General features: G+C 31.1%; 46 protein-coding genes and 1 other RNA gene (1 of these 47 running past the window's edge). 20 read left to right on the top strand and 27 right to left on the bottom strand.

The annotated features are described in order from the left end of the window. Positions 1-182: 182 nt before the first annotated feature. Positions 183-359: a hypothetical protein gene (locus ACUN3A_RS17395; protein WP_445552551.1), complete on the top strand. Its 177-nt coding sequence runs from the start codon at positions 183-185 to the stop codon at positions 357-359. 82 nt (positions 360-441) lie between these two features. Here ACUN3A_RS17395 and ACUN3A_RS17390 read toward each other — a convergent pair whose 3' ends face one another. From ACUN3A_RS17390 to ACUN3A_RS17370, 5 genes are all read right to left on the bottom strand, one after another. Beyond that, positions 442-2058 (bottom strand): ABC-F family ATP-binding cassette domain-containing protein, encoded by a 1617-nt coding sequence (locus ACUN3A_RS17390; protein ID WP_445552550.1) that lies wholly within the window; start codon positions 2056-2058, stop codon positions 442-444. Positions 2059-2301: 243 nt separating this feature from the next. Then, on the bottom strand, positions 2302-4374 hold the full coding sequence (locus ACUN3A_RS17385) for a beta-N-acetylhexosaminidase (RefSeq protein WP_445552549.1): 2073 nt from the start codon (positions 4372-4374) through the stop codon (positions 2302-2304). Positions 4375-4490: 116 nt separating this feature from the next. After that, positions 4491-6428 carry a glucosamine-6-phosphate deaminase gene (nagB, locus tag ACUN3A_RS17380; RefSeq protein WP_445552548.1) on the bottom strand — a complete coding sequence of 646 codons (1938 nt, stop codon included), beginning with the start codon at positions 6426-6428 and terminating at the stop codon, positions 4491-4493. Between the two features lie 351 nt (positions 6429-6779). Beyond that, positions 6780-8366, bottom strand: coding sequence for a RagB/SusD family nutrient uptake outer membrane protein (locus tag ACUN3A_RS17375; RefSeq protein WP_445552547.1), 1587 nt, complete (start codon positions 8364-8366; stop codon positions 6780-6782). Positions 8367-8377: 11 nt separating this feature from the next. Continuing rightward, positions 8378-11461 (bottom strand): SusC/RagA family TonB-linked outer membrane protein, encoded by a 3084-nt coding sequence (locus ACUN3A_RS17370; protein WP_445552546.1) that lies wholly within the window; start codon positions 11459-11461, stop codon positions 8378-8380. A gap of 468 nt (positions 11462-11929) precedes the next feature. Here ACUN3A_RS17370 and ACUN3A_RS17365 point away from each other — a divergent pair, with 468 nt between their 5' ends. From ACUN3A_RS17365 to ACUN3A_RS17350, 4 genes are all read left to right on the top strand, one after another. Continuing rightward, the gene (locus ACUN3A_RS17365; RefSeq protein ID WP_445552545.1) at positions 11930-12784 is read left to right on the top strand and encodes a sensor histidine kinase; all 855 of its coding nucleotides are present in this window, start codon (positions 11930-11932) and stop codon (positions 12782-12784) included. Continuing rightward, entirely contained in the window at positions 12774-13475 is a 702-nt protein-coding gene (locus ACUN3A_RS17360; RefSeq protein ID WP_445552544.1) for a LytR/AlgR family response regulator transcription factor, read from the top strand. The genes ACUN3A_RS17365 and ACUN3A_RS17360 overlap by 11 nt, the downstream gene beginning before the upstream one ends. Positions 13476-13974: 499 nt before the next feature. Further along, the gene (locus tag ACUN3A_RS17355; protein ID WP_445552543.1) at positions 13975-15450 is read left to right on the top strand and encodes an MFS transporter; all 1476 of its coding nucleotides are present in this window, start codon (positions 13975-13977) and stop codon (positions 15448-15450) included. Positions 15451-15585: 135 nt separating this feature from the next. Further along, a protein-coding gene (locus ACUN3A_RS17350) for an IS3 family transposase (protein ID WP_445550800.1) occupies positions 15586-16853 on the top strand; the annotation gives its coding sequence in 2 pieces (ribosomal slippage) (positions 15586-15925 and positions 15925-16853; 1269 coding nt in all). A 218-nt stretch (positions 16854-17071) separates the two neighbouring features. Here ACUN3A_RS17350 and fsa read toward each other — a convergent pair. The 3 genes from fsa to ffs form a co-directional block, all read right to left on the bottom strand. Beyond that, positions 17072-17728, bottom strand: a complete 657-nt coding sequence (gene fsa / locus ACUN3A_RS17345; protein ID WP_445552542.1) for a fructose-6-phosphate aldolase — start codon at positions 17726-17728, stop codon at positions 17072-17074. Positions 17729-17887: 159 nt separating this feature from the next. Continuing rightward, positions 17888-18691 (bottom strand): SDR family oxidoreductase, encoded by an 804-nt coding sequence (locus tag ACUN3A_RS17340; protein ID WP_445552541.1) that lies wholly within the window; start codon positions 18689-18691, stop codon positions 17888-17890. A gap of 98 nt (positions 18692-18789) precedes the next feature. Further along, positions 18790-18887: signal recognition particle sRNA small type (gene ffs, locus ACUN3A_RS17335), an RNA gene on the bottom strand. A gap of 87 nt (positions 18888-18974) precedes the next feature. Here ffs and ACUN3A_RS17330 point away from each other — a divergent pair. Continuing rightward, positions 18975-20024 (top strand): glutaminyl-peptide cyclotransferase, encoded by a 1050-nt coding sequence (locus ACUN3A_RS17330; RefSeq protein WP_445552540.1) that lies wholly within the window; start codon positions 18975-18977, stop codon positions 20022-20024. Between the two features lie 181 nt (positions 20025-20205). Continuing rightward, positions 20206-21441 (top strand): imidazolonepropionase, encoded by a 1236-nt coding sequence (gene hutI / locus ACUN3A_RS17325; RefSeq protein ID WP_445552539.1) that lies wholly within the window; start codon positions 20206-20208, stop codon positions 21439-21441. Positions 21442-21519: 78 nt separating this feature from the next. Here the strand turns inward: hutI and ACUN3A_RS17320 are convergent, their stop codons facing one another. Continuing rightward, positions 21520-22395 (bottom strand): hypothetical protein, encoded by an 876-nt coding sequence (locus tag ACUN3A_RS17320; RefSeq protein ID WP_445552538.1) that lies wholly within the window; start codon positions 22393-22395, stop codon positions 21520-21522. An 87-nt stretch (positions 22396-22482) separates the two neighbouring features. Here ACUN3A_RS17320 and ACUN3A_RS17315 point away from each other — a divergent pair, with 87 nt between their 5' ends. Together ACUN3A_RS17315 and ACUN3A_RS17310 are read left to right on the top strand one after the other, a co-directional pair. Next, positions 22483-23520, top strand: a complete 1038-nt coding sequence (locus tag ACUN3A_RS17315) for a formimidoylglutamase (RefSeq protein ID WP_445552537.1) — start codon at positions 22483-22485, stop codon at positions 23518-23520. 111 nt (positions 23521-23631) lie between these two features. Then, complete coding sequence (locus ACUN3A_RS17310; RefSeq protein ID WP_445552536.1) at positions 23632-24882, top strand: DEAD/DEAH box helicase; 1251 nt, start codon at positions 23632-23634, stop codon at positions 24880-24882. 91 nt (positions 24883-24973) lie between these two features. Here the strand turns inward: ACUN3A_RS17310 and ACUN3A_RS17305 are convergent, their stop codons facing one another. Continuing rightward, on the bottom strand, positions 24974-26818 hold the full coding sequence (locus ACUN3A_RS17305; protein ID WP_445552535.1) for a response regulator: 1845 nt from the start codon (positions 26816-26818) through the stop codon (positions 24974-24976). 166 nt (positions 26819-26984) lie between these two features. Between ACUN3A_RS17305 and ACUN3A_RS17300 the strand changes: the two genes are divergently transcribed. Beyond that, a complete protein-coding gene (locus ACUN3A_RS17300) occupies positions 26985-27212 on the top strand; it encodes a hypothetical protein (protein WP_445552534.1) in 228 nt (75 codons plus the stop codon). A gap of 160 nt (positions 27213-27372) precedes the next feature. Here the strand turns inward: ACUN3A_RS17300 and ACUN3A_RS17295 are convergent, their stop codons facing one another. The 9 genes from ACUN3A_RS17295 to ACUN3A_RS17255 form a co-directional block, all read right to left on the bottom strand. Next, positions 27373-28638 carry a dicarboxylate/amino acid:cation symporter gene (locus tag ACUN3A_RS17295; RefSeq protein ID WP_445552533.1) on the bottom strand — a complete coding sequence of 422 codons (1266 nt, stop codon included), beginning with the start codon at positions 28636-28638 and terminating at the stop codon, positions 27373-27375. Between the two features lie 128 nt (positions 28639-28766). After that, positions 28767-29828 (bottom strand): chorismate synthase, encoded by a 1062-nt coding sequence (gene aroC / locus ACUN3A_RS17290; protein ID WP_445552532.1) that lies wholly within the window; start codon positions 29826-29828, stop codon positions 28767-28769. Between the two features lie 248 nt (positions 29829-30076). After that, positions 30077-31210, bottom strand: coding sequence for an N-acetyl-alpha-D-glucosaminyl L-malate synthase BshA (gene bshA / locus ACUN3A_RS17285; RefSeq protein ID WP_445552531.1), 1134 nt, complete (start codon positions 31208-31210; stop codon positions 30077-30079). A gap of 357 nt (positions 31211-31567) precedes the next feature. Further along, positions 31568-32182, bottom strand: a complete 615-nt coding sequence (locus ACUN3A_RS17280; RefSeq protein WP_445552530.1) for a phosphatase PAP2 family protein — start codon at positions 32180-32182, stop codon at positions 31568-31570. A gap of 21 nt (positions 32183-32203) precedes the next feature. Then, on the bottom strand, positions 32204-32686 hold the full coding sequence (locus tag ACUN3A_RS17275) for an ABC transporter ATPase (RefSeq protein ID WP_445552529.1): 483 nt from the start codon (positions 32684-32686) through the stop codon (positions 32204-32206). Positions 32687-32753: 67 nt separating this feature from the next. Continuing rightward, a complete protein-coding gene (locus ACUN3A_RS17270) occupies positions 32754-33545 on the bottom strand; it encodes a (Fe-S)-binding protein (protein WP_445552528.1) in 792 nt (263 codons plus the stop codon). Positions 33546-33631: 86 nt separating this feature from the next. Beyond that, positions 33632-34966 (bottom strand): 4Fe-4S dicluster domain-containing protein, encoded by a 1335-nt coding sequence (locus ACUN3A_RS17265; protein WP_445552527.1) that lies wholly within the window; start codon positions 34964-34966, stop codon positions 33632-33634. 4 nt (positions 34967-34970) lie between these two features. Beyond that, positions 34971-35930 (bottom strand): MlaD family protein, encoded by a 960-nt coding sequence (locus ACUN3A_RS17260; protein WP_445552526.1) that lies wholly within the window; start codon positions 35928-35930, stop codon positions 34971-34973. A gap of 51 nt (positions 35931-35981) precedes the next feature. Beyond that, positions 35982-37139: an N-acetylmuramoyl-L-alanine amidase family protein gene (locus ACUN3A_RS17255; protein ID WP_445552525.1), complete on the bottom strand. Its 1158-nt coding sequence runs from the start codon at positions 37137-37139 to the stop codon at positions 35982-35984. A 128-nt stretch (positions 37140-37267) separates the two neighbouring features. Between ACUN3A_RS17255 and ACUN3A_RS17250 the strand changes: the two genes are divergently transcribed. Together ACUN3A_RS17250 and ACUN3A_RS17245 are read left to right on the top strand one after the other, a co-directional pair. After that, complete coding sequence (locus tag ACUN3A_RS17250) at positions 37268-39940, top strand: putative LPS assembly protein LptD (protein ID WP_445552524.1); 2673 nt, start codon at positions 37268-37270, stop codon at positions 39938-39940. Between the two features lie 98 nt (positions 39941-40038). Further along, positions 40039-40419, top strand: coding sequence for a RidA family protein (locus ACUN3A_RS17245; RefSeq protein ID WP_445552523.1), 381 nt, complete (start codon positions 40039-40041; stop codon positions 40417-40419). Here ACUN3A_RS17245 and ACUN3A_RS17240 read toward each other — a convergent pair. The 5 genes from ACUN3A_RS17240 to ACUN3A_RS17220 all read right to left on the bottom strand — a co-directional run bounded on the left by ACUN3A_RS17240 (position 40400) and on the right by ACUN3A_RS17220 (position 48481). After that, a complete protein-coding gene (locus ACUN3A_RS17240) occupies positions 40400-40774 on the bottom strand; it encodes a methylglyoxal synthase (protein WP_445552522.1) in 375 nt (124 codons plus the stop codon). The genes ACUN3A_RS17245 and ACUN3A_RS17240 overlap by 20 nt on opposite strands. Before the next feature lie 9 nt (positions 40775-40783). Further along, the gene (locus tag ACUN3A_RS17235; RefSeq protein WP_445552521.1) at positions 40784-41638 is read right to left on the bottom strand and encodes an N-acetylglucosamine kinase; all 855 of its coding nucleotides are present in this window, start codon (positions 41636-41638) and stop codon (positions 40784-40786) included. Positions 41639-41758: 120 nt separating this feature from the next. Next, positions 41759-42763, bottom strand: a complete 1005-nt coding sequence (gap, locus tag ACUN3A_RS17230) for a type I glyceraldehyde-3-phosphate dehydrogenase (RefSeq protein ID WP_445552520.1) — start codon at positions 42761-42763, stop codon at positions 41759-41761. Between the two features lie 56 nt (positions 42764-42819). Then, entirely contained in the window at positions 42820-43806 is a 987-nt protein-coding gene (gene pfkA, locus ACUN3A_RS17225) for a 6-phosphofructokinase (RefSeq protein WP_445552519.1), read from the bottom strand. Between the two features lie 298 nt (positions 43807-44104). Then, positions 44105-48481: a translocation/assembly module TamB domain-containing protein gene (locus ACUN3A_RS17220; RefSeq protein WP_445552518.1), complete on the bottom strand. Its 4377-nt coding sequence runs from the start codon at positions 48479-48481 to the stop codon at positions 44105-44107. A gap of 267 nt (positions 48482-48748) precedes the next feature. On the opposite strand from ACUN3A_RS17220, the gene tsaD reads away from it, so the two are divergent. From tsaD to ACUN3A_RS17190, 6 genes are all read left to right on the top strand, one after another. Then, positions 48749-49771 (top strand): tRNA (adenosine(37)-N6)-threonylcarbamoyltransferase complex transferase subunit TsaD, encoded by a 1023-nt coding sequence (gene tsaD / locus ACUN3A_RS17215; protein WP_445552517.1) that lies wholly within the window; start codon positions 48749-48751, stop codon positions 49769-49771. A 2-nt stretch (positions 49772-49773) separates the two neighbouring features. Continuing rightward, the gene (locus tag ACUN3A_RS17210) at positions 49774-50481 is read left to right on the top strand and encodes a 16S rRNA (uracil(1498)-N(3))-methyltransferase (RefSeq protein WP_445552516.1); all 708 of its coding nucleotides are present in this window, start codon (positions 49774-49776) and stop codon (positions 50479-50481) included. Positions 50482-50487: 6 nt separating this feature from the next. Beyond that, a complete protein-coding gene (locus ACUN3A_RS17205) occupies positions 50488-51126 on the top strand; it encodes a DUF4159 domain-containing protein (RefSeq protein WP_445552515.1) in 639 nt (212 codons plus the stop codon). A 130-nt stretch (positions 51127-51256) separates the two neighbouring features. After that, complete coding sequence (locus tag ACUN3A_RS17200; protein WP_445552514.1) at positions 51257-52348, top strand: AI-2E family transporter; 1092 nt, start codon at positions 51257-51259, stop codon at positions 52346-52348. A gap of 1 nt (position 52349) precedes the next feature. Next, a complete protein-coding gene (locus tag ACUN3A_RS17195) occupies positions 52350-53531 on the top strand; it encodes a THUMP-like domain-containing protein (RefSeq protein WP_445552513.1) in 1182 nt (393 codons plus the stop codon). A gap of 2 nt (positions 53532-53533) precedes the next feature. Then, positions 53534-54100 carry a hypothetical protein gene (locus tag ACUN3A_RS17190; protein WP_445552512.1) on the top strand — a complete coding sequence of 189 codons (567 nt, stop codon included), beginning with the start codon at positions 53534-53536 and terminating at the stop codon, positions 54098-54100. A gap of 71 nt (positions 54101-54171) precedes the next feature. Here ACUN3A_RS17190 and ACUN3A_RS17185 read toward each other — a convergent pair whose 3' ends face one another. The 3 genes from ACUN3A_RS17185 to ACUN3A_RS17175 form a co-directional block, all read right to left on the bottom strand. Further along, positions 54172-54339, bottom strand: coding sequence for a hypothetical protein (locus tag ACUN3A_RS17185; RefSeq protein ID WP_445552511.1), 168 nt, complete (start codon positions 54337-54339; stop codon positions 54172-54174). A gap of 225 nt (positions 54340-54564) precedes the next feature. Beyond that, the gene (locus ACUN3A_RS17180; RefSeq protein ID WP_445552510.1) at positions 54565-55218 is read right to left on the bottom strand and encodes a M15 family metallopeptidase; all 654 of its coding nucleotides are present in this window, start codon (positions 55216-55218) and stop codon (positions 54565-54567) included. Between the two features lie 147 nt (positions 55219-55365). Beyond that, on the bottom strand, positions 55366-56376 hold the full coding sequence (locus tag ACUN3A_RS17175) for a substrate-binding domain-containing protein (protein ID WP_445552848.1): 1011 nt from the start codon (positions 56374-56376) through the stop codon (positions 55366-55368). Between the two features lie 405 nt (positions 56377-56781). Between ACUN3A_RS17175 and ACUN3A_RS17170 the strand changes: the two genes are divergently transcribed. Together ACUN3A_RS17170 and uxuA are read left to right on the top strand one after the other, a co-directional pair. Further along, on the top strand, positions 56782-57594 hold the full coding sequence (locus tag ACUN3A_RS17170) for an SDR family oxidoreductase (protein WP_445552509.1): 813 nt from the start codon (positions 56782-56784) through the stop codon (positions 57592-57594). 32 nt (positions 57595-57626) lie between these two features. Beyond that, on the top strand, positions 57627-57671 hold the beginning of the coding sequence (gene uxuA / locus ACUN3A_RS17165) for a mannonate dehydratase (RefSeq protein ID WP_445552508.1). It continues 1131 nt past the right edge of the window; the window shows 45 of its 1176 coding nt (coding positions 1-45); its start codon is at positions 57627-57629; its stop codon lies beyond the right edge, outside the window.

The following is a 57671-nucleotide window of genomic DNA, read 5'->3' as shown; positions in this document are numbered from 1 at the left end:
ATTTTTAAAAAATTATCTTATTGCGAATTATTCGAAGAAAATAAAAAATTAGAACAAAATTCGGTTCTTTTATTTTTACTTTTTTAAAATCTATAAAATTGAAATGATACAACAACTGACTTTAATTGTATAAATTCAAAGCTAGTTAAATCAATTAATTTTGGTAAACTAAATCAAACACTATGAAAAATATAATAAACAGAATTTTAGTACTTAGCATAGTACTTTTTTCATTTACGAGTTGTGAAGTTATCGGCGGAATTTTCAAAGCTGGAATGGGTGTCGGAATCTTTATTGTCGTTGCTATTATTGCTCTAATTATTTTTGTTATCAGCAAATTCTTTGGAGGTAGTAAATAAAGTTTTATCATTTTACATCATAAAAAAAACTCCTATAATTTTTAAAATCATAGGAGTTTTTTAGTTTTATAAAGTCTAAAAATTAAGAATACATTTTGGTTCTCAATTCCTGTACACCTTCATTATCCAAATATTCGTCGAAAGTCATATATCTGTCAATAGCACCTTTTGGTGTTAACTCCACTACTCTATTACCAACAGTCTGTGCAAATTCGTGGTCATGCGTTGTAAAAATAATTGAACCTTTAAAGTTTTTTAATGAATTATTGAAAGCGGTAATCGATTCCAAATCTAAGTGATTCGTTGGTTCATCTAGCATTAAGACATTTGCTCTTTCCATCATCATTCGAGATAGCATACAACGTACTTTTTCTCCTCCTGACAATACATTACAAGTTTTTAAAGCTTCCTCTCCAGAGAAAATCATTTTACCTAGAAAACTTCTAATATTTACTTCATCCCTTTCCTCTTCCGTTTTTACCCATTGACGCAACCAATCTACAAGAGAATAATCATTTTCAAAAAACGAATGATTATCACCTGGCAAATATGCTTGATTAGTTGTAACTCCCCAATCATACGTTCCAGAATCTGCAACTTGATTTCCGTTTAGAATTTCATAAAAAGCAGTAGTAGCTCTAGAATCTTTAGAGAAAAGAACAATTTTATCTCCTTTTGCCATATTCAAATCTACTCCTTTAAAAAGCAAATCACCATCAACAGAAGCACTCAAATTTTGAATATTTAAAATTTGATCTCCAGCTTCACGTTCCTGATCAAAGATGATCGCGGGATAACGACGACTAGATGGTTTAATATCTGAAATATTTAATTTAGAAATCATTTTTTTACGAGAAGTAGCTTGCTTTGATTTGGCCACATTCGCAGAAAAACGACGAATAAATTCTTCCAATTCTTGTTTCTTTTCTTCAGCTTTTTTGTTTTGTTGTGCACGTTGTTTAGCAGCTAATTGGCTTGATTCATACCAAAAAGTATAATTCCCAGAATAATGGTTTATTTTACCAAAATCAATATCTGAAATATGTGTACAAACCGAATCCAAAAAGTGTCTGTCGTGAGAAACTACAATTACTGTATTTTCATAGTTTGCCAAGAAATTTTCTAACCAAGCAATAGTTTCAAAATCCAGGTCATTGGTAGGCTCATCCATGATTAGTAAATCTGGATTTCCAAATAAGGCTTGCGCCAAAAGCACACGGACTTTAATTTTTCCTTCCAAATCTCCCATTAAAGTATAATGGTTATCCTCTGTAATTCCAAGATTTGAAAGCATTGAAGCAGCATCTGAGTCGGCATTCCAACCATTCATTTCTTCAAATTGCACTTGTAATTCCCCTATTCTATCTGCATTTTTATCATTATAATCAAGGTAAAGCGCATCCATCTCTGTTTTCACAGCATACAAAACTTTATTACCCATCATCACGGTTTCTAATACCGTATGTTCGTCAAACATGTTGTGGTTCTGATTCAAAACCGACATACGTTTTCCTGGCTCCAAATGAATATGTCCCGAAGTAGGATCCATGTCACCTGATATTATTTTAAGAAAAGTAGATTTTCCAGCACCATTGGCTCCAATTACTCCATAAATATTTCCGTGCGTGAAAGTTGTATTTACTTCGTCGAACAAAATTCGTTTGCCAAACTGAACTGATAAATTATTGACTGTTAACATGAATGTCTTTTTATTAAAATTTTGTGCAAAAGTAGTAAAAAAGGTTCAGAGGTGCAAAGAAACTAAGATCCTAAAGTTTTTTCATTTTTTAAAATTTAAAATAAAAAACCTGGCAACGAATTACCAGGTTAAATAGTTGTTCTCAAAGAAAAACAACGCTAATTCAAAACAAAGAAATAAAAGAAAAAAACAAATAACTAAAATCAATCTTAACGAATACAACTTTACATTTTGAATTTAAATTTATGCTTGAACTAATTTTTTCAAGCTATTATATACTGTTAGTTCAACATCAGCATGTTCTTTCGAATTACATTTTTCAAGTAAATTATTTAATGTAGTGGTATCTACATTTTCTTTTTTACTAATCTTAAGCAGAAGCTGTTGAGAAATATCATTTAAACTTTTAGACAATGGTAATAAAGGTTGAACAAGCGGTGCATTCTTACTCAAAGCAATTAAATCAGAATCCATTTTAATCCATTTGTTTAAATAATTCTCAACTCTAGTTTGATTTTCAATAGATTTATTATTTAAAAAATCAGTAACAGCTTGGTTAAATTCTAAAGAATCAAAAGCGTCTGGTGTACAAATATCAGCAAACAAAGTCAATGGAGAATACATCTGATATTCGGTGCCTCCCTTGTTTCTTGTATATCCTTTTAGTGGTTCACAAACATTAGATAAATCAAGTAAAGCATCACTTTTTTGATTATTGCTAACATTTCGCAACAAGCCTTCTTTACTTTTTAAATGGGTTAAGCCCAACTCTTCCAATCTAAAAGAAACTGTTTTCAGTCTTTTACGTAAGCTATTAATATCAGTAACATTTTCATTGGACCAAAAACGTTCAGCAATAGCGGCTGCTCTAGGCCAAATTCTGGAATCAATTGTTGCTGGTGAAGCTAATTCGCTCCACATTGTTGCTTCACCACCCAAAATTCTAGCTTTTTCTTCATCTGTCAATACGGCATTTTTAGGCATTGGATCTACTGCATAATGATTTTCAACTCCATACATTAAATCAATATAAAATCCATTAGACAAAACTGTTTTATATCCGCCTTTTACTGCATCAACTAGTGATTTACCCGCAGGGACTCCTTCATTTGCCCCTTTCCAAGAATGGATAATGGCATCTTTGGACATGTTTTTGGTCATGATTTCTTCCCACCCCATCAAGACTTTATTATGTTTTTTTAGCATTGGAACCAATTGCATTGTAAAATAGGTTTGCAATTCATGATTGTTAGCCAAATTATGTTTCTTCTTGAATTCTTGAATTTTAGGATTAGAATCCCAATCTTTACCTTCGTTTTCATCACCCCCAATGTGAAAAAACTTACCAGGAAAAAGTGGGCAAACCTCATCAAAAATAGAACTTAATAACTCGTATGTTTTTGGGTTTGAAGGATCAAGTGTTGGACTAAAAACTCCCGCATTTCTCTCTATACCATACGTTTGAACTTGTTTAAATTGTTGCCCTTTTTCACCAGAACCAACATTCAGATTCACCACTTTGCTACCTATTTCTGGGTAAGCCGTCAAAATAGCTGATGCATGTCCTGGAACATCAATTTCTGGAACTACCTGGATTCCTCTGTCAGCGGCATATTTTATAACATTCTTAATTTCTTCTTGCGTATAATAATTCCCATCCGATGCCATTTCAATTAACTTCGGGTGTTTTTTCATTTCAATTCTCCAACCTTGATCATCTACCAAATGCCAGTGAAAAACATTCATTTTTACAGCAGCCATTCCATCCAAATTTCTTTTAATTACATCAACTGGCATAAAATGTCTTGCGCCATCAATCATTAAACCTCTCCAAGTAAATCGCGGAAAATCTGAAATCTTTGAAACTGGAAAATAAAAAGAATTACTATTGTTTTGTAACAACTGTAACAACGTTTCTAGGCCGTGCAATGCTCCAACATCGGTAGTAGCATTTAATGTAATTTTGTTTGGAGTAACATCTAACAAATAACTTTCATCCTCATAAAGTTCAATTTTTGCATTTCGAACGCAATTAATTTGCAATTGAGCATCTGGAACTTCATTTAAACCAGTTATAAATCCTTGGTTAAAAAACATTCCTGTTCTTCCATCCAATCTTCTCAAAAAATTAGTTGCTCCTACAAATATTCTAGAATTTGGTGCACCAGTAATGTTTACTTTAAAATTCTTTGTTACTACAAAAGCCCCTTCGCTAAGTACAATATTTTGAGGCCATGGCATCATATTTAATTGTTCTTTAGAAACTTGTGCTGAAGAAATAATGGAGGAAAATAAAAAAATTAGAATGTATTTCATTTTTATAGGAGAAATATATTAGAAAAAAGGTGAATTAATGCTGAACTCCAAACTAGTTAGTTCAAGAGTAGAATCCAGTATTTAATAAAAAACAGAATTGTGGTATTTTGGTATTTTTAGTACTCAAAACGTTTAAAAGCTTCAATTGCTTCATATTCAGCCAAACCTAAAGCATCGTATATTTTGGCTGTATTTTTATTTCGATCCTCAGCTCTCACCCAAAATTCTCGAGAGTCATTACCTTGGAACATTACTCTATCTTTTTGAGACTGATGATATAAAATGGCTTGTCTTTTCAGCATAACTTCGTCTGGACTTAATGGAACAGCCATGTCAATTTCATGAATATCCCATTCGTGCCAAGCTCCTCTGTACAACCACAACCAACAGTCATTCATAAATGGTTTTGATTTTAACTCTTTCATGGCTGCAAAAATGGCATTCAAACACACTTCATGCGTACCGTGCGGATCAGCTAAATCTCCTGCAGCAAAGACCTGATGTGGCTTAATTTTTTCTATAATATCTTTTACAATGGCAATATCTTCTTGACCTAGAGGTTTCTTTTGCACCATTCCAGTTTCATAAAATGGCATGTCCAAAAAGTGTGTGTTTTCATCTTTTAATCCAATATATCTCGTAGCAGCATAGGATTCACGTCTTCTTATCAATCCTTTTAATTTACGAACCTCAAGAGAATCACTTTGCCCTTGTGTTTTAGAATTAATAAAATCAATTACCGATTTAAAATTAATTCCTGATTTATCGCCCTCAACAAAATCATTACATACTTCGGCAAATTTTAATGCTTCATCATCCGTAACAGCAATATTTCCAGAAGTTTGATATACTACATGAACATCATGTCCTTGTTTAATTAATTTAGCAAAAGTTCCTCCCATAGAAATTACATCATCATCTGGATGTGGACTAAAAAGAATAACTCTTTTTTTAGCTGGATTTGCTCTCTCTGGACGGTGAGAATCATCCGTATTTGGTTTACCTCCTGGCCATCCCGTTATTGTATGTTGCAATACGTTGAACATATTAATATTCAAATCATAAGAAGAACTTCCTGAAGCTAATAAATCAGACATTCCATTGTTATTGTAATCTCTATCAGTCAATTTTAAAATCGATTGATTGGTATGTTGGCAAAGCCAAACAATTGCTTTACTTTTTAATTCAGGTGTCCAAATACACTCTCCTACTAGCCAAGGCGTTTCTAAACGAGTTAATTCTAAAGCAGCACCTTGATCTAAAACAAAAGTGGTGTTATTATGATTTTGCAAAAAAGTAGCAGGAACTTCAGGACTAATTTCACCTTGAATAGTTCTTTTAATAATGGAAGCTTTGTTTTGCCCCCAAGCCATCAGCACAATTCTTTTAGATCTAAGAATTGTTGAAACTCCCATTGTAATTGCTTTTTTAGGCACATTACTAATTCCATTAAAATCTCCCGAAGCATCTACTTTCGTAATATGATCCAACGTAATAATTCGTGTTCCTGAATTGATATGCGATCCAGGCTCATTAAAACCTACGTGACCGGTACGCCCAATTCCTAATAATTGAAAATCAAGCCCACCCGCTTTTTTAATATTCATTTCATAATCAACACAAAACTGATTTAAGTCTTCTAAATCAACGGTTCCGTCAGGAATATTTATATTTTCAGGTCTGATATCAACATGATTAAAAAGATGTTGGTGCATGAAATAATGATAACTTTGATTACTCTCCTTTGGCATAGGATAGTATTCATCTAAATTGAAAGTAATAACATTGTCAAAACTCAATCCTTCCTCTTTGTGCATACGAACCAATTCTTGATACACTTTTATTGGAGATGAACCAGTAGCCAAACCTAATACACATTTTTTATTCTTTTCTTGTTTGGTACGAATCAGGTCCGCAATTTCTTGAGCAACGATTATTGAAGCATCTGCAGCATTTTTAAAAATTACGTTGTGGATTTTTTCAAAACGGGTGTCTTCAAACTGACCTGCTTTTTTGAAGCTTATGTCATTACCTAAGTTTGATGTAGTTCTCATGTTTTTTTATTATAAATTTTATTAGAAATCATTATGTAATTATCCTTATTTGACTCTAATAAAGGTACATATATCTTCTATTTAAATTAATTCTTGATTTTGTTTTTGAAATAAAACTGCCTGAGTTTTATTGATATATAAATTTTATTTTCTAAAAAATAAAAAGAAATTTCGATAATAATAAGCTCTTAAAACAAAGTAGCAATACTTTACAAATCGGAGCGATTGGATATAAATCCTTTAAATTCAATTAAAAAAAATATTGCAGCATCGTTTTTAATTTTTTATTTTTTTATATCCAGACAGGTGTATAACCTGTCTGGAATAAAAAGCAACTATATTATGATTTTATTAGAAATTTGGTCCAGTAGTATCCCACCAAAGTCTGGTTGCACCATTATCAGGCCCACCTAATTTTGCTACTCCTGAATCATATCCGGCTTTATTACCGTCGATTTCAGATTGAGCAAAAAGATTTCTACGTGGTCCAAGTTGAGTAGAAATAACACCTTTACTATCATTTTTAAGTACTGGCAATAATTTAGGATATCCAGTTCTTCTGTATTCTGACCAAGACTCTTGACCATCAGGGAAGTTAGCAATCCATTTTTGAGTAATAATTTTTTGTAATTTAACTTCATTAGTAGCCGCTGGATCCCAAGCAATTGTAACTTTATTCACAGCTACACCATTGTTTGCACTATCAAAAGCATCTACAAAATCTTTTGCCATTTTTGTATTATCAGCAATGTAAGTAGCTGCACCTGAAACTCCGAATTGAGCAAATGAAGCAGTAATTCCTTGCTCGTATAAAGATTGAGCAGTACCACCCATATTCCAACCTCTCAAAGCACCTTCTGATCTTAGGAAGAAAACTTCTGCGGATGTCATCCAAACAATTTGTTTCGCTTCTGTTACTTTACCATAAGCAGACATTCCAACGTGATCTGATTTTGCTTTGATATCTATACCAGTACGAACACCTCTGTATTGTCCTATTACCAATGGATCTGTTGCTTTATTAAAGAATTTTGCAAGTCTTGGATCATTATAACCTGTTAATATTGATTCCATATCAGCAGACATTCTTGCATCTCCCCATGAATTTGAAACCACAAATAATGGATGTGGATTAGTAATATTTACAAGTGCAATATCTGCAATAGCTTCTAAAACACCGTAAGGATTAGCAATTGCTTTTTCAGCTTCAACTTTAGCTTTTGCTGGATCAACTTTTACAATTCTCATTGCCAAACGTAAACGCAATGAGTTAGCAAATTTAATCCACTGTGAATAATCTCCTTTATAATTCGTCTGATCAGCATCTCCAAATGTAGATTTTTCACCATTTTGAATCTTTTTATCAAATTCTGCAACAGCCAAATCTAACTCTTGGAACATTTGAGTATATACTTCTTGTTGGCTATCATAAAGAGTTGTAGTACCTGTTGATTTTCCGAATTGAGAATATTGAATAGGTCCAAATGAATCCGTAATTCTGTGCATAGCCTCTACTTTCATAACCAAAGCCCAGGCATAATACTGACTAGCAGGAGTTCCTTTTGTTTCGTTAATTACTTTTGTGACATTTGCTAATACATCGGTATAAGCATCGTTCCATTGGAAACTAGCCCAACCACGATTTAGATCATAAGTAGAATTGTTTACACCTCCTCCAAATGGAGTTGGAATACCATTATAACCTCCCCAAATATCTCCTGATAAACTTTGAGCTAATTGATATTCCCAGTGCAGCGATTGTACTACATTATTATTTACAGGAGTAAACAGTAATTTAATATTATTATTATCTTGTTTCAAATCAGCATTAGTGATACCATACTTATTTGTATTTACATCATTATAATCCCCTGTACAACTTGCCGCCAAAACTAATGACGTGCATAAAACTGTTGTTTTTATTTTATTTAGTATCATTATTTTTTTTATTAGAAAGTTACATTTATGTTAAGTCCAATACTTTTTGTAGATGGCATTCCAAAAATATCAACACCTTGTAATCCGTTACCAGTACTCAATGAAATGTTTGGATCAAATGGCGCATCTTTATAGAGGAAAAATAAATTTCTAGCTACTAATGCTACATTAGCCGATTTTAAAGCTGTGTTTTCGCCTAGGTGAAAAGTATATCCAAAAGCCAATTCTCTTAAAGTCACATTAGTTGCGCTATACATATATTCGCTAGACAAACCATTTCTACCTCCTATCGATGAATAATATTGATTTGCATCCATTTTTGTAACTGCTGTTCCATCAGGCATCACAGCATCAATCGTAACACCACCAGCATTTCTAGCATCTCCAGAAGCTTTTGAAACCCCATTAATATCCATAATTGCTTGTGTCATACTCAAAACTTCTCCTCCAAAACGACCATCAATAGTAAAATTCAAATTAAAATTGCCGTATTTGAAACTATTTGAAAAACCTAACATATAATCTGGATTTGAATTACCAATATTCACCCAAGGATTATCATTTTTATCCACATATTTCTGAATAGCACCTTTTGCATCCAAAACCAATTGCCCTTTATCATTTCTAATTGGTTGCCATCCTTGAATTGTTCCAAAAGGTTGTCCTTCTGTCAAAGCATATCTGTAATTATTGTTTCCATCAGGGGTAATAACCACTACTCCACCTTGATCTGTTGGTAAATTTGTAACCTTGTTATTATTATGAGAATAATTGATTGTTGCATCCCATTTGAATTTATCATTATCAATAATTTTACCAAAAACAACCGCTTCAATACCATTATTAGATATTACACCACCATTGTAAGCATAATTCTGAAAACCATCAGCATTTGTTGGAGCAGGAATAGTTAGATATTGATTTTTTGTCTCATTTGAATAGTAAGTCAATTCAAAACCAACTCTATTATTAAGAAATCTCCATTCTGTACCCAATTCATAAGAATCTTGTCTTTCTGGTTGTAAAGTCGTACCCGGTCTTACGCCTGTTACTGGACTTATTGCAGAAGTGTTAGTCGATGTATACAAGTTTACCGGAGTAGTTATAAATGCCGCAACATCATTACCTACCTGAGCATAAGAAGCACGAACTTTACCGAAACTAATTGATTCTGGCATTTTTATCATTTCTGATAGGATAGCCGTAGCACCAACCGAAGGATAGAAGAAAGACATACTTTCTGTATTAACTAAAGTAGAAGACCAATCGTTACGACCAGTAACATCTAAATACAACATCGATTTATATCCAAAAGTTGCTGCAGCAAAAATAGATTGCACTTCTCTGCTTGCACCCATATTTTGATAAATTCCTTCAGTGTCTTTAAAATTGTGAATTGTAAACCAGTTAGCAGCTTTCAAACCACTATTTCCTGAATCAAGAACTGTTTGATCATTTAATTTTGAATTAGTAATACTAGTACCAATATTAGCGAAGAAACTGAAATCATCATTAAATTTAGTATTGATAGTAGCGATCAAATCAGCATATTTCTGAACACTTAAATTATTAATGTTTATATACTTACCTGTCTCAGGAGCCCAAACACTATTTGTAGAAGCATTAATTTTATTTTCTAAAGTATTATTTACTCTGTCATAATTAAATCTAGAACCAATGGTTAACCATTTATTAACTTCATAACTTAATCCTGTAGCAATATTCAAATAGTCATTTGTGTCTATTGATGTATTTCTTTTAATACTATAATAAGGATTTTGTTCTATGTCAATATTACCAGCTAAAGGATTAGCATAATTTTGTATTGTTGGCCAATTTTGAACCATCATATTTCTTAGCGGATCAAAAACTTCGAAGTTATTTTTATAATAATTAAAATCTTTTCCTCCTTCAGTAACTCTTGGAAACAGATAAACACCTGTAAGCGGATTATAATACAAACCATTTGTAGGTCTGTTATTAATTTTTTGAAAAACATAATTAGCAGCAGCAGTAACAGTTAATTTATCATTAAAGAATTTAGCTGTTTGTCTCAAACTAAAGTTGTGTTTTTTCAATTCATTGTCTTCAATAATTCCACTTGCAATCGTATTCGCATAAGAAACAGAAGTTGTAGAATGATCTGCACCTGAAGAAAAACCAAATGAAGTAATCTGAGTTGTACCTGTTTGAAAGAAATCTTTAACATGATCTTTTGAAGCTCCTTTAGCACCCCAAGAAAATTCATTTCCTGAAGTTACATACTCATTTTGAAATTTAGGTAAATACGCTGCAGTTTCAAAAGTAGAGTTAGAAGAAGCTCTAAAAGTTTCTTTACCTGGTTTAACTTTTTTTGAAGTCAATAAAATAACTCCTCTAGCACCTTGACTACCATATAAAGCAGATGCAGATGCTCCTTTTAATACAGTCATTCCTTCGTAATCATCAGGGTTTAATAGTGAAGCAACGTCTCCACCATCACGGTTTCCACCCTGAAGTGATCCAAAAGTATCGTTTGGTTGTCCTGAACCTACATTCAACATTGGCACACCATCAATTACATACAGAGGGTTATTATTTGTAACAGATGAATTACCACGAATAGTAACTTTAGAAGAACCTCCTGTTCCACCAGAACTTTTTATTACAGCAACGCCTGCTATTTTACCAGCAATTGTGTTAATAATGTTGACGTCCTTGGCACGAACTAACTCTTCTCCTTTTAATTCCTGAGCTGAGTAAGTCAAAGATTTTTTAGATTTTTTAATACCTAATGAAGTTACAACAACTTCATTCAATGCTGTAGAACCCGAAGAAATCATTCTTACAACAATTGAAGATGACTCACCTACTTCTACATTTCGTGTTTCATAACCTAAAAAAGAAACCACTAGAGTAGCACCAGTTTTTGCATCAATTGTAAATTTACCATCAAAATCTGTAGATGTTCCAGTACCTTCACCTTTTATGTTAACATTTGCGCCAGGTATTGGAGTACCCGCTGCATCTGAAACAAAACCTTTGATCGTTTTTACCTGCGCAAGGGTAATTTGCGTAGTAAAAAGAACCATTGCGATTAAAAAAATTTTTCTCATTTTTAAATTATTTTGTTAGTTATGATGTAAAATTATATGGATGGTATCTTCTAAAAAAATAAATTAAACCAACGGCACTGTTTTTTAAACAAACGACATATTTCAATCAACAATGCGTTTTACGAAAACGTTTTCTTGATATGCATTTTCTACCGTAATTACATTTTCACAGTTTTTTTTTCATTAAAATAGCTTTTTTAATAACAAAATGATTATTGTTGCAAAATGAAATATACACTCAAATCCTTTATTAAACCCAATTTTACTATTTCTTGATACTAAATGAAAAAAATTGACTCTCATATAAAACTCCAAAATCATATCTGGTTTTGGGCTATCTATTTTCTACTTAATTTTTTAAGATGGGGAGCTTATTTTAATAATTATGGGTATTCATTTAAATCTAATCTAATCGAATTCTCACTTCATATTCCATTAGTATATTTCAATTTATTAATACTCATTCCTATGTTTGTATTAAAATCGAAATACATTAAATATGCATTTTCACTAATTGCGAGTTTAGGAGTTGTTTATTTATTAAAAACCGGGCTGACCTATTTTATAATTTCAAAAAACATCTGGCCTGAAGCCAATAGAGATTACAGTCCTTTTGAAATTAATCATATTGTGGCTGTTTGTATTGGTGAACTTTATGTGCTAGCGGTAGCATCTTCAATCTACTTGATGCTAACATGGCTCAAAGAAAGGGATCGCAACAAAGCAATCATGGAGAATCAAAATAAAATTAAATTAAAATATTTAAAAAATCAGATTCAGCCACACTTCTTTTTTAATACACTAAATAATCTTTATGCACTTTCATTAGAATCATCAAACAAAGTTCCAGATGTAATTATTAAACTTTCGCAATTAATGGAATATGTGTTATATGATATTGATGATGTCAAATACGTACCTTTAGTAAAAGAAATCGATTATATTCAAAATTATATAGAAATTGAAAAATTGCGGTTTCAAAATGTGGAAGTTCGGTTTAATCTTGAATCTGATATTGATAATGTAAATATCCCTCCATTATTATTCATTTCGCTAATAGAAAATGCTTTTAAACATGGTGGAATAAACAACGAAAAACTCAAAATTAAAATAAACTTCAGAGTTATAAATTCTAAGCTGGAATTTGAAATAATAAATAATTTTGTAATTTCACCGCCAATAAAAAACAAAAAAGGCATAGGCTTATCCAATACTAAAAAAAGATTAAAACTTATTTATAAAAACAATTTCAGCATAAACCAAACAATAAAATTTAACTTTTATAGTATTAAAATCCAAATACCTTTATATAATGAAGATTAAATGTGTAATAATTGATGACGAACCTTTAGCAATAAAAGTCTTGCTCAATTATTTTGAAAATTTTTCAGAATTTGAAGTTATTGCAACTTTCAATAATTCATTAGAAAGTCTCGAATTTATAAATTCTAATACTGTTGATGCTGTATTCCTGGACATCAACATGCCAATGATGACCGGGTTTGAATTAATCAAACTTCTAGAATACAAAACCCGAATTATTATCACAACTGCTTTCAGAGAATTTGCTGCCGAAAGTTATGATCTAGAAGTCTTGGATTATTTAGTGAAACCAATTCCATTGCCCCGTTTCATAAAATGTATTCATAAAATTGAAGCAGAATACAATTCAAAAAACAACATCAAAATTGAGAATCATCGTGTAGAACCTCACCTATTTATCAAAGTAGATAAAAAAATGGTAAAGATAAATATTGATGAAATTCTTTTTGTCGAAGGCATGAAAGAATACATTAAAGTGGTTACCGCTGAGAAGACTTATATCACTCATAAATCATTAACTTCCTTGACAGATGAATTACCATCCGATCGTTTTATGCGTATTCATAAATCCTATACAATTGCCTTAAATAAAGTAAAATCGATAGAAGGAAATAGAATTCAAATTTCATCCTATACAATTCCCATAGGAAGAAATTACAGTAAAGAAGTAAAAGTAAAAATATTAGAATAATACTATTTTAAAATACATCTTCTCCATTCTACTTAATCAAGACTAACTATTTCTATTTTTAACCACACAATTCATGGACTAAAAAATTCATAGAATTGGATTGGCGCAATAAATCTGTTAGCTTAGATTGCATATTTTTATAATGCAGTAAAATTAACAGACAATACTTAATTTCAACATCAATTTAAGCTCCCTAAAAATTAAATATTTGCCGAAATACTGTTTTACTATTCTTTAAATTATAACTCTTATTTATGCGTTCTTAATAATTTAAATACTTTATTTCTACACAAGTCCTTATTAAAAGTACAATTCTATATCGATTTTTCACTTCTAAAAAGCAATAAAACTGCCATTTGTTGACGAAATAATGTCGTTTATTTAAAAGTAAAAAACTTTATATCATAAAATTTTTTTTTAAAATTCTTAACAAATACATTTACAGTCTTGCAGCATCAAAAAATTAATAATTAACCAAAAAAAATTAAATTTTTAAATTATGAATTCAGAAAATGTGCAAACCAAATGGGGACAATTTATTTCATTAATAATCGTCTTCTTTTTTTGGGGATTTGTTGGTTCCGCCAATGACATCCTAATCCCCGTCTTTAAAAAAGTTTTTACTTTATCACAAGTCCAATCACAATTAGTTGCTTGGGCATTTTATGCTGCTTACTTTGTAGGATCGATAATATTCTTCCTAGTTTCCTTAAAATCTGATGTCTTACAAAAATTTGGATATAAAAAAACACTTTCAGCGGGTTTAATTCTTTCTGCAATTGGATCATTTTTGTTCGTTCCTGCAGCAACAATGGAAAGTTTTCCTTTCTTCCTAACAGCCTTATTTACTGTAGGTTTAGGATTCTCAATTCAACAGATTGTTGCTAATCCATTGGCTATTAAAATGGGAAGCCCAACGACTGGAGCTCACCGTTTAACTTTGGCAGGTGGTGTTAACTCTTTCGGAACAACTATTGGCGCAATCTTATTAGGAATCGCTCTTTTTGGAATGGGTGATAACAAAAAAACAACGCTTTCATTAGAAGACATCAAATTGCCATTTATAATTTTAGGCCTTGCGTTTATTATAGTTGCGATTTTCATGAATTTTTCTAAAATCGAAGATCCCGCAAAAGTAGATGAAGAAGAAGCAAAAATTGAACATAAACATTCTAAATTTAATATTTTAGACTACCCACAATTATACTTAGGTATGCTGGGCATTTTCATTTACGTAGGAACAGAAGTTACCATCATTAGTAATTTACCAGCTCTATTAAAAACACATGAATTTGGTAATATTTTAGAGGACGCTATTGCTCCTTTTATTGCACTTTACTGGGGAAGTTTAATGATAGGCCGTTGGAATGGCGGAGTCAATGTTTTCAATACTTCAAATTTAGTAAACATGGCTCTTAAATTTATCGTGCCTGCTTTAGGATTTGGAGTTATAATTGGAGCAAACATTTTTGCTGCGCATGATGTTTCATCTTTCTACATTTACCCAATTTGGATTTTACTATTTATAGCAGTTAGTTTTGTTGGTGGTAAAAATGCTGGAAAAACATTAATGCTTTTTGGAATATCTGGTCTATTAATGATGCTTGCGGGATTAGTTTGTCCAAATCCTGATATTGCTAAATTCTTCTTTATATCTGGCGGATTATTCCTATCTATTATGTGGCCGTCAATTTTCGATTTGGCTATTGCAGGTTTAGGTAAAAACACAGGAAAAGCATCTTCTTTCTTAATTATGATGATTCTAGGTGGTGGTGTAATTCCACTTATACAAGGAAGTATCTGTGATTTAGATTTAACAAATCCAGACGGAATATTTGGCATTAGCTACACACATTTCTCTTATATTGTACCACTTATTGGTTTTGCATATTTAGCATTTTATGGTTTTTACTGCCCGCAAATATTAAAAAAACAAGGAGTAAGCCACGTTATAAGTGAAGGTGGAGGACATTAGAAAAAAGTATTCAGTGTTCAGAGACTGCAGTGTTCAGTATAAAATGAATTCAAATGCCCTATTCTATAAAACAGAATGGGGCTTTTTTTACCTTATGTCTCGTCCTGAAAAAAGTTGACTATAATTACCTTAATTATGTCAACAGAAAGAAAAGAATTCAAAAAGCCGTTAGCTCCACAAACTTTCGGAGAGCTATTCAAAAAGCAAGTAGTAAAAGAATTTGAACAGGGATTATTTACAAAAGCGGAACTTCGCAGGCGCTATAATATTCGTGGTAACAGCTGTATACCCCGTTGGTTAAAAAAATATGGTAAATTTACCTATCAAGATAAACTAACCATTGGCCGTCCTATGAAAGATCCTCAATCTCAGCGCATCAAAGAACTTGAAGCACAATTAGCCAAGAAAGAACAAGAATTGTTGGTTTTTAAAAAGTTTATAGAAATAGCCGAACGAGAGCTAAAAGTTGAGATTGTAAAAAAGTCTGGTTCCAAGCAGTCCAAGAAATAAATCATATTTACAGGATTAGTCCTCAGGGAATATGTCGATTGTTTGGGTATAGCAAACAAGCTTATTATAAACGAAAAACACATCTGTTAAAATCAGGTTTAGACAAAGAGTGCCTAAACTCTTTAGTGATGTCAGTGCGTCAAAAACTGCCCAAAACGGGAGGTAAAAAACTATATTTTATGTTGAAAGATGATTTTAAGAAACATCAAATAAAGATAGGCAGAGATAAATTATTTGATTTTTTACGAGATGAATATTTATTAGTTCCGAAAGTTCGAAGATATTACAAGACAACCAATTCAAGACATTGGATGCGTAAATATCCAAACTTAATTAAAGAGATAGAAATCAAAAGGCCTGAGCAAATTTGGGTAGCTGATATTACTTACCTTAGAACTAAAGATAAAACACATTATTTACATCTGATAACAGATGCCTATTCGAAGAAAATTGTGGGCTATAAATTATCGGATAATTTAATGGCAGCTTCTACATTAGAAGCTTTAAAAATGGCTGTTATTAATAGAAAATACAGTAACAATCTTATACATCATTCAGACAGAGGCTTGCAGTATTGTAGCAAAGAATATACCGAATGTTTATCCAGAAACAACATTCGGATAAGCATGACGCAAAGTTATGATCCCTATGAAAATGCAATTGCAGAAAGGGTAAATGGAATTTTAAAAGAAGAGTTTGGATTATTTGAAATTTTTGAGAATGTTGAAAACTTAAAAAAGCAAGTCGAAGAATCTATTCTGTTTTACAATCAAATTAGAGTCCATTTGTCTATAAATATGCTTACTCCTAATCAAGCGCATTCTCAAAATAATATTAAACTAAAACGATGGAAAAAAATAAATCGGAACAGAAGTAATTCTGTCCCGATTTAACTAATTTTATAATATTAATCGAGTCAACCTTTTTCAGGACAACTCATAATCCAAATCGCTGAGAATCGCGTATATGATTTTTATTTGAACCAATAATCAAATATTGAATTTTCAGCGATTTATATCAAAAACAAAAAAAGTCACATTTCATTGCGAAATGGGACTTTTATATTTACTTATCAACTGATCACTAAAAACTGATCACTGACTACTTTTTATTACTTATTTCCTTTTTCGAAATCAGCAACAAACTGAGCCAATCCAATATCAGTTAATGGGTGTTTCAATAAACCATAAATTGCAGATAATGGTCCTGTCATTACATCTGCACCAAGTTTAGCACAGTTTACAATATGCATAGTATGACGCACAGAAGCAGCTAATATTTCAGTTTCATAACCGTAGTTATCATATATCAAACGAATTTCTTCGATAAGACCTAAACCATCAGTAGAAACATCATCCAAACGTCCAATAAATGGAGAAACGTAAGTTGCACCTGCTTTTGCAGCCAATAAAGCTTGGCCAGCAGAAAATACAAGAGTTACATTTGTTTTAATTCCTTTATCAGAAAAATATTTAGCAGCCATTACACCTTCTTTAGTCATTGGCAATTTAACTACGATTTGATTGTGTAAATCAGCCAATTCTTCACCTTCTTTAATCATTCCGTCGTAATCCAAAGCATTAACTTCAGCACTTACATCACCATCAACCAAATTACAGATATCAACATAATGTTTTAAAATATTGTTTTTTCCAGTAATTCCTTCTTTAGCCATCAATGATGGATTTGTAGTTACACCATCTAAAACACCTAACGCTTGTGCTTCTTTAATTTGAGCTAAATTAGCTGTATCAATAAAAAATTTCATAATATATATTTATTTAATTGTGTTCTTAATTAGGGCGTGACCACATTTACAAAAGGCGCAATATACGAACCGCTTATGCGCGCCTTTTGTAAATGTGGTCGGGCTATCCGTACTACTTCGGTAGTTTACTCCTATCCCTCACGCAAATTCGGTGCAAAATTACAACTTATAATGATTCATTAACATTTTTTCATATACTTTATCTGGAAGTATTCTCTTTAATACAATAGAGAACTTTTGCATAAATACTCCCACTTTATAATGAATTTTTGGAGATGGATTTTCAATGATTGCAAATACAGCTTCAGCCATTTCATTTGGATTACTCCCACTATCTACGTGCTCATCCATCGTCCTGAGATTATTCCCGTAAGGTACTTCATAAGCAGACCCCTTTATAACTGGCGCATGAAAACGGCCAGCAGCAATATTAGTTGCAAAATCACCTGGAGCAATATTTGTAATTTGAATGCCAAACGACTTTACTTCCATTCGCAATGCCTCAGTAATTAATTCTAAAGCTCCTTTTGAAGCTGAATAAACGCTTCGATAAGGCAATCCCATATAACCAGCAATTGAAGTAATATTTATAATTAATCCCGATTGTTGTGAACGCATTTGAGGTAAAACAGCTTTCATTACTTCAATTGGACCGAAAAAATTAGTCTCAAAATTATTCTTGATTTCCTCCATCGGAATTTCTTCCAAAGGTCCAGTAATCCCAACTCCTGCATTATTTATCACAACATCAAGTCTCCCTGAAGTCGCTATGATTTTGGCAACAACCGAATGAATAGAATCCGCATTTCTAACATCCAAAGCAATTAAAGGAAAAGCAGAATCAGTAATTCGTTCAGGATTTCTACTCGTTCCATACACCACAAATCCTTTATGATGTAAAAATTCGCCAATAGATTTTCCAATCCCTGATGATCCTCCAGTAATCAAAACAACTTTGCTCATGCTCTAGTTTATAAATTCATATTGAGTTAGAAATGCCTAAAAATAAAAAAATCCTCCCGAAGGAAGACTACATTTGCATAATTCTTGTAAAATAAAAAAAATGGCAAGCGATCTACATCGCACCGCTCAACCACGTACCCTTGCTATGTTCCCATCCTGGGGGAGTCTGCAGGAGCTGGTCGTGTAGGACTTGCCGGTGCAAATATACAACCTTTTTATATTTTTGCAAGCGCTTTGCTCTAATAAAATAACGTTGTATATTGGTCTTTTTAAAATTCAAATCATGAAAAAATATAACTTCTTAATTGCCATTTCATTAGGAATGACATTAATTGGATGTGGCGACACAAAAAAAGGTGAAAATTCTTTATTCACTATCGATGATTCTGCTTTTCCTGCCCATTTTACGACTCCTGAATCGGTTTCAATAGGAATTCTTAATCCAAATTCGAAAGAAATTGACAGTATTGCTTACTTTGTAAACGACAAAAAAGTTGGAAGTACAAAAAGTACCGAAAAATTTAAATTTGAATTAAAAGATCAAAAATTAGGATATCAATATCTAAAAGCTACCGTTTATTTTGGTTCAGATTCGTCGGATGCAACCAAAAGAATTGAATTGGTTTCAAACGTTACACCAAAATTATTAAAGTATAAAATTGTAAATACGTACCCACACGATACAAATTCATTTACCGAGGGCTTCGAATTTCATAATGATACCTTATATGAAAGTACAGGACAAAATGGAAAATCTTATTTAAGAAAATACGATTACAAAACTGGAAAAATTTTCAAGCAAATTGATCTAGATTCTAAATACTTTGGGGAAGGAATCACTTTTGTCAATGGTAAATTATACCAATTAACTTGGCAGGAAAAAACAGGTTTTATATATGATGCAAAAACGCTAAAACTTGAAAAAACTTTTACTTACGACAAAGATATTGAAGGTTGGGGAATGACTAATGATGGTACCTACATCTACCAAACTGACAAAACCGAAAAAATCTGGAAAATGGATCCTAAAACACAAAAAATGATTGATTACATCAATGTGTATTCTGGAGATGCAAAAATAAAAGCCATTAATGAATTAGAATGGATTAACGGAAAAATATACACTAACGTTTGGTTAAAAGATGCAATAGCTGTTGTAAATCCAACCTCCGGAGCTGTAGAAGGGATTTTAGACATGTCGGGATTACGTAAATTTTTAAAAGTTACTCCAGATGATGTTTTAAATGGAATTGCTTACAACCCAAAAAACAAAACTATTTTTGTAACTGGAAAAAATTGGGACAAAATCTTTGAAATAACAGTTTCAGAATAAATCACTACAGACTTAAAGTCTGTACGGTTTAAAACATTAAAAAAGAAACCGCAAATTCGCAAATTACACACTTAAAAGTATAAAATAATTTGCGAATTTGCGGTAAACTTTTTTAGAACCTAAAAGGAAAATGTACAAAAGCACGTAATTTTGACTAAAATCTGAGACCAAAAAACATAAAATGACAACTCTTATTACCAACATCAAAGAGCTATTGCAAGTTCGCGAAAATTCTATTTTAAAAGTTTCGGGAGCTGAAATGGCAGTTTTACCAACCATTAAAAATGCTTTTTTATTGATAAAAGACGATGTAATTGTTGATTTTGGTTCAATGGATAATCTCCCTAAGACAACAGTAGATTCAACTATTGATGCATCAGGAAAAATAGTTTTACCTACTTGGTGTGACAGTCATACGCATATTGTGTATGCTGGTAATCGCGAACAAGAATTTGTAGATCGTATAAATGGTATGACCTATGAAGAAATTGCCAATCGCGGCGGTGGAATCTTAAATTCAGCCAAAAAGCTAAACGAAACTTCAGAAGAGGAAATTTACAACCAATCGAAAGCAAGACTAGAAGAAATAATGCGATTGGGAACGGGAGCCGTCGAAATTAAATCAGGTTATGGGCTAACTGTTGAAGGCGAACTCAAAATGCTTCGCGTCATCAAACAATTAGCTCACAATTTCCCAATAACAATAAAAGCAACTTTTTTAGGTGCTCACGCCTTCCCTAGTGTTTTTAAAAACAATAAAAGAGGCTATATTGATTGCATCATTAACGAAATGCTTCCTGAAATAGCTAAAAACAAATTAGCCGATTTCATTGATGTTTTTTGCGAAACAGGTTATTTCTCTGTTGAAGAAACTGAAGAAATAATGCGTGCTGGAATTCAATTTGGCTTAAAACCAAAAATTCACGTCAATCAATTCAATTCTATTGGAGGAATACAAGCTAGTGTAAAATACAACGCGCTTTCAGTAGATCATTTGGAAATTATGAATCCCGAAGACATTGAAGCTTTAAAAAACACTGAAACAATGCCAGTAGCTTTACCTTCTTGCTCTTATTTTTTAAGCATTCCTTACACACCAACTCGTGAAATGATTAGCGCTGGACTTCCATTGGCACTTGCTACAGATTACAATCCTGGCTCTACTCCATCAGGAAATATGAATTTTGTAGTGGCAACCGCCTGCATTAAAATGAAAATGACTCCTGAAGAAGCTATAAATGCAGCAACAATTAATGGCGCTTATGCGATGGGAATTTCCAAAACTCATGGAAGCATTACCAAAGGAAAAAAAGCCAATCTAATCATCACAAAAGAAATCCCATCTTATTACCAATTGCCTTATGCTTTTGCTAGTAATTTAATAGATAGTGTAATCTTAGACGGCAAAATATATTAATTTTTCGCTAAAATTAAAGCAAAAAAAAAAGAGCGATATTCAAATGAATATCGCTCTTTTTTCTATAAAAACTTCTTATTATTTCAAAGAAAAATTAGTAGTTGAAACCAATTGATCTTTATCAAAAACGTTTACTGAGTATAATCCTTTAGCAAAATCTTTCCCTGCTAAATCTTGAGAAACTTGAACTGTTTTGTTTTCATATTTCACTCTAGAAATAAAACTGTACTTCAAAACCTTTTCTTCAAAATTAATTGTTTTAGCTTCACCTAAAACATTATTTTTACTATCGATAACTTGTACATAATAATCTTTATCTCCAGATTTTGCAATTGAATTCTCAGCAATAGTAAAACTAATTTTAAGAACATCAGCTCTACTTGCTTTATCTGTTGCTATTTCTTTCCCAGAACTTCTTAATTTATAAGCTGAAGTTTGCAAATTCAAAACAGATAATTTCCCACCTCTTTCAACTGTTTTAGATAATTCTTCGTTTTGACCAACTAAAACTTCGTTGAATTTTTTTGATTCACCCAAAACAACTACTGTACTATCACGTTGATTCGCCAAAGTAACATTTTGTTTTTTCAAACCTTCATTTTCTTCCATCAACTGTTTCAAGTGTCCTTGCATCGATTTTACCTGATTCCTGTATTTTGATACATCTCCATTTGATTTTTTAATCTGATCCATCAAATTAACTACTTTATCCCTTTCTTGTATCAACTCTTCAGACATTGAGGTATTTTCTGCGATTGCAGCGTCATAAGTTGCTTTAAGATCTTGCAAATCTTTCATTACAGACTCTTTTTCAGAACCTACTTTTACAATTTCAGTATGAACTGATTCTACTTCTGAAGACATTTTAAAAATATAAACTAAACTACCTACTAATAAAATAGCCAAAACAGCTATTACAGCTTTTAGACTCGAATTGTTTTTTTGATTTTCCATGTTGATATTTATATTGTTTTTTACAAATTTAATAATATACATAACGCAACTTAATACAATTATATTATTTTTGTAAAATATTTTTTTATGGAAAAACTTATCACGTTCAGTATTAACGACCTAGCTAAAGTAACAAACCACAGAAGTGGTGAAATAAAATTTGGCGAGAAAATACTTGTTGTTCCCAAAAATACAGAACCATTTAATTTCATAAAAAACAGTGAGGCCAAATTCGTTTTGTTTGGAATTCCTGAAGACATAGGAATCAGAGCCAATTACGGAAGACCTGGAGCTGCATCTGCCTGGAAAAGTGCCATACATAGCATTGCTAATATCCAGCATAATCGTTTCTCAAAAGGAAATCAAATTATTATTTTAGGACATCTGAATGTTCAAACTGAAATGAAGGAAGTCGAAAACCTTGATTTTAATGACATTGACGACCGTTCTAAACTAAGTCAGTTAGTAGAGAAAATAGATAAAGAAGTTTCCCATATCATTTGCAAAATAGTTCAGGCAGGTAAAATCCCAATTGTAATTGGTGGTGGGCATAATAATGCTTATGGAAATATTAAAGGTTCTGCTTTAGCAAAAGGTAAAGCCATAAATGCCGTCAATTTTGATGCACATTCTGATTTTAGAATTTTGGAAGGCCGCCATAGTGGAAATGGTTTCTCCTATGCTTTTGAGGAAGGTTTTTTAAAAAAATATTTCATTTTTGGTCTTCATGAAAATTATACTTCCAAAAGTGTTTTGGATATTATGAAAAAAATTGAAGATCGTGTTCGACACAACACCTATGACAGTATTAATATTAGAAAAGAAAAAAACTTTTCTGAAGAAATGGTCACTGCGCTTGATTTCATCAAAAATGATCCATTTGGAATTGAAATTGATTTGGATGCTATTCCTAATATTGCGAGTAGCGCTATGACATTAAGCGGTTTTTCTATTGAAGAGCTTCGTCAGTTTGTTTCTTATTTTGCTAAAAATAAAAATGCCACTTATTTACATATTTGTGAAGGAGCACCCGATTTAGGAGAAGACAAAAACAACCATTTAATTGGTAAACTTATTGGCTACTTGGTCACTGATTTTATGAAATCGCATAACTCCATAGAATAATTAATACCGAAATAAATACTTACATAATCTCAAAAAAATTTTCTTCAAAATAATAACACTATCTTTGCGCCCTTATCTATGTACTAAATACAAGATATTTAAATCAAAAATATGTTATTCGAAGACTTATCACTTTCAAAAAGTATACAAAAAGCCGTATTTGAAGAAGGCTATACACAAGCAACACCTATTCAAGAACAATCCATTCCAATTGTATTGGCAGGAAAAGATTTGATAGGTTGTGCGCAAACAGGAACAGGAAAAACTGCTGCATTTGCAATTCCAATTATACATCAATTACACAGAATAGTAGGTTCATCAAAAAAAGCAAAAGTAATCCGAGCACTTGTTGTTACTCCTACAAGAGAATTAGCTGTTCAAATTGGACAAAGCTTTGATACTTATGGCAAATACACCAATTTAACACAACTAACACTTTTTGGAGGTGTTTCTCAAAATCCACAAGTAGATGCTTTAAAAAATGGAGTTGACATTATAATAGCAACGCCAGGACGACTATTAGACCTACACAAACAAGGTTTTATTGATTTGGATCATTTACATACTTTAGTATTAGATGAAGCAGATCAAATGTTAGATATGGGTTTTGTTAATGATGTGAAAAAAATAGTAAAGCTTACGCCAAAAAATAGACAAACTCTTTTCTTTTCGGCAACCATGCCTATCGCCATAAGAGAATTGGCTGAAATGTTTCTTACATCGCCAGAAACGGTAACTGTTTCACCTGTTTCATCTACAGCAGAGAATGTAGAACAGCGTGTATATTTTGTTGAAAAAACAGAAAAAAGAAACCTATTATATCACCTGATAAAAAACGAAAACCTATCTAATGTACTTGTTTTTTCAAGAACAAAACATGGTGCTGATAATGTGGTAAAAGCACTGAGAAAAAAAGACATTCCTGCCGAAGCCATACATGGAGATAAATCACAAAATGCAAGACAAAGAGTTTTAGACGCATTTAAAAACAAAGAAGTCGGAGTACTTGTAGCCACCGATATTGCAGCACGTGGTATAGATATTGACCAACTTCCTTTTGTTATTAATTTTGACTTACCTAATATTCCTGAAACCTACGTTCACCGAATTGGTAGAACCGGTCGTGCAGGAAATGGCGGAATTGCAATTTCTTTTTGCAGTAAAGACGAAAAAGACTATTGGAAAGACATTCAAAAACTTATAAAAGTTGATGTAAAAACCATAGATAATCATCCTTATCCTTGGCACTCTGGAAGTCCAACTACTGATAGTACACCTCCTAAAAATTCAAATCGTAGTGGAGGTGCACACAAATCTAGAAAATCTGATGCATCCAAACAAAACAAAAAACGTTGGTATTAAAAGACATAATACTCACTTCTAATAATCAAAAAACATCTTTTAAATTCTTTAAAAGATGTTTTTTTTTTGAGAGAAACAGCACAAAAGTCTATTAAACAAGACTTTTATATTTTAAAATATGGCTATTAATAATTTTAAATAACTGAACCGATTCAAATGGTTTTACAATAATGTCATTCATTCCTGCCATTATAGCCTCATCAGTTATTTCATTTTTATCAAAAGCTGTCAAAGCAATAATAGGTGTTTCAATTCCTTCCGCTCTTATTCGTCGTGAAGTTTCAAATCCGTTCATCAAAGGCATATTAATATCCATTAAAATAACATCAAACTCTTCTTCAATTAGAATATCCAAAGCCATAAAACCATCATCAACCACTTTACAAGAATAATTATTTTTCTCTATAGTTTTTTTTGTTATTAATTGATTAATATGATTATCTTCAACTACAAGTACTTTTAATATTTTACTTGAGGTCATATTTACTTGTATATTATTTATTATTTCGTTAGTTTTCATATAATTACATTCAAAATCAACACAAAAAGTAAAAACAGTACCATTTCCTAATTCGCTTTCAACAGTAATATCACTACCAAAAAGTTCCAACAGTCTTTTTACAATAGACAATCCTAAACCTGTTCCTTGATAATCAAGCTCTTTCCTGCCTACCTGAACAAATTTATCAAAAATTTTGTCTTGATCTAAAGGAGAAATACCTATCCCGTTATCTTTTATTTTAATCTCAATTGAATGTATTTCTCCTTCGACTTTAATTTGCCTAGCCTTTAACTCAATTTTTCCATTTTTAGTAAATTTCAAAGCATTACTAACTAAATTCATTAAAATTTGAGCAAATCTAAGTTTATCACCAATTAAGCTTTCTGGAATTAACGCATCAACATCAATATGTATTTTGTTATTATTTTTTTTAGCAATGAAGGATAATGAATTTTTTATCATACTAAATTCATCTATCAAATTAAATGTCATTTTATCCAAAACAATTTTATTCTCTTCAATTTTATTAATCTGCAAAATATCATTCACTAGCGACAATAAATAGCGAGCAGAAAACTTTAAAGAATTTAAATGAGAACTATTTGAAAGTTCTTTATGTTCTTCCAACAGCAAATCAGCGATACCAACCACACCATATAACGGAGTTCTTAATTCGTGACTAATAGTAGAGATAAATTGTGTTTTTAACATAGCTGATTCTTGAGCTTTCTTATTTGCAACAATCAACTCTTCATTTGCAAGTAATAAATCAGCATTTGATTTCAATCTGAATCTATTATTTTTGATTAATGAATTTAGAAAAAGTAATAATACAAAAATGACAATTATAAAAAGTAAAACGATAATTCTTGATTTTTTTAAACTTTGAAACTGTAAATCTTTTTCATTTTCAATTTTATCAATAGTGCGCTTATATTCGTCCAATTGAAAATTAACACCTTCCACATCAGCTTTTTTTAATTTTTCTTCAGTATAAATTTCATCATTGAGACGCGTATAGATTTCTAAATTCTGATAAGCATTTTTATAATCTTTTAGTTTTAACAAAAGCTTGGAGTATTCAAAATGTGAATAAGACAAGTCAGATTTTTGATTCAAATTATTTCCAAGCCGAATAGCATCTTTAAAATATAGGTCAGATTTTGCATTCTCATTTTTAAAATTAGAATACATGCCATTAAGCATTTTAAGAACGACAATAACACTATTGTCCTTATGTTTTTTGTAATAGGAATTGATTATTTTTAAACTTTCTTCTCCTTCTTTAAATTTATTTATATCAAAAAGAGCCCACGTTAAATTGAGATTAGTAAAAACCAATTGAGAAGAATCAGAAATTTTTTTGCTGTATTCAATCGCTTTTTTATAGTAAGGAATACCGATATCGTATTTCTTTTTCTCAAAACAATACATGTTCCCAAGGTTATTATTTACTCTTTGTTTTATAGTATCATTTTGAGTAAAAGCAGCATGTTCTAAAGCTTTTTTATAGTAAAAAATAGCTTTGTCAAATTCTGATAAAGCATTAAAATTAGCAGCAACATTATTATAATTTTCTGCAATAAGGATATTATCTTTTATGGATATCGCATTGCGCAAAGCCATTCTGGAAATCAATAAAGATTTTTCAAAATCTCCTGATTCTCTAAGCTTAGTTGCCGATACAATTAATTCATTAATTTCTTTTTTAGTAGGCTTTCGAGTTTGCCCATTTACACTTGTTCCTAAAAAATTAATCCATAAAAAAATCAATAAAACTATCCTTATTTGGGGCATAATAGAAGTTATTTATTCAAATATACATTAAAAAAATACAATTTTACGGCATTTTTGTTAAGAATATTTCAATATAATAATAATCCTATAAAAACACAAAAGCAGCTACTTTTTAAAAAGTAACTGCTTTTGTACATACTATTTTAGTCTTTAAACTACGTTTTAAAAATCAAACTAATATTTTATTTTCTTTAAGATTTTTCGCTTTCATCTTCCCATTTACCTACTACAGATGTTGCCAATGCATTTCCTAAAACATTTGTGGCGCTTCTAAACATATCACAAAAATGATCTATAGGCAATATTAATGCAATCCCTTCAATAGGAATTTTAAACATACCACAAGTTGCAGCTACAACTACCAAACTAGCTCTAGGAACTCCAGCAATACCTTTACTTGTTAACATCAAAACAAAAAGCATGGTAAATTGTGTTGGATAATCAAGGTGTATGCCATACGCCTGAGCAATAAAAATCCCCGCAAAAGTCATGTACATCATACTTCCATCAAGGTTAAATGAATATCCTAGAGGCAGCATAAAAGACACTATTTTATCCTTAACCCCAAATCGTTCCAACTCTTCAGTAAGTTTTGGAAAAACAGCTTCAGAACTTGTTGTTCCAAAGGCTATAATGAGTGGACCAATAATATGTTTTAATAATATTTGCATTCTTTTTCCAAGAAAAACAAAGCCAATAGCAATTAAAACTATCCAAAGTGTACTTATACCGATAAGAAAAGAACCAAAAAATTTAAAATAAGTAATCGCTAATTCCTGAAAATCCCGAACAGCAAATACGCCAGCAATTGCTCCAAAAACTCCTATTGGTGCAAATTTCATTACGTAATTTACCATTTTTAAAACGATATGTGAAGTTCTATCCAAAAAGTCTGTCACTGGTTTTGCATAATCACCAACTGAAGCGATTGCTAATCCGAAGAATATAGAAAAAATTACAATTTGTAAAATTTCATTAGTTGCCATTGCTTCAAAAAGACTTTTGGGAACTATATGTTCAACAAAATTTTCAAAAGATAAATTTTGAGTTTTTGCCGTAACATCAGATACACTAGATAAATCCACATTGGTTAAATTTAATCCGATACCTGGTTGTAGCAAATTAACATACAGCATTCCGATTAAAAGCGATACAAACGAAGCTGTAAAAAACCAAGCCAATGCCTTCCCTCCAATTCTTCCAACCGCTTTTATATCACCCAATTTTGCAATTCCTACAACCAAAGTGGTAAAAACCAAGGGCGCAATAATCATTTGTACCAACCTAATAAAAATAGTAGCCAACATTTTTATTTTGTTACTAAATTCTTGTGCTGATTCTATCGTTGCTGTATTGTGAACAATAACTCCCAATAGGGCTCCAATAAGCATTGCAATAAGAATCCGACCTGTTAATCCTTTAAAAAAAGATACTTTTTTGGTTTCAATTGTAGTCATTAAATTAATTTCAAGGTTACATTTCAATATTTAGCTCGTCAAAATACTGAATATTTTATTCTTCTTAAAAAAACAAGTGCAATTTCTAATACTTTAAGAAATTGCACTTGTTGTGAAATTATTTTCAATTACAAATAGGTTTTATTCAAAAGAAAGAAATCTGCTAAAACAATAGCTGCCATTGCTTCAACAATAGGAACAGCTCTTGGAACCACGCATGGATCATGGCGCCCTTTCCCAACCATTTCGGTAATATTTCCTTTATTATCTAAAGATTCTTGTTTTTGCATTATAGTAGCCACAGGCTTGAAAGCTACTCGGAAATAAATATCCATACCATTACTTATTCCACCTTGAATTCCTCCAGAAAGATTGGTTTGTGTTGTTCCGTCTGGATTGTACAAATCATTGTGTTCACTTCCTTTCATTTTAACACCTTCAAATCCGCTTCCAAATTCAAAACCTTTTACAGCGTTGATAGACAACATTGCTTTACCTAATTCGGCATGCAATTTATCAAATACAGGCTCTCCTAATCCAATTGGCACATTTTGAATAACACAGGTAACAGTTCCTCCAACTGTATCACCTTCTTTACGAATTTGACGAATATATTCTTCCATGATTATGGCAGATTCTTCATCAGGACAACGTACTGGATTGCTTTCTATTTTAGAAAAATCCAATTCCTGATATGGTTTTTCTAGAAAAATTGGACCAACAGATGAAACATACGCATTGAATTTTATTTCAGGTAGCATTTGTTTTGCAATAGCACCAGCTACTACTCTACTTGCTGTTTCACGTGCTGAACTTCGTCCACCACCTCTGTAATCACGAAAGCCATATTTCTTGTCGTAAACATAATCAGCGTGACTTGGTCTATAATTATCTTTAATATGAGAATAATCGTCAGATTTTTGATTGGTATTCGGAATAATAAAACCAATTGGTGTACCTGTCGTTTTTCCTTCAAAAATTCCAGATAAAAACTGTACATCATCTGGTTCTTTACGTTGGGTAACTATTGCTGATTGACCAGGTTTTCTTCTGGCCATTTCAAATTGAATTGCATCTAAATCCAGTTGAATTCCTGATGGGCATCCGTCAATAATTCCACCCAATGCTTCTCCATGTGATTCGCCAAAAGTGGTTACTCTATATAGTGTTCCGTAGCTATTTCCTGCCATTGTATAAAATTTTACGCAAATGTAAGTTTTATGAATTAAACTAAAAATTATAAATTAGTAATATTTCACATTATACTCATCAAACATCTTTATAAATCATGATTTTTAAAGATATCTAATAGTAATCTCTTAAATCAATAAATAATCCTTTTGAGCTAAACATTATTAAATGTTTCAAATAAAATAAAAAAAAATCCATCTTAAATTTTTAAAATAAGATGGATTTCAATTTAGCTAAATCGAGCTAATTATTTGTATTTATTTATAGCTTTTATATACAAGTCCTCGTAAATTGGTAAAATATTTTTGATATCAAATTTTTCAGCTACATGTAATGCATTCTTTTTAAACTCATTAAGAACATCATCGTCTTTCAATATTTTTAATGCGTTATCAGCCATTTCATTAACCTCGCCAACATCACTTAAATATCCAGATACGCCATCTTCATTTACTTCAGATAAACCTCCCGAATTACTAGAAATCACTGGAACTCCGCAAGCCATTGCTTCAAGAGCTGCCAGACCAAAACTTTCTGTTTCTGAAGGCAAAAGAAATAAATCAGTAAGGCATAAAATACGGTCTATTTCATTACTATTTCCTAAAAATATCACCTTGTCCTGAATACCATATTTTCTACACAATCTCTCTGCCTTCTCTTTTTCAGGACCATCCCCAACCATCATTAATTTAGCAGGAATTTCTTTTTGAATTTTATAGAAAATTTTAATGATATCTGGAATTCGCTTAACTTTTCTAAAATTACTAATATGTGTAATTATTCTTTCGTCAGGATTTGCCATAACCGAACGGCTACAAGGGATTGCTGGATCGTACTCATTTTTATTTAATTCGATAAAATTTGGTATAACCTGAATTTCATTTTTTATATTGAATAACTTTAAAGTATCATCTTTCAAACTTTGCGAAACTGAAGTCACATAATCTGATTTATTAATGCTAAAGGTAACAGCAGGCTTATAAAAAGGGTGATTTCCAACCAAAGTAATATCGGTTCCGTGTAATGTAGTCACCATTGGAATATTAATTCCTTCGTCTTTTAGCATTTGCTTAGCCATATAACCCGCATAAGCATGCGGAATAGCATAATGCACATGTAGCAATTCAATTTTATACAATTTGACCATATCAACCAGCTTACTGGACAAGGCCAATTCATAAGGTTGAAAATGAAAAAGAGGATATTCTGGAACAATTACCTCATGATAATGCACATTTGGGTTTAACAACGCCAAACGTACAGGCTGACTATATGTTATAAAATGTATTTCGTGTCCTCTTCTAGCTAATTCTAAACCTAATTCTGTTGCAACTACACCACTTCCGCCAAATGTGGGGTAACAAACAATTGCTATTTTCATATACTTTTGATTCTTTTTTTATTGGTCATATTTAATTCGCAATATCACCATCTATGTTTATATCACATTGAGGTCGTACTCATTTTAAATGTGATTTTTAAGTCTAACGAAAGTAAGGAGATTAGATGGGGATTATTTAAAAAAAAAGTTAAATTTTAACAATTTTCAAGTGAGCCAAAAATGTTGTTTTGAAAATAAGTTGAGTAAATTTTTCGTTTTTTTTGCGTGAGGGGTTGCAGTGGAGCTCTTTTTCTATTTGGCGATTTTTCTTCGCCAAATAGAAAAAAGCGGGAACGGAAAACCCGACCCGACTTTTTTTGGATGGGCACGCCCAAATTATTTCAAATTAAATATCAATTATTCCCAAAGCTTTTTTTGATGCGTAGCTCTTTTTTTATTGATCCATTTATTCAGCTTGTAACACAAAAAAGCGGATCCACTACCCACAATGGCGCCTGCTAAAACATCTGTAGGATAATGTACTCCAAGATACATTCTAGAGTACCCAACTGCACCTGCCCATATAAAAGACGGAGCGATTACATACCATTTGGGATATGCCATACTCAATGTGGTTGCTGTTGAAAAAGCCACTGAAGTATGAGCGGAAGGGAAAGAATAGCTAGATTCTTCAGTAACATTCTCTATTTCAGGATACGTTTCATAAGGTCTGTCTCTTTTGGTAATGCTTTTTAGAGCCAAAGAAATAAATACCGAAGCCGCTAAAGATTCACCAATGAAAATTGCTTTTTTCTTTGTGGTACTGTCCTTTTCAATTAATCCAATAGCATAAATAATTATGGGAGTACCAACACTTACAGGCATAGCACTATTCGTTATCCCTTTCATAAAAGGCTCAAAATCTGTATTTCTATTGAGATTGATTTTTTTTAAAAGATCAATATCCGAATTTTGGGCATTTGAAATTGAAAAACAAAATAAGAATGCAAAAAGATAAATAATTTTAAACATAGGAATTTTATATAATTTGAATTAAAAAAAACGACTATGCCAACTATCTATAGCAGGAACTTCCCAAGATTCATTGAACTCCTCAATATTATTAACCAAATTATTAAAAACGATTGTATTTTCTGTTACCGCTTTGTCTTTTACCATTTTCTTGAAATCAATCAATGGTTTATGCGCGATATGTTCACCCAATTTAAAGGTTACATTCATTTTGTCTAATAAATCAACATTGTATTTTTTTTCCAAACTTTGGATAAATTCTACTGAAGAATCAATAGAACAACCTGTTGCAGCTTGAACATCTTGGTTTACCGCTAAAATAATAAAACGATTGTATTTCAATAAATAAGACGATTCAAGACTAGTTCCATGTGCAGCCCATTCGGTAAGGAATGATTGCAAATCAGTTTCAATTTCAGAAAACTCCGCATCCGAAAATTTTCTATTTGATTGATAAATCCAAATTCTAGATTCTCCGGGTAAATTTTCAAAAGGAACGTACATGGTATTATGATTTTAGATTGCAGATTTTAGACTGCAGATTTTTGATTTTATATTTTAAAAAAAAATGCTACAAATCTTGAGCATTAGCTATCAATTCAGCAATATCCATTACTTTCACATCAGCTTCTCTTTCTTTATGTTTAACACCATCAGTCAACATGGTATTACAAAAAGGACAACCTGCTGCAATAATATCTGGTTTTGTTTCTAAAGCATCTTCTGTTCTTTCTATGTTGATTTCTTTGTTTCCTGGTTCAGCGTCTTTAAACATTTGAGCTCCTCCTGCTCCACAACATAGACCATTTGCTTTAGAACGCTTCATTTCGGTCAATTCAACATCCAGTTTTTGAATTAAATCTCTAGGAGCTTCATAGACATTATTAGCTCTGCCTAAATAACAAGGATCATGAAAAGCAATTCGTTTCCCTTTAAATTGTCCGCCTTCAATCGTTAAACGACCTTCATCCAATAATGATTTTAGAAATTCTGTATGATGTACCACTTCATAATGGCCACCTAATTCTGGATATTCATTTTTCAAAGTATTAAAACAATGTGGACAAGCGGTTACAATTTTCTTAGCCTCATAAGCATTAAGCACTTCGATATTCATCATTGCCTGCATTTGGAACAAAAACTCATTACCCGCTCTTTTTGCAGGATCTCCAGTACAACTTTCTTCGGCACCTAAAACAGCAAAAGATACATTAGAACGATTTAATATTCGAACAAATGCTTTAGTGATTTTTTTAGCTCTATCGTCAAAACTTCCTGCGCAACCCACCCAAAATAAAACTTCTGGTTGTTTTCCTTGGGCTAGCATTTCTGCCATTGTTGGCACTATTAAATTTTCTGACATTTCTTTTTGTTTAATCTGATTAATGTTGAATCGTTTATTTGTCAATTGTTTAATCTATAAAACTTTTAAACGATTAAACGATTCAACTATATTTCGTTTTTCCAATTCAAACGATCTTGTTGACTATATTGCCAAGGCGCTCCATTGTTTTCAATATTAGTCATCATCGAATTTATAGGCATTGGAGCAGCACTTTGTTCCATAACAAGATAACGTCTCATTTCCATAATAATAGAAAGCGGACTGATATTTACCGGACATTCCTCTACACATGCATTACATGAAGTACAAGCCCACAACTCTTCTGGAGTAATATAATCGTTTAATAAAGATTTATTATCTGGTATAAAAACACCATTATTAGCATCAATATTTCGACCTACTTCTTCTACTCTATCTCTTGTATCCATCATAATTTTACGAGGAGACAATTTTTTACCAGTTTGATTGGCTGGACATGAAGAAGTACAACGACCACATTCTGTACACGTGTAAGCATTTAGTAATTGAACCCAATTTAAATCTTGAATATCACTAGCCCCAAACTTACTTGGTACTTCATTTTCAGAAACTGGTGCTGCCGCAAATGGGTCTGCATTTGGATCCATCATTAATTTTACTTCAGCAGTTACAGAAGCTAAATTGTCAAATTGTCCTTGCGGATTTAAATTAGCAAAATAGGTATTTGGAAAAGCTAACAAAATGTGAAGGTGTTTTGAAAAATATAAATAATTCATAAAAACCAATATGCCAACAATATGTAACCACCAAAAACCTTCATTAAGCAACATCACCAATTCATTAGACATTCCATTAAAAACTGGAGCAATAAATTGACTTATTGGAAAAGAACCTGCTTTTATAAAATGAGAAAAACCTCCAGGTACATTTTGCAAATGCAAATCAGAAGCATTCATCAATAAAAACAAAGACATCAACGTAATCTCAAAATACAAAATATAATTAGCATCGCCTTTTGGCCAGCCTTTTAAATCAGAATGTATAAATCTTTTCAACTTAATGACATTTCTTCTTATCAAAAATATAGAAACAGCAACTAAAACTAAAAATGCCAATATTTCAAAAGAACCAATTAAAACATCATAAACAACTCCAATTGGAGCAAAAATTCTATGCGTTCCGAACAAGCCGTCAATGATGATTTCTAATAATTCAATATTAATAATAACGAAACCAACATACACTATAATATGCAATATTCCAGCTACGGGACGTTTTACCATTTTTGATTGTCCAAGAGCAATCATGGCCATATTTTTCCATCTTGCTTTTGCATTGTCTTTACGATCAACGGCAATACCAAGATTAATATTTCTAATGATTTTTTTGACATTCAAATAAAAATATCCGAATCCAATAATCAGTACAATGGCAAATAAAATACTACTGAGATAAGTCATAAAACTAGTTTTTAGCTTTTGTTATAGTATCAGTTGGTGCAACGTATGGTTTGTTCTTTTTACCAAAAACAGAAACATTTACATATCGAGTTGGATTCAATCTCACATCTTGTAAAAGCAATTCTAGCTCTTTTGAAGTTTTTTCTAAATTCGCATATAAAGCATCATCTTTCATCAATTTACCCATTGTACCTTGACCAGATTCTATTCCTTTCATTATGCCATCAACTTTGTATAATGTTGCATTTAAATTTTTAACGGCAAGACCCAAATTTGCTTTATTCAAAGAATCAGAAATTTTAACAAAATTATCAGAGACTTTATTAAAATTAGTAACTACTCCTTTCAATTGACCTTTATTCTCTTCTAAAATTACATTAGCATTCGAAGCTACTTTGTGAAATTGCTCCATAGTAGCACTAAGTTCTGCTAAACTCCTTTTTAAATCTGCTTTTCCTTTCGCATCCAAAACCTCATTAAAACTTACAACTAATTGATCAGCACTGCTCATTAATTTTTCAACTTTAGCCAAAGCTGGTGCAGCTTTATCTCCTAATGAATCTACCAAACTCACTTCGATAGTCCCTTTTAAATAATCACCACTTTCGGCAATATTTTTATCTGAATAATTAGGGTTAATCGCTAATTGTTTACCTCCTATAAGACTTGCGTCATAAATTGATGCTGTACTTGTTTTAGAAATCGGAAAATCAGTATCTATTTGCAATTTAACCAACAGTTTACCATTTTCAGTTAGTGTTATCGTTTTTACTTTACCAATAACTAATCCATTAATAGTTACAGGAGCAGATGGAGCAAGTCCTTCAACATTTTCATATTCTACGTAAAAAAATCTATATGTATTAAAAAGATCATTCCCTTTTAAGTAATTGTATCCCCAAATGAATAATAAAATTGATGTAATAACTAAAATAGCTGTTTTTATTTCTCTTGTAATTTTCAAAATTTTCGTTTTTTTAATGGGTAAAATTAATATAAAATATTGGAACTAAAATTATTTGATAGCCTCCTGAATGCTTATTTTTTTTCCGTTTTTAAATGCAATCAAAAAAGCCGAATCATATCCTTTCGATTTTACTTCCTTTAATTGGCTTTTTGCTTCTTCATAATCAGCAGTATCACCGTATAAATATTTATAAATATTATCTTCATAGACAACCGATACATTTTTTAATCCTTTGAAATTTCTTGGTTCCAAAGCCAACTTTTTCTTACTAGCCGAAAGTTGAATTTTATATATCGACCCTAAAGTATCTTTTTTAATAATGGTTTTATTCTCCTCAGTAACTACAGGAGTTTTGACTGGGCTTTCAGAAGTTTTTACTGGATTTTCTTTCAATATTTGTGATGGTTTTTCTCCAAAGGTTTCTGCTCCACCATCTCCAAAATATTCATTTTTATAGCTTATGATAGCATTAGCAATTGCTTTGGCAATATCATTTTGACCTTGTTCCGAATTTAGTGTTTCACCTTCAACAGCATTAGATACAAATCCGGTCTCAATTAAAACTCTCGGCATATAGGCTTTATGCAAAACCATATAAGGAGCTTGTTTTACACCACCTTGACGCAATTTTTTTCCTAATAAAGCAAAAGCTTCTTCCACTTTACTTGCCAATGAAATACTGTTTTCCAGATATTCCTCTTGCATCAAAGTCATACCGATCATTGTCTCTGGAGAATTCGGATCAAAACCTTCATATTTTTGTTTGTAATCTTTTTCTAAAGTAATAACGGCATTTTCCTTTTTAGCCGCTTCTAAATTTGAAGCCACTTTAGTCATCCCCATCACATAAGTTTCGGTACCATCGGCAGCTAAATTTTTATTTGCATTACAATGAATAGAAACAAAAATGTGTGAATCAGCTCTATTGGCTATATTAGCACGTTCAACCAAGTCAATAAAAACGTCTGTTTTTCGAGTATAAATGACATCAATTTTAGGATAAGTTTCCAAAATCTTACCAACTTTTAATACAATTGCTAAAGCAATATTTTTTTCGATTCTTCCACTATAAACAGCTCCAAAATCATGGGCTCCATGACCCGCATCTAATGTAATTTTAAAATTATTGGATTGTGCAGATGTATCAACCATTAACATCACTATTAAAAACGTGAACGCGATTTTTATTTTTTTCGAGATATTCATCTAATAGTTAATTTAATTACAAGAGTTCTGTTTTAAATTTATGTTTTGATTATTTTTGCCGAAAAAATATAGTAATTTTGGCTCAAAAATATTCGAGTCTTCATTTTACAAAAATAGTATTAAAACCTTTGCATACAAACTTATTTAATATCGTTTTACTATCAATTTTCCTAACTTTAGGTACTTCTAATTTATATTCACAAGATATAAAAAAGAAACAGACATCTATTCCTGCTAATAAACAAGAAGTTACAAAACCTACAGAAGAAACTAAAGATAAAAATCCTACCGCTGAAACAACGACTGATACTGTCAAATTAGATACCGTTAAGGTTAAAAAAGTTTTTCTAAACGGACAGGTAAAATACAGAGCCGAAAAATACGCAAAAATAGAGCAAAAGAAAAAGCTCATTACTTTATACGACAAAGCCGAATTATATTACCAGGATGTTGAATTAAAATCGGGTATTATTGTTATGGATTATGAAAAAAACGAGGTTTATGCTGGACGAATTAAAGATTCTCTTGGCAATTACACTCAATTTCCTAATTTCAAACAAGGTTCCAATGAAATACAGCCAGATTCAATTCGTTTCAATTTCAAAACAAAAAAAGCATTAATTTGGAATTCCAGAACAACTCAAGGGGAATTTAATGTAAAAGCGGCTATTACTAAAAAAGAAAATGATTCTGTATATTTCCTTAAAGGAGCTAGATTTACAACCGCGAAGGATGTTGACAATCCTGAATATTATTTTCAAACCAATAAAATAAAATTTATTCCTGGCAAAAAAATTGTTACAGGATCAACTTATATGGTAATTGCGGGTGTCCCAACTCCTTTGTATTTACCTTTTGCTTATTTTCCATTATCAAAAGAAACTAGTGTTTCTGGAGTTATTCTACCTTCTTATAACGATTCAAATACCAAAGGTTTCTCACTACAGAATGGAGGATATTATTTTGCGATAAGTGACCATTATAATTTAACCCTTACTGGAGATTATTACACTAATGGAAGTTATGCTTTAGCAGCCCAATCATCTTATGCAAACAGGTATCATTATCAAGGAAATCTTAATGTTCGATTTGAAAATAATATAGTAAGCGAAAGAGGATATCCTGATTATTCTAAAACAAGAATTTACAATATCCAATGGTCGCATTCACAAGACTCAAAAGCAAATCCAAATTCAACATTATCTGCTTCTGTGAATTTAGGTAGTAGTGAATACTTCAAACAAACGATCAACCAAGTCAACGTAGGATCCTCATTAAACAACACATTAAGCTCTTCTATTTCCTATAGTACAGTATTTCATACCGTTCCTGAAAGCCGAATATCACTTACAGCTACGCATTCTCAAAACACAAATACGAAGGAAATCAACATGACCCTTCCTACATTGCAGTTCAGTTTGGATCGAATTTATCCATTTGCAAAAAATGATGCTGCAAAAAAAGGATTTATCAAAAACATCAATTTGCAATATAACTTGAATGGTAAAAACAGCTTTGTAACGACTGACTCTTTATTTTTCAAACCAGAAATGTTTCAAAATGCTGATATTGGATTCCAACATTCTATTCCTTTAAGTACAAACTTTAAGGTTTTTAAATATTTTAGTGTGTCTACATCGGTAAATTATGACGAAGTTTGGTATTTCAAAACCATCGAAAAACATTATGACAATCAACTAGCAACTGTAGTTACAACAGATGTAAAGGGTTTTGATGCTTTTAGAACGTATTCTTCTTCAACAAGTATTGGAACAACAATTTATGGAACTTTCAATTTTGGAAATGATAAAAAAATAAAATCAATCAGGCACGTTATGAGGCCAGCAATTTCTCATAGCTACACCCCAAGTTTTGAGAAGTACTACGATACTTATGCGACAGATGGTAGTGGTGGAATGCAAAAGGATTATACACGGTTTGAAGGCGGTATATATGGTTCACCAGGACTAAATAGCTCAAACTCTTTTGGATTTAACCTTAGCAATACATTTGAAGCAAAGGTTACTGATAAGGATACTACCAAGACTGAGCCTAAAAAAATAATGCTGCTAAATAACTTGAATTTATCAACCAGTTATGATGCAAATGCAAAAGAACTTGCTTGGGCTCCAGTAAGAGTAAGTGGAGGAACACAATTCTTCGATAACACATTGAATGCAAATTTTGGAGCTACATTAGATCCTTATGCGATAGATAATTCAGGAAATAGAATCAATGTTTACAATATCAATAACGGCGGTAGTCTTTTTAGAATGACAAGCGCTAATTTAACAATGAACTATTCCCTTACCAGAAGAGGTGAGAAAAAAGATAAAACTAATTCACAAGCCGCAAGAAATGGAGGTCGAGAAGATGATTTATTTGGATCAGATATCGATACCGGAAGCTATCGAAAGAATAGCCAATTCAATGAAGATGATAAAAGTGAAGATGCCATTAGTGAATTCTTTAGATCAAAATTACCTTGGGACATGACATTTGCCTATTCTTTGACTTATGGAAATAACAATAGAGAGAAAAAAATAACCGGAAATTCTATAATGATCTCAGCTAATACTGATTTAACTCCAAAATGGAAAGCTGGTATTTCTACCGGATATGACTTTGTTCAAAATGGAGTTACCTTTACTCAATTGCGTTTTGAAAGAGATTTAATGAGTTGGAGAATGGATTTTAACTGGACTCCATTTGGCACTAATGCTAGTTGGAATTTCTACATCGGAATAAAATCAGGCGTTCTTAGTGATATCAAATGGGAAAAAAGAAATCAAAACTTCTAGTTAACTCTTTTTTAAACTTGAGTAAATGATAATAAAATTTTGATTTTTAAATATCAATTAAACTTTTCAGGTAACTATAAAACATAAATTTTTACATTATGAAAACAATAATTTATACGGATAAAGCTCCAGCACCCATTGGTCCATACAATCAAGCTGTATTAAGCGGAAACACTTTATATACATCTGGACAAATTGCACTAAATCCTGCAACAATGGAATTAGTAGTAGACAACATCGAATCGGAAACTAAACAAGTCATGGAAAACTTAAAAGCTGTTCTTGAAGCTGCAGGAATGACTTTTGAAAACGTAGTAAAGACTACCATCTTTATAATGAACATGAATGATTTTGGAAGTATAAATACTGTTTACGGATCATATTTTAATGAAAAAACCGCTCCAGCTCGTGAAACGGTTCAAGTGGCATGTTTGCCAAAAAATGTAAATGTAGAAATATCTATGATTGCAGTGCTATAGCATTAATCAATAATTGTGCTGTAGCTTCATTTGTTGCTAACGGCACATTATGAACATCACAAACACGAATAAGCATATTAACATCTGATTCATGAGGGTGACTTGAAAGTGGATCTTTGAAAAACAAAACCATTTTTGTTTTACCCTCAGCAACTCTGCCTGCAATTTGAGCATCGCCCCCTAGTGGTCCAGAAAGCATTCTTCTAGTTTTAAAACCTTCTGCTTCTGCCCTACCTCCAGTAGTTCCAGTTGCTATAAATTCTATTTTTTCTTGTTGTAATAATTGGCGGTTTTTAATTAAAAATTTTACAAGATCATCTTTTTTACCGTCATGAGCAATAATTGCTATCTCCATAATTTATTATTATTGTTTATTTGCTATGTGGTAAGCAATTAAACCATCGATTGGTCTTCTTAGCACATTACCTAATTGCAATTCGTATTTATCAAAAATTTCAGCTAATTCTTCTTTTAAATAAAAAGCAATAGAACCTACAAAATGCACAGGTACTTCTTTACAATTCTCAAATTGCTGAATATAATTTTTAACAAACGATTTCATCGCTTTGAAGATTATCTTACGACAAAATTCATGCTCTTTATGCTGAATTAAAAATTTAGCAAAAGTGGCAAGATATGCATTTGGATTTGCTTCTTTGTATAATTTATTTTTAATAAAATCTGGTTCAACATTATACTCTTTTTCAAACAGTACTGCTAATTCTTTTGGCATTTTATTAAAATAGTATTTCCTAATTAACTGTTTTCCAAAAACATTACCACTACAATCATCCATTACAATGTAGCCTAATGAATGTACTTTTTGTTCTAAAACTTTACCATCAAAATAACTACAGTTTGAACCTGTACCAAGTATACAAACAATTGCTTTTTCATCTTTTGGAGTAGTCGCAAAAACAGCAGCATAAGTATCTTCTTCAACAACAACTATTGCATTAGAAAAATAATCTTTAAAAATTTCAGAAAGCATACTTTTCATCCTATCTGTTCCACAACCTGCGCCATAAAAAAACAAGTGAGTAGCTGTTTTTTTACCTTGTTTTAAGTCAAAACGATCATCTATGCGGGCTACAATTTCATCAGCATTCAGAATTTCTGGATTTAAACCTAATGTTTGCGTGGTAAAAAGAACTTTTCCATCATCATCTATCGCAATCCAATCTGCTTTGGTAGAACCACTATCAACTATTAATTTCATATTTATTGGTTTATTGGTTTAACTCTTATTGCCTTATTAAATACTTTTAAAATACTTAACAAAACTAAATAAGAAGATCCCATTAACTGAAATTAATGGGATCTTCTAAAATTATAAATATTATTTTAAACTAGAGATATGAACAGCTAAATCAATTAATTTACTTGAATATCCATATTCATTATCATACCAAGATACTAATTTAAAGAAAGTTGAATTCAAACCAATTCCTGCAGTAGCATCAATGATTGAAGTTCTTTTATCAGAAATAAAATCTTGAGAAACAACAGCATCTTCAGTATATCCTAAGATACCTTTCATAGTAGTTTCAGAAGCTAATTTTAAAGCTGCCATAATTTCTTCGTATGAAGTTTCTTTAGCCACTTTTACAGTTAAATCTACTGTAGAAACGTCAGCAGTAGGAACACGGAAAGCCATACCTGTTAATTTACCATTCAATTCTGGGATAACTTTTCCAACCGCTTTTGCAGCACCTGTAGAAGATGGGATGATATTGATGCTTGCAGCACGTCCACCTCTCCAGTCTTTTCTAGAAGGACCGTCAGCAGTCATTTGAGTTGAAGTTGTAGCGTGAACAGTTGTCATCAAAGCTTCAACAATTCCAAAATTATCATTAATAACTTTAGCTAAAGGAGCTAAACAGTTTGTAGTACAAGAAGCATTAGAAACAACTAAATCAGAAGCTTTTGCAGTTTCGTGGTTTACTCCCATTACAAACATTGGAGCATCAGCAGAAGGAGCAGAAATAATTACTTTTTTAGCACCACCTTTGATGTGCTCATTTGCAGTTTCAATAGTTGTGAAGATACCAGTACACTCAGCAACTACATCAACATCAACTTCATTCCATTTTAAGTCAGCTGGATTTCTTTCAGCAGTGATACGGATGTTTCTTCCGTTTACAAAAAGTTTTCCTTCTTTTACTTCAACATCACCATCAAAACGACCATGAACTGAATCATATTTTAACAAATAAGCTAAATGATCAACATCTAATAAATCGTTGATTGCAACTACTTCTATATTATCTCTGTTGAAAGATTCTCTAAAAACAATTCTTCCAATTCTACCAAATCCGTTTATTCCTAATTTTACTTTTGACATTGTATTTAATTTAAATTATAATTTATTTTATTTTTAATTTTTCTTTCTTTTTTATTTTAAATAGACATTATATCTGAAACGCGAAGTAATTCTCTATCAATTTCAGTATGTCCTTTGATTGCTAGTTCTAAAGGGGTAAGTACAATTTTATCTGCCAATAAACCTACCATATAGTTAGATTCACCTTCCAATAATGATTCAACAGCTTTGACACCTAAACGACTAGCCAAAACTCTATCAAAACAAGATGGTGCCCCACCACGTTGCATGTGTCCTAATACTGAAACACGTACATCATATTCAGGCAAATTTGAATCAACATAATCTTTTAGTTCAAAAACAGTTTTACCAATTTTATCACCTTCGGCAATAACTACTATACTTGATGATTTTCCAGTTGCTTTACTTTTTCTCAAAGAATCTAATAAACGTTCCAATCCTAAATCTTCTTCTGGAATAAGAATTTCTTCGGCACCTGCACCAATTCCAGCGTTTAATGCTATATGACCAGCATCACGCCCCATAACTTCAATAAGGAATAATCTATTATGCGAACTTGCTGTATCACGAATTTTATCAATTACGTCAACAACTGTATTTAGAGCGGTATCATAACCCAAAGTATGGCTTGTACCAAATATATCATTATCGATAGTTCCAGGAATTCCCATTACTGGAAAATCATATTCGGCATTAAACGTTAAAGCTCCTGTAAAAGAACCATCACCTCCAATTACGACTAAAGCATCAATACCAGCTTTTACAAGATTTTTATGTGCTTTTGCACGACCTTCCGGAGTTTTAAAATCCATTGATCTTGCAGATTTTAAAATAGTCCCTCCTTTATTAACAATATTATTTACACTTCTAGGACCCATTTCTTTAAAATCCCCTTCAATCATTCCTTGATACCCTCTATAAATACCAACGCATTCTAAGTTATGAAAAGCACATGTTCTGACAACAGAACGGATTGCGGCATTCATTCCCGGGGAGTCTCCTCCTGAAGTAAGAACACCTATCTTTTTTATTGTTTTTGACATTTTTTTAAGTATTAAAGTGTAAAATTAGCATATATCTGAGATATTTTTGGTGTGTTTTTTAATATTTTAATAAAACATTTCAAATTCAAACGTTTTCGTTGATAAGTTTTTAGATTCAAAAACTCGTGTTTTATTTACATTTTTTTAATCTATTTTTTTAGTTGTAGGATTAATTTTCCAAGGAAATATTTTTATCACAAACAACAAACATTTCGCCATTTTATATAACTTATATCTGCAAACTTTAAAATATTAAAACCAAAATATAAACCACTAAATACTAACAGTATACCAAAATTTAATCCTCATCAGGAAGAACTGCATCCTGATTAACTTTAGGTTTTTCAACATTTGGAGTAACCGGTTTTGTAAATTTGATAAAATCAGGATTCAAATTAGAATCCGAATCACTTTCTTTTACATTTGTTTTATTTCCAGTATCCAGTTTTTTACTCTTAAACATTTTATCGACTAATTCCCTAAAACTATCAAAATCGACCTCATAAGAAATACCAACACCTTGGGTATACCCAATATCTTGTCCTATATAATTAATATCATTTTCTTTATTGAAAAAATGTAAATTAAAAGACCCATCATCATTTATTCTATACTTAACATCTATATTTCCAACTACTGACAATTCATGAACACCTCCAAACGGCACTCCTATTTTTCCATTTATTGTAATTCTTTCATTTACTTTAGAAGAAACAATAGCTTCAAAACGACCGTCTGTTTGAGAGGTTGGCCTATTATCTGGGGAAACAAAATTAAAGTTCATTTCGAATTTTTCGTTTGTAGAATGAACAATGCCTCCTAGCATACTTGATGCCGTTTCATACAAACTCGAAGCAACAGCTTGACTGGAACCATCTTTACTCAAGAAACTTCCTGTTGATAATAAATACAAAGCTTGCGTTTGTCTAACATCTTTATCTGATAATTCAGTCTCTAATTCTGATTTCATAACGCTTTTAATCGTTGGAAATTCAATCATAAAGTCTGGTTCTGGGTGAGACAAATCACCATGAAGCCCAATAACAACTTCTACATCTATTTTTTTATTGACGCTTGAATTTTCTAGCAATAAAGCTGGATTTGCCGAAGTTTTATAAACAGCCTCAAGATTCAATTGCGCTCTCATTGGATCTCCTTCCCAAACGATCGAACCTCCTTTTCTGACGTTAAACTTTTTATCAATTAAACCACCGTATTTAAAATTATAAGTTCCATCATAAGGCAAGAAATCTCCCCACATTTTAAAACCTCCCAACGTATTTATTTTGAATAATAAATTTCCGTTGCCTCTCCCTTTCATACCGTGCCCTGAATTTCTATCCAAAATCACTTCAACCTCTGCATTTGGAGTAATCTCCAAATCAAACTCTAATTCAAGACCATTATAGTTTTTAGTATTTTCAACTATTCCTTTTTGCAAATTAAATTTTTCTTTAGGAGTGATAAAGTGTATAAAACTATTTTCACTAATACTTTCTGCACTATTTATTGGAATCTTAAGTATCGAACCTTTTTCAGATTTAGCATCTACTTTTATAACCAAACCATTGGTTGGACCTTTAATAGTAGCGCTACCATTAATAAATGCGGTACCAAAATAAGCCGCATCCTCACTATCTTTAGTATCTAACACTAAAAATCTTTTAGTATTAATAGCTAAATCCAACTTCCAATCTGAAAAATTCTTGTGCTCTACTACTCCATTCAAAGTACCAACTGTGTTAAACTTAGTATCCGTCAGTATATTATTTCTAAATAGAAACTTTTCATCTGTCAAATCAATTACAGTTTTTTCTTTTAATGCATAGTCAACATTCAAATACGGTATACTCAAACCTCCATTATTAACATAAAGACGCCCATTGATATCAGGTTTTTTTACCGAGCCTCCAATGGTAGCATTACCAGACACCATACCTCTTATATTTGAAATAACATCTCCTCCCAATGAACTTAAAGTAGCTAAATTGAAACGATCAAATTTTAAATTCAAATCAAATAATGTTTCTTTATTTACAATTTCAAAACTTCCATCAGCGCTAAAAGATTCAAAATCTTTATTCTCAATAGTAGAATACAATGTAAATTTCTTTAAATTCTCATCTCCTTTTATATCAAATTTCAAAACACCAAGTTCATAATTATTAACTTTTAAATCATCAATTACTAACGATGCAGTTGGCTTATACACCAGTTTGTTTTGGTTGAAATTGACTCTACCATTTAGCTTACCTCTAACGTCAAAACTCTCCTGAGCTGATGTCAGCGCATTGACATCGAAATTCTTAAATTCAAGATTTATATCTTTATAGGAGTCACCTTTAAACATCCCATTAAGCTTTACTTCTTGGTCTGCATTAGAAAATATAAAATCATCGAGGGTGAACTCATGCAATTGCTTATCAAATAGTATTCGGTTATTAGAGGAATTTTGCTCATTCAAAAACCACAAACTATTTTTTAATTTAATTTCAGACTTACTAAAACCAATAACATTCTTATTATTCTTATCAATAGTATGATATAAATCCAAATTAAAATAATCATCCCCTTTTGAACCACCTTTAAATTCAGTTCTAAAAAACAAAGTGTCTTTTGAGGTAACATTAATTAAACTAAAATCTCGAATTTTATACATTTTGGTTTTTATACTATCCAATTCGATATACGCATTATACAACGGATTTTTATTATCGATAGAAACTCGGATATTATCAAATGAGTTATCTGCAGCCGTTATGGTAGGAGAGTTAAAATTGAACTTAAATTCATTGCTGTCTGAATTAATAATTCCTTTGACAACAGTGTTTTCACTTATTTTTATTTTCGGAAAAAAGACTTCAACAATTTTGTTATAGACTTCAAAATTAAATTTTAAAAACTGACCTTTCTTTACTTTTATAGGCTTGTAGTTCGTATAAAGACTTCCTAACGAGTTTGAAACTAAATCTTTTAATGCAGCAAATTTAAACTTCCCAACAATTGTTCCATTAGTTATATCTGGAGCGTTAATTGTTATTGTACGAATTCTATTTTCATCAAAACTTGAATTTAAATTAAAATCATTAAATTGATAAGTGTTTTTTGAATTGGTGTAACAAGCATTATTTAAATAAATATTTCCATAAAGATCTTCAATGGAATTCCCTTGAACATCGACAATTACATCTCCATTTAATTTAGAGATTGTATCGCTTACAAAATGTAATTTATGTAATTCTGCATTATCAATTTTTATCTGAAAATCATATTGGCTCACTTTTTTGCTTAAATTAACCAAACCATCAAAATTCATTTTTAAATTAGGATCATTTACAATAATCGAACCTTTGTATATTGGTAATTTAAAATTACCGTTTAGTTTTATGTTTTTATAATTATAACCATTATAGGCAATTTTAGAAACATCCCCTTTTAAAGAAGTATCTAAGTACTTTTCTGAAAATCCTTTACCATCAACATCTAAATTCAAACTAACTATAGATAAATCCTTCTCATCTAATAATTTACCAATATTAAATTCATTCAAAACAACATAACCTATATAGGCAACTTTGCTGCTTTGATCCATATTGACGATTTTTAATTTTGATTTTACTGCTCCTAAAGTAGTTTTTGCTACAAAATTAGCATGTACCGAAGTTGTAGTAACCTGAGTATTACCTACTAATGAAACATTTCCTAATTTCTTTACTATAACAGGTAAGCTTTTACCCAAAACATTAGGCAATATATTTACTAAATCAGCATAATTAGTAGTTAAGTGATCAAACTTTCCATTCATATAGAATTTTTGATACTGATTCCCTAAAAGGTTTTTAAAATTTATAAAACCCATTAATCTTGTACCTTTATTATCATTCAAACTTAGATCCAAAAGTTTCAAATTATTTAAAGGTCCTGTAATATGGGTTCTAAGATTAAAAATTCTATTTTTATTTAATTCATTGTAAAAACATCGAACATCATTCGAGGCAATTTTAGCTGAATTCAATTTAAAATCAAACTCAACTTTATTCACAAAATCTGAAAAATCTTCAATTTCATAATTCAACGCAGCATAACCTTTTATAGTAGACTCTTCGGTTTTTAATTCCAATTTATCCAATATCATGTGCTGTTGAGTAAAACTATAATTTCCTTTTAAACTTTTAATATACACACCCCTATGATCCAAAAAAGACATTTTTTGAATATTAGCGTATATTTCAGGACCAAATATTTTAAAATTGGTAAGGGAAATTTTCAATCGGGTAAAATCTACAGCCTTTGGAGTTTCATGATTTTCGTCAGTCAAAATAAATCTACCGTTTGACAAATCGATACTCGAAGCGCTTAACATAAATTTCTTCTTCGAAGGTGTTTTACTTGTACCAAAAGCATCAATAAAATAATCCAGATTGCTCTTTTTTTCGTTTTTATAGGTTTTTAAATTAAAAAGAACGCCGTCCATAGCCAAGTCGCCAAAAACCAAATCAGCATCCAACATTTTTTTAAACCCAAGAATGGTAGTATTTATTCTTTTGGTATAAATTAAAGTATCCTTATGGTGGTCAATAATGAGGACATTTTTTAGTTTTACGCCTCCAAAAACGGTAAGTTGCACTCCATCAACATTCATGTGCAAACCAAAGTCATCATTGATGCTTTTCATAAAATACTGCGCCATTTTGGTTTGAACAAAAGGCATTGTAATAGCTATAAAAAGTACTAACAAAAGTAATATTAGTCCAACGAAAGTACGGAATACTATTTTTTTAATCTTTTTGATACGTGTAGTTTTTGTTTTTTTGGTACAAATAAATTATTTGCCTCTGGAAATGCTAATATCTTAACTAAAAAATCTTTAATTTTGGCACAGCTGTAAAAATACTATTTTTATGGTAATTCATCAAATATACTTCAAAATTCATCTGTTTATATGCAAATTCCTGAGGTTTTTATACTTGCAATAGAAAGTTCGTGCGATGATACTGCTGCTGCTGTATTATGTAACGACAAAGTACTCTCTAATGTTGTTGCCAACCAGTTAATTCATAATCAATATGGAGGAGTAGTTCCAGAACTAGCTTCTCGCGCTCATCAACAAAATATTGTACCTGTAATTGAAGCTGCATTAAAAAAAGCAAATATTAAAAAGGAACAATTATCTGCAATAGCATTTACACAAGGACCTGGACTTATGGGATCTCTTTTGGTAGGGAGTTCATTTGCAAAATCAATGGCATTGGCATTAGGAATACCTTTAATAGCTGTAAACCATATGCATGCCCATATTTTGGCACATTTTATAGAAGAAGAAGGCTTTGACAAGCCCGAATTTCCATTTTTAGCATTAACAATTAGTGGCGGACATACCCAAATTGTAAGAGTTGATGATTTTTTTGACTTAACAATAATAGGAGAAACTACAGATGATGCTGTAGGTGAAGCATTTGATAAAAGTGCAAAAATACTAGGACTTCCCTATCCTGGTGGACCATTAGTTGATAAATATGCTCAATTGGGAAATCCAAAAGCCTTTCCTTTTACCAAACCAAAAGTTCCTGGATTAGACTTTAGTTTCTCAGGATTAAAAACGGCTATTTTATATTTTATTCAAAAGAAAAAAATAGAAAATCCTGCTTTTATTGAAGAAAATCTAAATGACATCTGCGCTTCCATCCAACATACAATTATTGAAATTTTAATGGATAAATTAAAGATTGCTGTCAAAGAGACAGGAATTAAACAAATAGCAATCGGAGGCGGTGTTTCTGCCAATTCTGGAATTCGAAATACATTAAAAGAAACAGAAAATAAATACGGTTGGAAAACCTTTATTCCAAAATTTGAATACACAACCGATAATGCTGCAATGATTGGAATTGTAGGTTATCAAAAGTTTTTATCCCAAAAATTTGAAACGGCTGCAGTTGTTTCTAAAGCAAGAATACAATTTTAATTATGCAATTATTTTACAATCCAACCATAAACGAAACTACTACAACTTTTTCTTTTGACAAAGAAGAAAGCAAACATATTATTAAAGTTTTACGTAAAAAAGACAGCGATATTCTTCATGTAACTAATGGCTTAGGATTACTTTTTAAAACAGAAATTACTTTAGCGTCAGATAATAAATGCACCGTTAAAATATTATCTATTGAAAAAACTGAAACTCCAAAATACAAATTACATCTTGCAGTTGCTCCAACAAAAATGAACGACCGTTATGAATGGTTTCTTGAAAAAGCTACAGAAATTGGCATTCATGAAATCACTCCGATTATTTGTGATCGATCGGAAAGAAAAGTAATTAATATTGATAGATTTGAAAAAATCATTCTTTCGGCAATGAAACAATGCAATCAAATGTATCTACCTAAATTAAATCCAGCTATTACATTAAAAGAGTTTTTGAAAACTGAAAAAAGTGGAACATTATTAATTGCACATTGCGAAGAAACAAATAAAAAATCCCTAAAATCAGTACTTACACCTAGTACTGATTATACCATATTAATTGGACCTGAAGGAGATTTCTCAAACAAAGAAATTACATTAGCACTTGAGAATAAATACATTCCTGTATCGTTAGGCGAAACAAGATTACGAACAGAAACTGCCGCTATCGTTGCTTGCCATAGTGTAGTTTTTACTAATGAAGATTAGATTTATATGAAAAAAGTATTGCTTGTATTCTTGTTCATTTCATTTTCTTGTTTATCACAAGAAATTGCTTTGTTGAAATACAATGGTGGTGGCGATTGGTATGCAAATCCGACCTCATTACCCAATTTAATAAAATTTTGCAATACGACTATCAATACTCAAATAAATCCAAAACCCAGAACTGTAGAGCCCAGTAGTCCCGATTTACTTTCTTATCCATTTGTACACATGACAGGTCATGGAAATGTTGTGTTTAGCGATGCTGATGTAGCCAACCTTAGAAAATATTTGCTAGCTGGAGGATTTTTACATATTGACGATAATTATGGTATGGATCAATACATTCGTAAGGAAATAAAAAAAATATTTCCAAATGACAACATGATCGAAATCCCATCTACTCATCCTATATTTCAAAAGCCTTTTGTTTTTCCGAACGGTTTACCAAAGATTCATGAACATGATGGAAAAAGACCTCAAGCTTTTGGGATTTTCATAGAAAACAAATTGGTTTTACTTTATACTTATGAATGTGATCTTGGTGATGGTTGGGAAGATGCTGAAGTACATAACGACCCTTTAGAAGTTCGTGAAAAAGCATTAAAAATGGGAGCCAATATCATCAATTACATTTTTACCAATTGATTTTTAGTTAAGAAATAAACGACCTTAAAATAATCTACATAAATAATTTAGAACAAAATTATTTATGGCTTTTAAATTTAAAACTCGCATCGTATAAGCGAGTTTTTTTATCTTTATAACAAAAAACTACATGATAACATCCAAAATTATTGCAAATGGTATAGTTAGAGCGATTGCAATTTTAATTTTAGCTGCATTATTACTTTATTTTCTATATCAAATACAAAATATAATAATTTATCTTTTAGTTTCCTTAATACTAACTTTAATTGGTTCTCCAATTTTAGATTTTTTGAAGAGAAGACTAAAATTCAAACACACAATAGCAACAATAGCGGTCTTATCTATTTACTTTTTAACCATATTGGGTTTTATAATGATGTTTATTCCTTTGATAATTTCTCAAGGTCAAAATTTATCTCTTTTAAATACAGCCGAAATAGAAAAAGACAGTTTGGAATTAATTCAAAAGATAAACACTTTTTTTGCACAACACCATATAGATTCAGCTAAATTCTTTGACCCAAACAACTTAAAGTCATTTGTTAATTTCAACACAGTACCTAATTTTTTAAATTCCATTTTAGGTACAATCAGTAATTTCGGTATGGCATTTGGTGCCGTTTTGTTTATTACTTTTTTCTTTCTTAAAGACAGGGAAATAATTTTAAAAGGAGCCAAACTATTAATTCCTGATTCACATGAAGATAAAATATTAAATTCTGTAGAAAAAATAAACCTATTACTTTCAAGATATTTCATTGGGCTACTAATACAATTATTTGTCGTTTTCATACTCTATACTATTGTTTTATTTATTTTCGGAATACCTAATGTATTAGTTATAGCCTTTTTATGTGCCGTTTTAAATATTATACCGTATTTAGGACCGTTAATTGCTTCTGTGTTTGCAGCAGTTTTAACGATGCTAAGTAATTTAGGTTCCGATTTTCAATCAGAAATATTACCAACAACCATTTATGTATTAATAGGATTCTGGATTGTACAATTAATAGACAATAACTTTTCACAACCTATTATTTTTTCAAAAAGTGTAAGCTCTCATCCGCTTGAAATTTTCCTAGTCATATTAATTGCTGGTTTCTCATTTGGAATTTTAGGAATGATTATTGCAATTCCATTATACACCATTTTAAAAGTAGTTTGCAAAGAATTTTTCCCCAACAATGCATTTATACAGCACATAACAAAAAATATATAAATTGAACTTAGACCTTTTAAATCCTAAAATACAGGAATTTATAGATTTAAATATTGGAGCTTCTATTTCAAAATTAGCCCTTCAAAAAAATCCATTCCCAGAAGTTGAATGGATTTCAATTTTAAATCAAATTGCTGCAAAATCAAAAGCAAAGAGTAAATTACCGACTTGGTTTTCGACTGCAAATATTATTTATCCAAGCAAAATTTCGGTAGAACAAACTTCTTCCGAAATCACTGCATTATACAAAGCTTCGCTAGTTTCTGGTGAAAATTTAATTGATTTAACGGGAGGATTTGGAATTGATGATTATTACTTTTCTAAAAAAATAAAAAACATTGTACATTGTGAAATAAATACTGAACTATCTAATATTGTTTCACATAACTTTAATCAATTAAATAATAAGTTTATTACTTGTTACTCAGGAGATAGTTCTGAAACTCTGGCAAAATTAGAAACAAAATGGGATTGGATATACATTGATCCCTCTAGAAGAAGTGACACCAAAGGCAAAGTTTTTATGCTAAAAGACTGTTTACCAAATGTACCCGAAAATCTAGATTTTTATTTTGAAAAAGCCGATTCAATATTAATAAAAACAGCTCCAATACTAGATATTTCTGCCGGCATAAATGAATTAAAGCATATCAAATCAATACATATTATTGCGGTAGAAAACGAAGTAAAAGAATTACTATGGGAACTAAACAAGCATTATAATGGTACGATTGCAATTAAATCAGTAAATCTTCTAAAAGAAACTACAGAAACATTCGAATTTAATTTGGATGAAAATCATGAGTTACCTAGCTTTAACTTACCCAAAAAATACTTATACGAACCTAACAGTGCAATTATGAAATCTGGAGGATTCGACCAAGTTGCTACATCTTATAAATTAGATAAGCTTCATAAACATTCACATCTTTACACTTCAGATGAATTAGTTTCTTTTCCTGGGAGAATTTTTGAAATACAAAAATGCATCCCTTATGCAAAAAATGAAATGAAACACTATTTAGAAAATCAAAAAGCGAATATAACAACTCGAAATTTTTCTGATTCAGTAGAAAATATTCGAAAAAAATGGAAAATAAAAGATGGTGGAAATTTATATTGTTTTTTTACAACCGATGAAAATAATACTAAAATTGTTTTAATTTGCGACAAAATAAAATAAAAATGAAATACATATTGGTTCTAGCATTTTGCTTTTTAAGTTCTTCCATTTTCGCTCAAAAACCTTGTGAATATGCAACAAACGTCACCGATTCTATTGGTACCTATAAAATTACAAAAGAGTATCTAATTCACGAAAAAGTCTTTGGAGGCAATTCTAGCTACATCTTTTGTTCTTTAGCTTTAACCGACGGTTTGCCTACACTAACTGTTCAAATAATACAAAAAAGTAAAGACTTTTTAAAAGCAAATTGTTTTGACAAAAATTCAAAAATTTATCTTCAACTTCAAAATGGAAAAATTGTAACATTAATCCATATTGATCAAGAAAGTTGTGGTACTATGCTTCGAGATGATAAAGGTTTTGATAATAGGGTAAAATCTGGAATTTTTATGTTCTCCAAAGAGAATTATGAAGAATTAAAAACATCTCCAGTACTATTGATGCGAATAAAATACCTAACAGATACAGAAGACTATGTATTTAAAAAAGAATTTACTGCAGAGTTAGACGGAAAAACATACCAACCTGAAACCTATTTCATAAATAATATTCGTTGTATTCAATAAAACTAAAGTATAAAAAGGAAAAACCATCAAATGAATATTCATTTGATGGTTTTTCCTTTTTATACCGTATCTTATTTTTGAAAATTATTTAGCTTATCCATATTGACCACATAATTTTTGACATTTCGTACCACCATAGGAACTAATAAACCAACAACTAAAACTTCAACAAATGTAATTCCAGATTTATTTTCAGGTCCAATACATTTAAAAAAACTATTTTGTAATATACTTTTCATTTACCGATTATATTCTTTGTACTAGATTATCAAATTAAAACATAAATCATTATTATTAAATGATCAAAAATGCTAAAATAAAAAGATATTTTTATAAAATTACAATAAAACCGATGAAATACATGTTTTAACCATATTTTAAACCATAATCCTACAAATACACGCAACTTCCAAATACTTAAGGGCTTATAAAATATACTTATTTAAGAAAAAAAACGGAAATAATTATTTGCATTCCCATTTAAAATTTGAAACAGTATCATGTAAACCTGCTTTCAAATTATAATGCCACCATTCTGAATCAAAAGAATTAAAATGTTCTTTATCCATAACTTTTCTCAATAAATTTCTATTGTTTTTAATTTCTTTAGAAAACCCAGGAAAATCATGTCCCGCTTCTTTACCAAAAAAATCAAATGTAGTCCCCATATCTAATTCATTTCCATCAAAATCTACCAAAGTAATATCTACCGCTCCCCCTCTATTGTGGATAGAACCTTTTGCAGGATTAGCGACATATTGAGGATCCGAGACAATTGCCCACATTCGTTTTTGAATATCCAATGGGCGATAACAATCGAATAATTTAATCTTAAAGCCTTTCTTTACAAATCTTTCATTAGCTAAAATCAATGCTTTTACAGTCTTGTAGCGCAGATAACACTCAGCACAATCATAAACTTTAGCTTTCAAAAAATTATCACTCGTTGCGTATTTCATATCATAAACAAAATCCGAACTATACTCTTTTAAATTAACAAAAGTAGTATCATTCACTGTTTGTAAAGTCACAGTTTTGGCAACTGTATTTTGAGCAAAACAATTTCCAAAAAAAACAAAACAAAATGAAGCAAACAAAAATTTCCAGTAGGATATCATATCAAATATTTTTTATAAAAATAGGGAATTTAAATGATTGAACTTAATGAAGAAAATACAAATCAACTATTTATCAATACATTAATAAACAAAAAGATAGTTTAAATTTAAATTAAAAAAACAATTTGATTTCGATTAGAACTGTGTTTATTTGCTTAAACCCATGCTATAATTTTCTTTTACAATTATATCTAATGGCATAAAATGGGTAGCCTCTAGATTTTCATGCAAAATTATTTTTTTATACAGATACTGCACACCAGTATATCCTTGTTCTTCAGGTTTTTGATTGATTAAAAAATCAATTATTCCAGAATTTAAATAAGTAATATTTTCTTTTAAAAGATCATATCCAATTATTCTTATCCCTTTTATATTTTGTTGCTCTAAAAATTGAGCCACAATGTATGCTCTAGAATTAGGAACAAATATACTGCTGCTATTTTTAAACATTTCCAAAGTGAGCTGACTACTGTCTGAATCATTAATAGTAATTTCAGAAAAGTTAAAATTAGTTAGTTCTGCATGCTCTTCAAAAAAAGTATAAAATCCTTTAATACGTTGCAAATAAACCGAAGTACTATCTATTTCCTGAGCAATTTTAACAATAAGCACATTACGTTCGTTTTTTACAGCAAAACTAATTAGTCTTCCTGCTAAATAGCCGCTTTTAAAAGCATCCTGACCAATATAAAAATGAGATATTTCACTTTTAATATCTGAGTCAATCATTACTACAGGTGTATTTTTCTTTTTATATTTTTCTAAAAACAAAAGTGATTCTTCATGAAAAATAGGAGAAAACAACAATCCTTCGCATTCAAAATCTATTACTTTAGAAAACATATTTTGAAATGAACTACTGTCAAAATCATAAAAAAAGTAATGCAATTCGATGCCAAATTTTCCAAAATCTTCACCTGCCTTTTTAACTCCATTCAGTTGACTCTCCCAATATTCTAGTTTTTCAAACTTTGGTAAAAAAACAGCAATTCTCGATTTTTTATTGGAAGCTAAATTACTTGCAAAAATATTTCGTTTAAAACCGTGTTTTTCAATAATAGCATTTACGTTATCAATGTTCTCTTGCGATACCTGTCCCCGATTGTGAATAATCCTATCCACTGTTCCTGGAGAAACATTCGCTAATTCAGCTATTTTTTTTATTGTTATGATATTCTTAGACTTTAGGTTAAATAATTTATAGAAAGTTCCAAAATTAATTTTTTTATTTCAAAAAACGCTTTTTAAATTTAACTTTTTACATATATTTGCAACATCCGTGTACGCACACGTAACAACAACAGTATATCAAGAAAAAGTAACACGATTGGAGAAATACTCTTTTCTTATTTGTTGAAAAATATTTAAATTCTAAGTTTTGTATTGTGACCGTGTACGCACACGAATATTAAAATTTTATGTTTAAAAAAATGTATTTGGAAAAACTGCTTTGTCTTTTACAGCTGAAACATTTAAATAAAAACAGTTAATAATTAAAAAACCTGTTTAGAATAAAAACAATACGTAGCATATTAAAAACCATAAAAAACAATTAATAAAATGAATTCAATATTAAATTTAGAAGGGAAAATTGCGCTTATTACTGGAGGTGCAGGAGTTTTAGGCAGCAATATGGCTGAAGTTTTAGCAAAACAAGGTGTTATCACAGGAATTGTTGGACTTACACTAGAAGAAGCACAAGTTGCAGTTGATCGTATAGAAAGTAATGGCGGTAAAGCTTTTGCTGTAAAAGGAAACGTTTTAAAAACTGAAGACCTAGAAGCAATTAAAGAATTAATCGTTGAAAAATATGGTCGATTAGATATTTTAATAAATGCTGCTGGAGGAAATATGCCTGGAGCAACAATCGCACCAGATCAAGCTTTTTATGATTTAAAAGTAGGAGATGTACAAAAAGTTTTAGACTTAAACATTATTGGAACTATGCTTCCTACACAAATATTTTCAGAACTTTTTGCTAAACAAAAAAGTGGTATAATTATTAATATTTCATCAGCTTCAGCAGATAGACCTTTAACTAGAGTTGTTGGTTACTCAGCTTCTAAAGCAGCAATTGACAATTTTACAAAATGGACAGCTGTTGAATTAGGTTCAAAATATGGTGAAGGTATCCGCGTTAATGCTATAGCTCCTGGATTCTTTATTGGCGAACAAAACAGAGCATTATTACTTACACCAGAAGGAGACTTAACTGCAAGAGGTATTAAAATTATTGATCATACTCCAATGGGAAGATTTGGTGTACCACAAGATTTAGACGGAGTATTGTTATTTTTATGCAGTGATATGTCAAAATTTGTAACTGGTACCATAATTAAAGTTGACGGTGGATTTGGTGTATCAAGTATTTAAAACGATAGTAATAAATTAAAAAATATAAAAAAATGGAACAAACATGGCGTTGGTACGGTCCTAAAGATCCCGTATCG

The organism is Flavobacterium sp. WC2509 (assembly GCF_052683105.1).
This window is presented reverse-complemented; position numbering and strand designations above follow the sequence as displayed.

What these genes read in the sequence shown, in the direction of transcription:
- ACUN3A_RS17315 (WP_445552537.1), top strand. Translation starts at nt 22,483, where the DNA reads ATGGAAAAACTTATCACGTTCAGTATTAACGACCTAGCTAAAGTAACA.
- ACUN3A_RS17240 (WP_445552522.1), bottom strand. Translation starts at nt 40,774, where the DNA reads ATGGAGATAGCAATTATTGCTCATGACGGTAAAAAAGATGATCTTGTA.
- ACUN3A_RS17190 (WP_445552512.1), top strand. Translation starts at nt 53,534, where the DNA reads ATGAAATACATATTGGTTCTAGCATTTTGCTTTTTAAGTTCTTCCATT.
- ACUN3A_RS17375 (WP_445552547.1), bottom strand. Translation starts at nt 8,366, where the DNA reads ATGATACTAAATAAAATAAAAACAACAGTTTTATGCACGTCATTAGTT.
- aroC (WP_445552532.1), bottom strand. Translation starts at nt 29,828, where the DNA reads ATGGCAGGAAATAGCTACGGAACACTATATAGAGTAACCACTTTTGGC.
- ACUN3A_RS17355 (WP_445552543.1), top strand. Translation starts at nt 13,975, where the DNA reads ATGAATTCAGAAAATGTGCAAACCAAATGGGGACAATTTATTTCATTA.
- ACUN3A_RS17365 (WP_445552545.1), top strand. Translation starts at nt 11,930, where the DNA reads ATGTTTGTATTAAAATCGAAATACATTAAATATGCATTTTCACTAATT.
- hutI (WP_445552539.1), top strand. Translation starts at nt 20,206, where the DNA reads ATGACAACTCTTATTACCAACATCAAAGAGCTATTGCAAGTTCGCGAA.
- ACUN3A_RS17295 (WP_445552533.1), bottom strand. Translation starts at nt 28,638, where the DNA reads ATGACTACAATTGAAACCAAAAAAGTATCTTTTTTTAAAGGATTAACA.
- ACUN3A_RS17220 (WP_445552518.1), bottom strand. Translation starts at nt 48,481, where the DNA reads ATGAAAAGCATCAATGATGACTTTGGTTTGCACATGAATGTTGATGGA.
- ACUN3A_RS17265 (WP_445552527.1), bottom strand. Translation starts at nt 34,966, where the DNA reads ATGACTTATCTCAGTAGTATTTTATTTGCCATTGTACTGATTATTGGA.
- fsa (WP_445552542.1), bottom strand. Translation starts at nt 17,728, where the DNA reads ATGAAATTTTTTATTGATACAGCTAATTTAGCTCAAATTAAAGAAGCA.
- ACUN3A_RS17200 (WP_445552514.1), top strand. Translation starts at nt 51,257, where the DNA reads ATGATAACATCCAAAATTATTGCAAATGGTATAGTTAGAGCGATTGCA.
- ACUN3A_RS17235 (WP_445552521.1), bottom strand. Translation starts at nt 41,638, where the DNA reads ATGAAATTAATAGTTGATAGTGGTTCTACCAAAGCAGATTGGATTGCG.
- ACUN3A_RS17205 (WP_445552515.1), top strand. Translation starts at nt 50,488, where the DNA reads ATGAAAAAAGTATTGCTTGTATTCTTGTTCATTTCATTTTCTTGTTTA.
- ACUN3A_RS17210 (WP_445552516.1), top strand. Translation starts at nt 49,774, where the DNA reads ATGCAATTATTTTACAATCCAACCATAAACGAAACTACTACAACTTTT.
- ACUN3A_RS17185 (WP_445552511.1), bottom strand. Translation starts at nt 54,339, where the DNA reads ATGAAAAGTATATTACAAAATAGTTTTTTTAAATGTATTGGACCTGAA.
- ACUN3A_RS17330 (WP_445552540.1), top strand. Translation starts at nt 18,975, where the DNA reads ATGAAAAAATATAACTTCTTAATTGCCATTTCATTAGGAATGACATTA.
- ACUN3A_RS17340 (WP_445552541.1), bottom strand. Translation starts at nt 18,691, where the DNA reads ATGAGCAAAGTTGTTTTGATTACTGGAGGATCATCAGGGATTGGAAAA.
- tsaD (WP_445552517.1), top strand. Translation starts at nt 48,749, where the DNA reads ATGCAAATTCCTGAGGTTTTTATACTTGCAATAGAAAGTTCGTGCGAT.
- ACUN3A_RS17280 (WP_445552530.1), bottom strand. Translation starts at nt 32,182, where the DNA reads ATGTTTAAAATTATTTATCTTTTTGCATTCTTATTTTGTTTTTCAATT.
- ACUN3A_RS17395 (WP_445552551.1), top strand. Translation starts at nt 183, where the DNA reads ATGAAAAATATAATAAACAGAATTTTAGTACTTAGCATAGTACTTTTT.
- ACUN3A_RS17360 (WP_445552544.1), top strand. Translation starts at nt 12,774, where the DNA reads ATGAAGATTAAATGTGTAATAATTGATGACGAACCTTTAGCAATAAAA.
- bshA (WP_445552531.1), bottom strand. Translation starts at nt 31,210, where the DNA reads ATGAAAATAGCAATTGTTTGTTACCCCACATTTGGCGGAAGTGGTGTA.
- ACUN3A_RS17310 (WP_445552536.1), top strand. Translation starts at nt 23,632, where the DNA reads ATGTTATTCGAAGACTTATCACTTTCAAAAAGTATACAAAAAGCCGTA.
- ACUN3A_RS17370 (WP_445552546.1), bottom strand. Translation starts at nt 11,461, where the DNA reads ATGAGAAAAATTTTTTTAATCGCAATGGTTCTTTTTACTACGCAAATT.
- ACUN3A_RS17180 (WP_445552510.1), bottom strand. Translation starts at nt 55,218, where the DNA reads ATGATATCCTACTGGAAATTTTTGTTTGCTTCATTTTGTTTTGTTTTT.
- ACUN3A_RS17275 (WP_445552529.1), bottom strand. Translation starts at nt 32,686, where the DNA reads ATGTACGTTCCTTTTGAAAATTTACCCGGAGAATCTAGAATTTGGATT.
- ACUN3A_RS17170 (WP_445552509.1), top strand. Translation starts at nt 56,782, where the DNA reads ATGAATTCAATATTAAATTTAGAAGGGAAAATTGCGCTTATTACTGGA.
- ACUN3A_RS17305 (WP_445552535.1), bottom strand. Translation starts at nt 26,818, where the DNA reads ATGTATTGTTTTGAGAAAAAGAAATACGATATCGGTATTCCTTACTAT.
- ACUN3A_RS17390 (WP_445552550.1), bottom strand. Translation starts at nt 2,058, where the DNA reads ATGTTAACAGTCAATAATTTATCAGTTCAGTTTGGCAAACGAATTTTG.
- ACUN3A_RS17255 (WP_445552525.1), bottom strand. Translation starts at nt 37,139, where the DNA reads ATGAATATCTCGAAAAAAATAAAAATCGCGTTCACGTTTTTAATAGTG.
- nagB (WP_445552548.1), bottom strand. Translation starts at nt 6,428, where the DNA reads ATGAGAACTACATCAAACTTAGGTAATGACATAAGCTTCAAAAAAGCA.
- ACUN3A_RS17320 (WP_445552538.1), bottom strand. Translation starts at nt 22,395, where the DNA reads ATGGAAAATCAAAAAAACAATTCGAGTCTAAAAGCTGTAATAGCTGTT.
- pfkA (WP_445552519.1), bottom strand. Translation starts at nt 43,806, where the DNA reads ATGTCAAAAACAATAAAAAAGATAGGTGTTCTTACTTCAGGAGGAGAC.
- ACUN3A_RS17385 (WP_445552549.1), bottom strand. Translation starts at nt 4,374, where the DNA reads ATGAAATACATTCTAATTTTTTTATTTTCCTCCATTATTTCTTCAGCA.
- ACUN3A_RS17270 (WP_445552528.1), bottom strand. Translation starts at nt 33,545, where the DNA reads ATGTCAGAAAATTTAATAGTGCCAACAATGGCAGAAATGCTAGCCCAA.
- ACUN3A_RS17300 (WP_445552534.1), top strand. Translation starts at nt 26,985, where the DNA reads ATGGATATCGCATTGCGCAAAGCCATTCTGGAAATCAATAAAGATTTT.
- ACUN3A_RS17245 (WP_445552523.1), top strand. Translation starts at nt 40,039, where the DNA reads ATGAAAACAATAATTTATACGGATAAAGCTCCAGCACCCATTGGTCCA.
- gap (WP_445552520.1), bottom strand. Translation starts at nt 42,763, where the DNA reads ATGTCAAAAGTAAAATTAGGAATAAACGGATTTGGTAGAATTGGAAGA.